The organism is Chryseobacterium indologenes (assembly GCF_002025665.1).
GTDB classification, from domain to species: domain Bacteria; phylum Bacteroidota; class Bacteroidia; order Flavobacteriales; family Weeksellaceae; genus Chryseobacterium; species Chryseobacterium metallicongregator.
In genome coordinates, this window is the sequence record NZ_CP018786.1 from 2364248 (window position 1) to 2421918 (window position 57671).

Below are 57671 nucleotides of genomic sequence, written 5' to 3' on the forward strand. Positions count from 1 at the left end.
TTCTTGGAGATGGTGGGAAAAGTACATTTCCGTTCATTTCCATTTTCCACTCATTAAAATAAGTGTTTTCATCCGAGTTTTCAAGAACTTTCTGTGCGTTGGCAACATTTTCTTCAAATTTTGCGAGGATATTTTCCGCTTTGGAAATATCTCCTTTATCATACTTATACGCTCCCATATCAAAAGTATCCTGATTGAAAGTGGATTCGTACCAATTGTATACTTCAGCAATGTGTGAGGCCAGCTGACCGGTTGTCCAGTTTTTTTCAGAGGGTTTCCAGTCTAATGCGCTGTCAGGGATTGCCTGTAAAATTTTTCTGGTGTTTTCAGCTTCATGCAGAAACTCACCTAAAAGTGCCTGTTTAATCATTTGTATATGTTTTTAAAATTAAGGTTATTTTGTAATATCTCTTCCAATAACCAGTCTCTGGATCTCAGAAGTTCCTTCTCCAATCGTACAAAGCTTAGAGTCTCTATAGAACTTTTCAGCTGGGAAATCTTTTGTATAACCGTATCCTCCGAAGATCTGAACAGCATTGTTCGAGATTCTTACACAAGCCTCAGAAGCATATAGTTTTGCCATAGCTCCTTCTTTTGTCATTTTTTGTTTTGCATTTTTAAGCGTAGATGCTCTTTGGATAAGAAGTTCAGCAGCATCAATTTCTGTAGCCATATCTGCTAACATGAAGTTGATTGCCTGGAAATCTGCAATAGGTTTTCCGAACTGATGTCTTTCTTTTGCATATTTCAAAGCAGCTTTGTAAGCTCCTCTTGCAGTACCTAAACTTAATGCAGCAATAGAGATTCTACCACCATCTAAAACTTTCATAGCCTGTTTGAAACCTTCGCCTACTTCTCCTAAACGGTGAGAATCCGGTACACGTACGTTATCAAAAATTAATTCTGCTGTTTCAGAAGCACGCATTCCTAATTTATTCTCTTTTTTTCCGGAAGTAAATCCAGGCATTCCTTTCTCTAAAACAAAAGCTGTAGAGTTATTTTTAGCACCTATTTCTCCTGTTCTTGTCATTACTACGGCAATATCTCCTGAAATAGCGTGAGTGATAAAGTTTTTAGCTCCGTTGATGATCCATTCATCACCATCTTTTACAGCAGTAGTGGACATGCCTCCTGAATCAGAACCTGTGTTGTGCTCTGTAAGTCCCCAAGCTCCGATTACTTTTCCGGAAGCCAGCTGAGGAAGCCATTTGTGTCTTTGTTCTTCATTTCCAAATTCATAAATATGATTGGTGCAAAGTGAGTTGTGTGCTGCTACAGAAAGACCAATAGATGGGTCAACCTGAGAAATTTCGTCCAGAATAGTAACATACTCATGATAACCTAAGCCGGAACCTCCATATTGTTCAGGAACTACAATTCCCATAAAACCCATCTCACCCAATTGGTGGAATAAGTCTTTTGGAAACGTTTGGCTTTCATCCCATTCCATAATATTCGGTCTGATGTTCTTTTCTGCGAATTCTCTAGCGGTTTCCGCTATCATTTTGATGTTGTCAATAGTCTCTGTATTCATATAATAATAGTTAGTTCCCAAAGATAACCAAATTGATGGAATGCTAAAATAAATTATTTCAATCGTAATATCTAAAGGGCAATCCCTTTAATTTTCAAATTTTTATATTTTGAGAATTAATACTTTCTTAATAAAATATTCAGTCTTTTCCGTTTTTTATTTCACTATTTTAGTTCCCCAATTTTTAAGGCATGAAAAAAATTCTACTTCCTATCATTTTAATTTCCACTTATATTTCTGCGCAAGCTCCTGCCGGATATTACGATGGAACTACCGGATTGACGGGATATGCCCTGAAATCAAAACTCCACGATATTATTTCAGAAAAGATGGTCAACTGGCATTATGACGATCTTAAAATGTTATATGGGCAGACTGATCTTGATAAATATTATGATCACGATGCATCGAATACTCAATATCTGCTGGATATCTATTCTGAAATTCCTTCGGGACCGGATGCTTATGAGTATACAGTGGATCAGATGGTAGCAGGAGTGAGCATGGAAGGTCAGGGATATAACAGGGAGCATATGATGCCGCAAAGTACGTTCAGTACAAGCTCATCCATCAGTGATTATCCTATGTATTCGGATCTGAATTTTATAATTCCTGTTGATGGATGGATCAATCAGCGCAGGAGTAATTATCCTTATGGAATGGGAAATAATACGAATCATTATATCTTTTCCAATACGTCGAGGATCTCGAATGCAGCTATTCCGAATTATCCTTACACCGGAAGGGTATATGAACCTATTAATGAATTCAAAGGGGATATTGCAAGGTCATTGCTGTATTTTGCAGTACGATATGAAGGGAAATTAGGCTCATTCAATACGGCTTATACAACCTCCGCTAATCTTACTCCTGCTACGGATCAATGTCCATTGGATGGAACGGAAGAAAGAGCTGTTGATCTTGCCTATATTGCCATGCTGAAACAATGGAGTGCTGCAGATCCGGTTTCTCAAAGAGAAATTGACAGGAACAACACCATTTATACGATACAAAAAAACAGAAATCCATTTATAGACCACCCTGAATGGATTGATATGATATGGTCTGAAACCCCCGACAATATTGCTCCTGCAGCTCCGGGATCACTGGTTTCAACCCAGCAGAATGCCTATTTTGTGAATTTGAACTGGACGGCGTCTCCCGATACTGATGTTTTAGGATACAGGGTCTATATGAATGGTTCTACGACACCTGTTGCAGTTACCAAAGGGACTTCCATCAGTATAGATCATTTGACCCCGTCAACTACTTATACCTTTACAGTGAAAGCTTTTGATAAAGCATATCTGGAATCTCCGTTCAGCAATACATTGACAGCTTCAACGATTGCTTCGGATTCATATGCTCCGGATCTTATGATTACGAAGTATATCTCGGGAACAAATACGGAATTTATAAAGAATAATGCTCTGGAAATTGTTAATAAAACAGGACATGAAGTTAATTTAAATAATTACAGGATTAATATTCAGTTTAAAAATAATTCTTCGGGAGCTATTTACAGTGGAGATACTTATGAACTGGAAGGTAAAGTAGGGAATAACGAAACTTTTGTTATTCTGAATCCAAAAGGCACTCTGTCATGTTATACCACTGGCCAGGCGAGATTTGTCACGGCTTCTGATCCTATGATGTTTGCAGGTGAGAATTATGTTGAGCTAGCTTATAATAAAACGGTGACAGTAGATGCTATCGGAGTAAAATATACAACCAATAACAACGGAAATGTATCTTTGTATAGAAAGAATATGATCAATCAACCTAACAACACTTTTGCTATCAGTGAATGGGATTCTTATCCGTCCAACTACTGTCAGAACCTGGGTGGTACATTATCTACAGCAGATTTGATTACTGTCAATAATGAGTTTACAATATATCCGAATCCTGTTTACGATAATCTCTATGTGAACGGAGAAGTTACCAATATAAAAACAGCTCAGCTTATAGATCTTTCCGGGAAAGTAATTTATACGGAGAAGGATCCTTTCAGATATAAGAAAAGTATTCCGGTGACGGGAATTCCTGCAGGAATGTATTTCTTAAAGCTTGATGAAAAGGCCCATCAGTTTATTAAAAAGTAAGTAATCTAAGGATTTAAATACTATCAGCCAAACCTAACAGGTTTTAAAAACCTGTTAGGTTTATTTTTATATGGTGTAGAAATAATTCAAGAGATTGCTTCGCTTTGCCCGCAATGACTGTCCTAGCCCTGATAGTAGCGGTTACCCCGCAGTAGAAGTGGGAGAGTTGGAGGGTTAAGGAGCTGGAATTGGCAGGAGCGAGGAGTAATGAGCGGATAGCAGGAACAGCTTCTTACCATCCAAAAAAGTATAAAAAAGTAGAGTTAAAGTAGGTAACATAACAAAAGATCTAATATTTTTTTCATTTCTGTAATTTTTCAGTTTTTTGTTAAAGCCTTAAAAGCCTTATGTTTACTGCATCATTGATATAAGCTGATTCGCTAATAATGAATATCTATAAGTGTTTCTGCTTATATTTTTTATATATAAGTAATTATGCTTATATTTGCAATATGATAGCGGTCATTACCGGTGATATTATAAATTCACAGCATGCGGACACTGAAGTTTGGATTACCAGACTTAAACATCTTCTCGAAAAATGGGGAAGCGCTCCTCACACATGGGAAATCTACAGAGGAGATGAGTTTCAGTTCAAGTGCAAAATTGATGACGTTTTCTGGCGTTTTCTAGCCATAAAATCTCTTATTAAAAGTGTTGAAAATCTCGATGTAAGAATGGCCATAGGTATTGGTGAGGAAAGTTTCTCTTCTGAGAAAATCACTGAATCTAACGGTACTGCTTATGTGAATTCAGGAAGATTGCTTAATGATCTTAAAAGTGACGGTCATACCGTTGCTATCAAAACATCCAGTGATCCGGTGGACAGAGATCTTAATATCCTGTTGAAATGGTCATCCAAGGATTTTGATAACTGGACAATGGCTACGGCAGAGATTATTCATGAAATGATTATGAATCAGGATATCACTCAGGAAGATCTTGCTAAGAGATTTGCTATTTCACAGTCTTCGGTAAGCCAGAGACTGAAACGAGCCAACTATGAGCTCATCGTGGAAACCAATCAGTATTTCAGAAAGAAAATCTCAGAACTATAGGCATGATCTTTATCAAACTCATATTGGCACATCTACTCGGAGATTTTATACTTCAGCCAAATTCATGGGTTGCAGATAAGGAAAACTATAAACTAAAAAGTAAATTTTTATATATTCATGTTCTGATTCACACTATTTTAAGTCTTATTTTTCTATGGGATCTTCAACTTTGGTGGGTAGCTGTTTTGGTGGGAATTACTCACTTTATTATTGATGCAGCCAAGCTTAGTTTCCAGAATGTAAAGACTAAGAAAAGATGGTTTTTCATTGATCAGATGCTGCATGTTCTGGTGATTGGTGGAGTTTCTTTTTATTTCCAGGAATTCAGCTTCGGATTTTTACAGAATCAGGAATTTTTAAAGATAATTATGGCAGGACTTTTCTTAACGACACCAGCTTCTATTTTTATCAAAATCTTATTGTCGTCATGGACACCAGCTCCGGATGGCCCTAACACAATTCAAACCGAATCTTTATCAAGTGCCGGAAAATATATCGGAATTTTAGAACGTCTGCTGGTTTTCACTTTTATTATGGTGAATCACTGGGAAGGCGTAGGTTTCATGGTGGCTGCCAAATCTGTTTTCAGATTCAGCGACCTTGCACAGGCAAAACAGAGAAAGCTTACAGAATATGTATTAATTGGTACACTGCTGAGTTTTGGACTGGCTGTCTTAACAGGAATAATAATAAAATAAATCAATAAATCTAACTACAATTTAGAAAGTAAAATTATGAGTCAAAAGAAAGAAATGTTGTACGAGGGGAAAGCAAAACAAGTATTTGCAACCGATAATCCTGATGAAGTAGTAGTACGTTTCAAAGACGATGCTACAGCATTTAATGCTCAAAAAAGAGGTCAGGTAGACCTTAAAGGAGAAATGAACAACGCAATCACAACTCTTATTTTTGAATATTTAAATGAAAAAGGGATCAAAACTCATTTCATCCAAAAATTAGACGAAAGAGAGCAGCTGGTAAGAAAAGTTTCTATCATTCCTTTGGAAATGGTAGTAAGAAACTACTCTGCAGGAAGTATGGCACAAAGATTAGGAGTGGAAGAAGGAATTAAATCTCCGGTAACGATCTTCGATATCTGCTATAAAAAAGATGAGTTGGGAGATCCGCTTATCAATGATCACCATGCCGTTTTCTTAGGAGCAGCTACTTATGAAGAGCTTGACGAGATGTATGAGTTATCTTCAGATATCAATGATATCCTTATCGACCTGTTTGACAAAATCAATATCATCCTGGTAGATTTTAAAATCGAATTAGGTAAAACTTCAGACGGTGAAATCATCTTAGCAGACGAAATCTCTCCTGATACTTGCAGACTTTGGGATAAAGATACCATGAAGAAATTAGACAAAGACAGATTCAGAAGAGACTTAGGAGAAGTTACTGAGGCTTATGTTGAAATCTACAACCGTCTTAAAAATCTTTTACAGAAATAAGATTTAATTTATTTAAAGATTGAATCATTTAAAAATTAAACTGTCAGTAATCTTTTAATCATTAAATTTTTTAATCTTTTAATTTAGAAAAAATAGAAATGAAAAGTTTAGACATTCATAAAAGTGAATATTTAAAACAGTTTGAAACCCAGACTTACGGAAGGAATCTTTTCAGAACTCAGGAAGAGGAAAGACTGGATGCTCCTAATGAAGAATGTGGGATCTTCGGAATGTATTCGGATAATGATCTGGATACTTTCTCGCTTTCACAGTTTGGTCTTTTTGCATTACAGCACAGAGGTCAGGAAGCTTGTGGTATTTCCGTTTTAAAGGATGGAAGAATCACAAACATGAAAGACGAAGGACTGGTTTTGGATGTTTATAAAGAAATTCAGGAACCTGAAACTTTTATGGGAAATTCTGCAATTGGGCATACCCGTTATACCACTGCAGGAGATAAGAAGAAATATAATTTCCAGCCATTTTTCGCGAAAAACGAATATGACCAGATTATACTTTCTATAGCACATAACGGTAACCTTACCAATGCCAAAGAATTAAAAGCAGAATTAGAGGCTGAAGGCGTTGTTTTCAGAGCGACTTCCGATTCTGAAGTAATCCTGAGACTGATCCAGAAAAACCTTGATTTAGGTCTTCGTGGAGCTATTAAAGCTACAATGGAAAAGATCGAAGGAGCTTATTCTGTAGTAGGGATGACCAGAAACAAATTCTTTGCATTCAGAGACTTCAACGGTATCCGTCCGTTAGTATTGGGAGCTATTGATGAGAAATCTTATGTAGTGGCTTCTGAATCTGTAGCATTGGATGCTGTAGGAGCTCAGTATGTACGTGATATTCTTCCTGGTGAGATCATTTATACCAATGAAAACGAGCCTGGAAAACTTCATTCTTATATGATGGATGAAGCGAAAGGTAAGCAGAGAATCTGTTCTTTCGAATATATTTATTTCGCAAGACCAGACTCTACTTTAGAAAACATCAATGTATACGAGATCAGAGAAAAATCCGGAGAGAAAATCTGGGAACAGGCTCCTGTAGAAGCTGATTTGGTGATTGGAGTTCCGGATTCCGGAGTTCCGGCTGCTATTGGCTTCTCTAAAGCTTCAGGAATACCTTTCCGTCCGGTTTTGATCAAAAACAGATATATCGGAAGAAGTTTCATCGTGCCTACACAGGAAATGAGAGAAAGGGTAGTGAACCTTAAACTGAACCCGATCATCTCTGAGATGAAAGATAAGAGAGTAGTCATTATTGACGATTCTATTGTTCGTGGAACAACCTCTAAAAGATTGGTTAAAATTCTAAAAGATGCAGGCGTAAAAGAGATTCACTTCAGAAGTGTTTCCCCACCCATCATTGCACCATGTTATCTGGGAATTGATACTCCGTCCAAAGATGATCTTATCTCAGCGAATATGACTACGGAAGAACTTAAAAATTATCTGGGTGTAGATTCCTTAGAGTTTTTAAGCATAGATAACCTGAAAGATATTTTAGGATCAGCGAATCACTGTTTCGGATGCTTTACAGAAGAATATCCTGTTGGAAAAGGAGAAGAGGTAGATTTATTTAATTAATCTCTTTATCTGAAAAATATAAAAATAGAAGAGCTGGGTTTTTCAACCTGGCTCTTTTGTTGTTTAAATGTAGCAAAAGCTTAATATTCCTGTATTATACAATATATAAAGGAGTTTTAATTTTGTCAGATTAAAACTTCAGGATATGAAAAACGTACTTTTTACAGGTATTTTTCTGGTATTGGGCCAGCTTTACTCTTCACAGTCTTTTGATAATCAGGCACACCGCGGAGGGAAATCTCTTTACCCTGAAAATACTATTCCGGCAATGAAGAATGCCCTGAAAATGAATGTGACAACTCTGGAAATGGATCTGGCCATCACCAAGGATAAAAAGGTAATTCTTTCCCATGATGCTTTTCTTTCACCGGAACTGGCTACAAAGCCGGATGGAACTTACATTCCCAAAGATTCAGGTTTTTATTACAAAATATATGAAATGCCTTACGCAAAGATCAAAACATTTGACGTAGGATTAAAAAAATTGAATAATTACCCGGATCAAAAGAAAATAAAAGTTCAGAAACCTCTCTTTTCAGACGTCATTGATGCATCTGAAGCTTATGCCCGAGAATTGAAAAGATCGCTGCCTTTTTACAATATAGAAACGAAAACACGCCCTTTTTCTGATAACATTTTTCATCCTGAACCGAAGGAATTTGTAGATCTGATGATGAAGATTATTGTAGAAAAAAAGATTCAGAACAGAGTGATCATTCAGTCTTTTGATCCCAGAACCCTGGAAATCCTTCATAAAGAATATCCTAAAATCATGACTGCTTTACTGGTGGAAAAGGTAGATGATAAAAAGCTGGCTCAGCAGCAGGCTTATTTTAAAAACATCCCTGTAGAAAAGTTCAAAATGTATCCCAATCACCTGAGTGGAGTAGCCGGAGATATGAAGTTCCTGAGTTTTACTCCTACTATCTACAGCCCTGAACATAGTCTTGTGACCCCACAATTAGTACAGGAATGCCACTCATTAGGCATGAAAGTAATCCCATGGACTGTGAATACCAAAGAAAGATTAAAAGAATTAAAAGAAATGGGAATAGACGGTGTCATCAGTGATGATCCGAGAATATTCGAATAAAACTATTACGATTCTACTTCAATATAAATAGCCGGAAGATACACTTCCGGCTATTTTATGCGTACAGATTACTCTGCACTTAGGGTTAAAAAATTGGTTCTTTGATTAGAATTTATAATTCAGACCTAACTGAAATACTCTGTTGTTATTTTCAGCGGCAGACATGCTCTTATCAATCTTTGTTAAGCTGTTTACATATCTTGCATTGATCCCGATATTGGAAGTGATATCATATCCTAAACCAAGACCTAATCCGAAATTGAATCTGTTGATCATGTCTTTGTCAATATCTGTAGAGTGAGAACTTGCAGTAGTGGTTGTAACCCCTCCTGTAGTACTTGCTACAGTAGATTCTCCTTTATTCTTTCCACTGATGAAATAACTGAATTCAGGTCCTGCTTCAATATAAAACTTCTCCATTGGTCTCATCTGAACCATTAAAGGAACAGAAATATAATCCATTTTTACTCTGCTCTGTACCTTGGTTTTTACGTTCGTTACGCCATTGTCTGTTTCTGTAGAATACATTACATCCTTTGCACCCATTTGGTTGTATAATACCTCTGGTTGGAAGCTGAATTGTTTTGAAATTGGAATGTTAACGAATACACCAGCGTGGAAACCTAGTTGTTGGCTGTTGATACCAAACTTCTGCTGACTGAAATAAGCTGAGTTTCCCCCTGCTTTAATCCCGAATCTAATAGGCTGAACATCTTTTTTTAGTGGTGATGCATTTACTGTTTTCGTTTCTGTCTTTGTTTCTGTCTCCTGGGCAAAAGCTAGCGTACCAGCAGTTAATGCTAATCCTAAAAATAACTTCTTCATAATTTTATTTTTTAATTTTACTATTTGTGTGTCGGATGATCTCTCAATCTGACTCGTATTATTTTGCAAATTGCTTGCCAAAATTAAAAAATGCCTGTTTATAGGTGTTTTCAGGCTGTTTTCAGGAAGTTTTTTTTTAATAATTTATCCCTTTTTGATGAATAAATTTGTTGCAAACTGAATGTTTTGTGAAAATACTTGAACGTCTGATGGGCTTTATTGTTGATAATTGAAATGATGAAAAAATTTAAACTGGAATTAGCCTTTTCAAGAATTAACAAAGTATTCTGGGTTATTTTTAAGAATAGAAATAAAAATACCGGACTCTTAAAGCCCGGTATCAGTTTTGAAAATAATAAATATCTCTATTTAAAGCGATAAGCCACTCCAAGCTGAAGCGCATTATTTCTGACTTTACTACCGTAATCATTCTTGAAGATTCCTGTTATACCTGCCGTAAATCTGGCGGTCACTCCAAAATTTTGAGTAAAATAATATCCTGCACCAATTCCAATTCCGAAATTGAACTTATTATATATTTTCATCGGAATTTTATTGGAGAAATTCTCAGTACTAACAACAGTTGTACCATCGTATCTCATTTCGTTTCTTCCGTCTCCTTCTATTTTTCCTCCCAGAAGTAAACCAAATTCAGGTCCTGCCTCCACATACAATTGAGGAAGAATATTGTACTGAACCATAATAGGAAGAGTAAGGTAGTTTAAATTAGTTTTGTAATCATATTCCTGTTTCGTAAAATAATCTCCCGAATCATGAATAAAGAGGTCTTCCGTTTTTGAGCCTAGTTGGCTGAAAAGAAGCTCGGGTTGTATACTGAATTTTTCAGCAAGAGAAATATTGGCAAATATTCCGATATGTGAACCTGCTTTTATTTTTTCGCTATTATCAACTTCATTTCTTTCACCTCTGCTGAAAGCAGAACCATTGAAACCGGCTTTAATCCCGAATTTTACTGAAGATGGTGTGGTGGAAGACTGTTCTTTTTCCTGTGCATTCATTAAAAAAGAGCTGACAAATGTAAGTCCTAGAAAAATTTTTTTCATGATTTAAGTTTTATTTTCTGATTATGGCAAATTATCTGCCATAAAGATAAGAAGTGATAAAAATCATACGGTATGCGAAAAAGTCAGGCTTAAACTAATAAACCTGACTTTTTCTATTGAAATCAAAATGTATTTTAATCATGAAACAAAATATATTCAATATTCTGTTGTGTACTCTAATGTTCAGCCTACCTGATACAGTTCTCGTTAAAAGTTAATGGTAATAGTTAGATTTTAATTTTGATATTCAATTGAATATCAACTGAATCAAAGCATACTCATTGTAAAAAACAAGACCGTAAGTTGGAAATTTCCGGAATAGAGTACAATCAACTATTCAATACGCAAATTTCTTGCCAAAAAATATTCAAACAATAAAAAAGCCGGATTATAGTAAACCCGGCTTTGTATTGAATAGAAAGTTTGTTTTTAGAATTTATAAGCTAAACCAAACTGGAATACTCCATTTTTCGCTTTATCTTCAGATAAATCAGGTCTGTTTTTCGCTACATCTGTTAAACCAGCAACATATCTTGCGGTAACACCGATGTTTTGTGTGAAATAGTATCCTGCTCCAAGACCAATTCCGAAATCAAATGATTTGAAAACGTCTTTGGCATCTGTAGAGTTTGATTTATATTTTAATTTTGAATTCACAAGGAAACTAAACTGTGGACCAGCCTCCAGATATAGATTAGGTAGGGCATTATACTGAAGCATCAATGGGATAGAGATATAATCTAAATTAGCTTTTACATCACTGTCTACTTTAGCTTTTGCACCCATTCCACTATATAATACTTCCGGTTGGAAAGAGAAATCCTGAGCTACAGGAATATTAGCAAATACACCTCCGTAGAATCCAGCTTTAGAGTTGAATTCACTATCAGTAAGAGTGGAAATATTAAGACCTGCTTTTACACCAAATCTAACTGGTGAAGTTGAAGCAGTAGAAGTTGAAGTCTTCTGAGAGAATGCAAAAGTACCTGCTACTAGGGCAAGGCCTAAAAAAATCTTTTTCATAAGTTTTATATTTTAATAGTTATTAAGTTTTATTTAACATTTCATTAAGAAACAAACGGTGTGCCAAAGTTTAAATGTGCTGTAAATCTACTATTTACCATGTTTTTTGAAGAATAATTTTTCTATTGTATTAAAAAAGCCGGATTAAAATTAATCCGGCTCCACTTTAATTATAAAAACTTAATGAAAAAAGCTTAATAAAGCTTTAGAATTTGTAGTTTACTCCTACCTGGAATACCCCATTTCTCACAGAACCTTCTCTGTCGTATCCGTAGTGATATTTTGTTTTTACAATATCAGATAATCCGGCAGTGTATCTTACATTTATCCCAATGTTTTTGGTAATATAGTAGCCTGCTCCCAATCCGATTCCAAAATCGAAAGATTGAGTTCCATTTTTAAGAAGGCTCGTAGATTCACTTTTCTTTAACCTTGCATCAATTAAAAAATTAAATTGAGGCCCTGCTTCTACATAGAAATTTGGAAGTGCCTTATATTGGAACATTACCGGAACAGAAAGATATTCTAAATTAAGTTTTGCATTACTGCCTCCTTTTTCTTTAGCCCCCACAGCACTATATAATACTTCCGGCTGAATAGAGAAATCCTTAGCGACAGGAATATTCACAAAAACACCACCATAGAATCCTGCTTTTGAATTCATATTCATATTAGAAAGATTGGAAACATTAAGTCCCGCTTTCAAACCGAATTTGATTTTAGAAGAAGATGTGGATGGAGTTGTAGCTTCAGTAGAAGTGGAAGTGCTTTGAGCAAAAGCAAAAGTGCCTGCGATAAGTGCCAGGCCTAGAAAAATCTTTTTCATAGATTAGTTTAAATTTTACGTTGTTTAACGTCGGAGAAGCAACAAACAATATGCCGGGAACCCCCTTGTATAAAGACTTTATGGGTTTTTAACAAATTGATAAGTCATCGAATTGGGATGTATTTTTGTTGTTTTATTAACACTTTGTTATTTTAACATAAAAAAAGAACAGATTAAAAAATTAATCTGTTCTTTTCTATTGAATATAAAATTTGTTAGTGAATGTGTAGCTTATTTAAATTTATAAGCTAATCCTACCTGGAATAGGTTGTTTCTTGTAGCATCAGATCCACTAGGTCTGTTTTTCGCTACATCTGTTAAACCTGCAACATATCTTGCGGTAAGTCCTAAGTTCGGAGTGAAATAATATCCAGCTCCAAGACCAATACCAAAGTTAAATGTATTTAGATTGTCTTTGTAGTTATCGGTAGTGTTAGAATCTCCGTTTGATTCATTTTTGAACTTGTTTTTAGCACTTACCATAAAACCAAATTCCGGTCCTGCTTCCACATAAAGATTTGGAATCAGGTTGTACTGGAACATTACCGGTACTGTAATATAATCTAATTTGGTAGAAGCAGAAAACTTAGTGTTTCCTAAAGTATAATTTGATTTATTACCATATTGTGAATACTGAACCTCTGGCTGAACGCTGAATGAAGCTGCTAATGGAATGTTGGCAAATACACCTGCGTTGAATCCTATTTTAGATTTCTGATCATCAAGACCGCTATCTTTTGAAAGTGAAGAAACGTTCATACCTCCTTTTACCCCAAATGTTACCGGATTAGAAGATGTGTTTCCTGTTTGTTGAGCGAATGCGAATGTTCCTGCAGTTAACGCTAATCCTAAAATTAACTTTTTCATAACTTTAATTTTTTTAATTTTACTCTTTCTTAATTTTAAATTTTACTACTTGTTCAGCTTTTCAGTTGAACGCAGAGTATCTTTCAAATTGCTTGCCAAAAATATTTTTTATGAGTAAAATCAATAAAAAAATCACTTAGTGTTTAAGTGATTTTTTAAATATATTATTGATTATTAATGAATTGCAATTTTAAATAAATGTTTGTTTAGACGTGGTCTAAATTGACAATTTTGTCAAAAATAGGTTTTAAAATGAATTTATTTTTCGAAAAAAACGTTAAGCATCGTTCAATTTTCTATAAAAAGATAAAGATTCAAGGATATTTTCCTGGCTACATTGATGATCATAGATGCAAGAACCTATTCCCGAAAGCAGAGAGAAATTGATTTTACTGTCTGTATTCTTTTTATCGTTTAGTAATAATGCAGTAATATCTTCATCTTTAAAATCGCTGATATCAAGGTATGGATAATATCTCTGAATGTTTTCAATGATTATTTTTGAATCTTCTTCAGAAATAAGATTTTCAAGATAAGCAAGATGAGCTTCAGCAATCATTCCCATAGCCACAGCTTCACCGTGAAGGATTGGATTTTCCTGCTGCAGACATAAGCTTTCTACTGCGTGTCCTATTGTATGCCCGAAATTAAGTGTTTTTCTAATGTTCTGCTCATGAAAATCCTGATCTACAACGTTCTGCTTAATATTCATAGACGTTTGAATATGTGGAATTACCGTTTCCACTTCCAGTTTACGGATCTGTGTCAGCTGATCCCAATGATTTTTATCAGCAATTAACCCATGTTTCAGCATTTCAGCAAATCCGCTTCTTAATTCTTTAAAAGGCAATGTTTCTAAGAATTTCGGGAAAATAAAGATTTGCTCAGGGAAAGCAAAAGTTCCCACCATATTTTTATAGTGCATCAAATCTATTCCCGTCTTTCCGCCTATAGAAGCATCACACATTGATAAAAGGGTAGTAGGGATGTTAATAAACTGTATTCCTCTTTTATAAGTAGATGCTACAAATCCGCCCATATCCGTAATTACACCGCCACCAAGGTTGATTACCAGCGCTTTTCTGTCTGCCTTCATTTCTGTAAGAATTTCCCAAAGCTGATTGGCTGTCTGGATATTTTTCATTTCCTCTCCCGCTTCAATCTCTAAAATTTCAAAGCCAAGATCCGTTTCCATATTTCCTAAAAGAACAGGAAGGCAGTATTCATGGGTGTTTTCATCTACAAGAATGAAAATTTTACTGAAAGTTTTTTCGTGAAGAAACTCGTTGAGCTGTGAAAAATTATCGTTTAATATTGTTATCATCTTCTATTTTATGTAAAGTTAAAATGTAAACTATAGTGCAAAGTTATGATTCTTAATTTTTAACTCGTAACTAAATTACTATCTTTGCAGAAATTTTTAGAATGAGCAGAGATAATAATAATTCAGACAGACCAAAGAGACCAAGAATTTCAACCAAGAAAAGTTCTGATGATTCTCGTGCTTCCAGATCTGGAAATTCTTCAAGATCAAAACCTTTTAAAAAGCCTTTCTCTAAAGATGGAGGAAAAAAAGGCCCGGAACATAAAGGATCCAACTCAAGATTTGAAAAGAAACCTTTTAAAAGAAATACCGACAGTTTCGAAAATTCCAACGACGATTCAGGATCAAAATCTGAAAGAAAACCTTATATCACGAACAAAAGTGAGAGCTATGAGAAGAAATCTTTTGGAAAACCGAAGAGAGGAGGAAAGAATTTCGATACAAGAGATAAGTACGAAAGAGGCAGCCTGAAATACGGAAGAAGACCATCTAATGGAGAGGACAGAAATGATGACAAAACAAGATCTTTTGTACAGAAAAGAAGACTGAATAAAATTGAAAAAGATGTTCATAAAGACAGCATCCGTCTTAACAAGTATATCGCTAATTCAGGAATCTGCAGCAGAAGAGAAGCTGATGAACTGATTACTCAGGGGTTGGTAGAAGTCAACGGAAAGGTGGTAACTGAAATGGGATATCAGGTACAAAAAACAGACAGAGTAGTTTTTGATGGACAAAGCATTACCCCTGAAAAACCTGTATATGTACTTTTGAATAAGCCAAAAGGTTATATTTCTACTACAAAGGACGATAAAGCAAGAAAAACTGTAATGGATCTTGTAGCGAATGCTTCTCCTTACAGACTTTTCCCGGTGGGCAGACTGGACCGTTCTACAACAGGAGTTATTTTATTGACCAATGACGGACACATGACTAAGAAATTGACGCATCCATCATTTGATGCTAAGAAGATTTATCATGTAACATTGGATAAGAAGCTTACTGGTGAAGATTTACGTCTTATTGCAGAAGGTATCCGTCTTGATGAAGGAGTAGCTGTTGTTGATCAGATTTCATATATTGAAGGGAAACCTAAGAATGAAATTGGAATTGAGATCCACATCGGATGGAACCGTGTTATCAGAAGAATTTTCCAAAGATTAGGATACGAAGTAGAATCTTTAGACAGAGTAATGTTTGCAGGATTAACGAAGAAGAATATCAAGAGAGGACACTGGAGAATCCTTACAGAACTGGAAGTGAACAACCTTAAAATGCTTTAAAAAAATAATGAATGATAAGTTATAAATGATGAATAACAGATTCAGATTTTTAACTTACTTCACTCTTTCAAAAAGTATCTTTAGGATAAAAAACAAAAAGCGCAGAATTAATTTCTGCGCTTTTTTTATTATATTAGGTCATAAATTTTAAAATTCATAACTCATCATTAAAAAGAATTACCCTAATACAGTTACTCCTTTTTCAATCATTTCATAGATGGCATCTCTACCGTTGTCAGGTTTTACATTGACAGCACGTGTTCCATTGAAATGAAGACAAGTTACATATCCGTTGGCTACTGCATCCTGTGCTGTAAATTTAACACAATAGTCTAATGCCAGGCCTACGATTTCTACCAGCTGTATATCGTGATATTTCAAGAAGTCATCCAAACCGGTTTTCATAAAGTGGTTGTTATCCTGGAAACCGCTGTAGCTGTCAATTTCAATGTTTTTACCTTTCTGTACAATATGGGTTACTTTATCTCTGTTCAGATCTTTATGGAATTCTGCTCCAAAAGTTCCCTGAATACAGTGATCCGGCCACATAAATTGTGGAACTCCATTTAAAATAATACTTTCTCCTACCTTTCTTCCATTGCTGCTTGCAAAACTTTTATGACCTGCAGGATGCCAGTCTTGTGTAAGAACCACCTGATCATATTCATTTTCCTCCATCAGGAGATTGATGTATGGAATAATTTCGCTGGCTCCAGGGACTGCAAGTGCTCCGCCTTCACAAAAATCATTCTGTACATCGACTATTATTAACGCTTTTTTCATATTTTGATTTCTCGAATTTTTGATAAATTTACAAAACTAATCTTCAAAAATTTGTCCAAACCTGAATTATCGGACAAATCGACAACATAAATTTTAAATGCTTATCAATGAAGGGCATGAAAATTAAAATAATTGAAGTTTATCTGCAGCCTATTATATTTTGAGGCTTACACCAAATATCAATAGCGTATCTTTGCAGGAAATAAGTATTTTTTATGTCATTTGAATCGTTAGGATTATCACACAATATTATTCGTTCTGTCAAAAAATTAGGGTATTTAAAACCGTTCCCAATACAGGAGCAGGCTGTTCCTGTCATTTTACAAGGGAAAGATCTTATGGGAATTGCCCAGACAGGTTCCGGTAAAACAGCGTGTTTTGTGATGCCGATTCTGGAAAAATTACAGAATGCGGAAGTTAAAAAGGACCGTAATGTTCAGGTTTTGATATTGGTTCCAACCCGTGAACTGGCTATTCAGATCGATGAAGTTTGCAGAGCATTCACAGAAAATCTAAAGAGGGAAGTGCGTACGATGGCCGTGTATGGAGGTGTTTCTATCAATCCACAGATGAAGGGAATGTTTGGAGTGGAAGTTTTGATTGCAACTCCGGGGCGTTTGCTGGATTTAATTGACCATAATGCATTGAGTATTTCAGGAATTAAACATTTGGTGATTGATGAAGCTGATAAAATGTTTCAGCTAGGATTTGGTGAAGAGATGAATAAACTTTTTGCTATGATGCCTGTAGCGAAACAAACTACTTTATTTTCGGCAACATTAAATGATAAAGTTGCTGAAATGAAAGAACGTCTTTCCATTAATCCTACGATTATTGAGATTAAAAAAGAAGAAGTAGAAATTGATAATATTGAACAATTAGCCTATCATGTTGCTCCGGAAAATAAAGGTCCTTTTTTAAGATATCTGATCAAAGAAAAGAAAGTAGAAAAGGCTTTGATTTTTGTTTCATCTACAAGATCTGCAGATAATCTGGTAGAGAAACTTAAAAAGAATAAAATAAAAGCAGTGGCTATTCACAGCCAGAAATCTCAGGGAGCAAGAAGAAATAATCTGGAAGAATTTAAAGTAAACGGAGCTCAGATTTTGGTGGCTACAGACTTAATTGGGCGAGGAATCCATATTGAATCTCTGCCATGTGTTATCAATTATGAATTGCCGCGTTCGCCGCTGGATTATATTCACCGTATTGGTAGAACAGGACGTGCCAACGAAAAAGGAACTGCAATCAGTATTCTGACGGATGATGAATTACAGCATTTCAGAGTCATTCAAAAGAAAATGGGTAGAAAAGTAACTCTGCAAAGAACAGAAGGTATTGATTTACATGGATATTAATACTTTATTATAATTACGAAAGGCTTCAGTTTATACAATTGAAGCCTTTTTTAATGAAAAATCGATACCACAAAAATCATTATCGGTATAATTAATGCTTTATTCACTTTATATTCTTGAATTTTTGATAAATTCGCGCAAGCTGATATTCGTCAATTATTATAACAAATAAGAATAATACCAATCGGCAATAATTAAAAAATTAAAACCTGAACAATGATTGATTTAGAGAAAAAAAAGTTTCCAATAGGCCCGTTTGAAGTGCCTGAAAACATTTGTGATATCACATTGGATACTTATATCAAAGTAATCAAAGACTTTCCCGGCCGGCTAAAGAATCTCATTGAACACTTCACAGACGATCAATTGGATACCCCTTACAGAGAAGGAGGCTGGACAGTAAGGCAGCTTGTGAATCATCTTTCTGACAGTCATATGAACAGTTTTATCCGTTTTAAACTGGCGCTGACAGAAGAAAACCCTACCATAAAGCCTTATGACGAAGCGAAATGGGCAGAACTTCAGGACAGTTTTCATATGCCTGTAAAACCGGCCATGAGAATGTTGAAGGGAACACACCAAAGATGGGTGACACTTCTTAAAAGCCTTACAAATAAACAGTTTGAAAGAACTTTTCATCATCCTGAGCATCAAAAGAATTATAATTTAAGAGAAAGCCTTGCTTTATACGTGTGGCATTGTAATCATCATTTTGCTCATATTGAAAATCTGAAGATAGAAAAAGGTTGGTAAGGAAGAGTCTCAATAATCCAATATATTATCAGGAAATTAAAGACAGAATTTCCCTGTTATCTGAAAATTCTCATGGAAAATGGGGAAAGATGAATGTATGTCAAATGCTAAAGCATTGTGATTTAGTTCTTCAGGTGGCTTTGGGAAAGCTCGAACTTCCCCGTATTAATGTCATGTTTGAGGTAGTAGGGATTTTTACTAAAATAGAAATGCATATTTTCAATAATGGAATTCCCAGAAACATGCCTACTTTTCAAAAACTAATCGTTAATTTTGAGTGTGATTTTGATGTATCAAAAACCAATCTGCTGAAAACGCTGGAAGAATTCCGAGAAGTTTGTGAAAAAAACAACCTGCCGGACCGCCACAGATTATTCGGTATAATGACTGAAAAAGACTGGACATTTTTAGAGTACAAACATCTTGATCATCATCTAAAACAATTTAATGTATGAGTTTTTTTGATAAAATATTCGGTGGTAAAAACGAAACCCCTGACCAAAAAACATTCTGGAAAAAGATAGAATCTGAAGAAGACCTTGCCAAAGCAATAGAAGACTCTTTTCAGAATAAAATAGCGATATTCAAACATTCTACAAGCTGTTTCATAAGCAGGACAGTTTTGAAAAACTTTGAAAAAGAAATAGAGAATTCAGACCAGCCGGTGAATGTATACTATCTGGATTTATTGGCACACAGACCTGTTTCTAACAAAATAGCAGCAGATTTTGAAATCAGACACGAAAGTCCGCAACTGATTGTCATAGAGAACGGAAAGCCTGTTAACAATGCTTCACACCAGGATATTTCTTTAAGCCAGATTGTATCATGAAGAATATAAATAATTATTTAGCCAAAGTTTTAAATGTTCCGCTTCAGAATGTGAATACGTGTAGCCTGCACTATGAAGTAAAGAAAATTCCTAAAAATCAGTTTCTTCTTCAGTATGGTGAAATCTGCCGTCATATATTCTTTGTAGAAAAAGGATTGATAAAGATGTATTCTATTGATAAAAACGGAAAGGAACATATTATACAGTTTGCTCCGGAAAGTTGGTTGATTTCTGACCGAAGCAGTCTTTATTTCAATGAGAAATCTATTTATTATATAGAAGCAGTGGAAGATTCTGAAGTTTTGTTTCTTCACCCTGATTTCTTCAACAAACTGGTAGAACAATTTCCGAACAGCATCGAAAGAAGTGATTTTCTTCTTCAGAAACATATCAGAAGTCTTCAAAACAGGATCAACTCTTTATTGGGAGAGACTGCAGAAGAAAGGTATATGAAATTCATCAAAATGTATCCGGATTTACTCCTGAGAGTTCCGCAATGGATGATTGCTTCTTACCTTGGAATTACCCCTGAGAGCCTGAGCCGTGTAAGAAAGGAGCTGGCGAGAAAAAATTTCATCCCGGATAACAAATAGGAAAAGCTGGAAGATGGAGGCGGGAAGTTCTGTTGAATATAAAGAACTTTAACAACTATTGTTTAGATTTATCAATAAGAATTGAGATAAGTTATTTTTAAAGCTATGTTAACTTCAATCTTCCAGCCTCCATCTTCCTTACTTTAAATAAATCTTTTTGGCAAGCTGTCCAACCTGTCTGAGTTTTGCCTGTGTATCTTCCGACCATGGAAGCCCGATGCAGAGCCTCATACAGTTTTCAAACTGTTCCTGAAAGGTAAACATTCTTCCGGGAGCGATGCTGATATTCTGTTTGATGGCCAGATCGTATAATTCTGTTGTTCGAACCTTTTGATCAAATTCTACCCATAAAGACAAACCTCCCTGCGGACGGCTGGTTTTTGTACCTTCAGGAAAGAATTCTGCAATGGTCTGTACATAGTTCTGATAATTGAACTGTAATGTTCTGCGAAGCTGCTGAAGATGTTTTTCATATTTTCCGGATTTCAGAAAGTTGGCAACAGCTTCATTTACAATGGAAATAGAAGACGTAGAATGCAGAAGTTTAAGTTTCATGATTTTGTCTTTATATTTCCCCGGAGCAATCCAGCCTACACGATAGCCTGGAGCTAATGTTTTTGAAATAGAGCTGCAATACAGTACATTTCCGTCTTTATCGAAAGATTTACAGCATTTCGGACGACTGGAACCAAAATAAAGGTCTCCATAGACATCATCTTCTATCAACGGAATATTATTTTCAGAAAGTATTTTTACAATTTCTTTTTTGTTTTCATCGGGCATACAGCTTCCCAAAGGTGAATTGAAATTGGGAATCAAAAGGCACAGATCTATTTTAGGAATTAATTTTTTTAAAGCCTCAATTTCTATTCCGGTAGTAGGGTGGGTAGGAAGTTCCAGAACTTTTAATCCTAAACCATTGGCAAGCTGAAGAATTCCTGGGTAACAAGGACTTTCGATAGCAACGGTGTCTCCTGGTTTTCCTAAAGCCATTAAGCAAAAAGAAAGAGCGTTCATTCCACCATTGGTGGTAATCAGGTCATTTTCGCTCAAATTTCCTCCCCATTGTAAGGAACGTACAGCAATCATTCTTCTTAATTTCAGGTTTCCCTGGAGTTCTTCATATTCGGTGCCGCCGTCTTTTAATTCTCTAGTGGCGTTTACAATTTCTTTCTTCAGTTTAGCCTGAGGTAAGAGATCTCCTGATGGGATCCCGATAGAGAAAAAGGTAAGATCTTTTTTACCCATATTTTCATATACCTTACTGATCAGTTCATCCGGTTCATCATTATTGGCGATCAATGATGGGCGGCTTACTTCGGGCAAAGGAAGTTTGGCAGAGAGCAGCTGGCTTACAAAATAACCAGATTGTGGCTTAGATTCTACCAAAGACTGGGATTCCAGTTCCAGAAAAACACGTTTGGCTGTATTCATACTCACCTGATGCTCCTGGCATAGCATTCTCACAGAAGGAAGCTTGTCTCCTGTCTTTAGAATACCACTTCTGATCTGTCCTGCAATGCCGTCTGCAATTTCTGTATATAAAAATTCTTTACTCATAATTTTAAACTGTGCTCATGCAAATATACAAAACTGATACTGTGTTTATCTAATTATCCTTTCTAATTTTGAATATCAATTAAAAGCTTAAATAAAATGATGACAAAACAACTATCAAAAGATGAAAATATAAGTGGTTGGATCAATGGATTTATAGGAGTAGTCTTATTTAGTGGCGGTTTGCCGGCTACTAAATTAGCCGTAATGGAAATGAGTCCTACTTTTGTAACCATAGTTCGTGCAGCGGTTGCAGGCGTTTTGGCGCTTATCGTATTATGGCTGGGGAAAGAAAAACGTCCTGTCAAAAAAGATCTGATTCCATTATTGTTGGTTTCTCTTGGGTGTGTGGTTGGGTTTCCCCTTCTTTCTGCGTTGGCGCTTCAATATCTTACTTCAGCGCATTCTATTGTATTTCTGGGAATGCTCCCTTTGGCAACTGCCGTATTTGGTGTGATGCGTGGCGGAGAAAGACCTCATCCTATATTTTGGTTTTTCTCGATTGTGGGAAGCCTCTTAGTGATTGGCTATGCTGTTTCACAAGGAATATCAGCATCACCTATTGGCGATATTCTGATGCTGCTTGCTGTTATTTTATGTGGGATGGGTTATGCTGAAGGAGCTAAATTATCCAAAACATTAGGAGGATGGCAGGTAATTTCCTGGGCTTTGGTATTGGCACTGCCAGTAATGATTCCTTTATTTTTCATTTATTTTCCGGCTGATATTCAGAATGTCAGCTTTCAGGGATGGTTTGGAATGGCTTATATTTCTCTTTTCAGTATGTTTATTGGTTTTATCTTTTGGTATAAAGGATTGGCACAGGGAGGAATTGCAACTGTTGGCCAGCTGCAGTTACTTCAACCTTTCTTTGGCCTGGCCCTGGCTGCCTGGCTTCTTCATGAACAGGTGAGTATGGGTATGCTTGGCGTAACAGTAGGAGTGATATTATGTGTTGCAGGAACTAAGAAATTTGCAAAATAATCAAATATAAAACATTCCTGACTTCAGTTATAAGAAAAATAGGTTCATCATAAATTTCCTTTTGCCTCATCACTACAAAAATAAGGACGAATTTTATTTCCAAAATAAATCCAATCCCTTCCGGTACAATATAGGGTGTGCGGTTTTTTCAAAAAAACTTGTATATATCACAAAAACCCATAACAATAAAATATCAAAAAAATAACAGATTTTCCTGTTGCTACTTCGAAAATCCCGTTTTAATCAAATAAAGCGGGGTTTATTGTTTGGTGTTTTTACATATTGTTGAAATTAAAATTTTTAAAATAAGATATCAAAAAAGCAATTTAATTGTGTTTTTAGTAATGATATTTAATTAATAAATGCAAAAAGATTTAAAGTTGTTGAAATTTTTAACATTTTTTAACTTTAACAATAATAATTAAGGTGCGGTTTTTGCATGCATCTTAGAATCGATTACCAATTAATATTTTTACTAAGACTAGGGAGATAGGAAGAAGAAAACAATTCCAAAAAAAGCTATTATGGTTATCGACGAAAACATTTTGATTTCAGCGGGAGCAGAAACGAGACATTATACCCCTTCAGAAGTAATATTCTTTGAAGGGGACATTCCTAATTATTATTATCAGATTGTTAAAGGAGAAGTAAAGCTCAACAATTATAATGAAGAAGGCAAAGAGTTTATTCAAAATATTTTATCAGACGGGGAAAGCTGTGGAGAATCTATCCTTTTTATAGAAAAACCTTATCCAGTAAATGCAGAAGCTATTACAGAATGTAGTATTCTGAGACTTCATAAATCTGCTTTTTTCAATCTGCTGAATCAATCTCCGGAATTATATATGGAGGTAAACAGTTTTCTTTCAGAACGTCTTTATTATAAATTCATTATGATGCAGAGCCTTTCATCTCAAAATCCTTCTATACGGCTTAGAGGACTAATGGATTATCTTAAAAGTTCTCAAAAAGATCTGAGCCCTTATTCTTTTTTGGTTCCCTTAACGAGACAGCAAATGGCGAGTCTTACAGGGCTTTGTGTGGAAACCGCGATAAGAACGATTAAACACATGGAAAGAGATAAAATTGTGAGAATTGAAAATCGTAAAATTCTATATTAACCTTATTTCAGGCATATTATTTGTTTTTCATTAAAAAAATCCATTGAAATTATGAAAACAATAAGTTGCATGAATATTGATGAAAATCTTTTGTACTCCTATGGCGCAGAAGACAGGATATATAAAAAAAAGGAAGTTGTTTTTAAAGAAGAAGATCATGCGCTTTATTATTTTCAGATTGGTAGCGGAAAGGTGAAGCTTAATAATTATAGTGAAGAAGGAAAAGAGTTTATTCATAATATTTTAGGTAAAAACCAAAGCTTTGGGGAAGCAATGCTTTTTCTTAGTCAGGATTATCCTGTGAATGCAGTTTGTCTTGAAACATCCAGAATTATAAGACTTCCCAAAAATAATTTTCTGGAAATGATCGATAAACATCCTCATCTTTCTCTTGAAATGAATGCCTGTTTTTCACAGGAAATTTATTATAAATTGAAAATGATGCAGAGTCTTGCTTCACTAAATCCTATGCAGAGACTGAAAGGCTTAATGGATTATCTTAAAAGCTATCATGATGAAGACTGTCATCATTGTTTCCATATTGCATTTACACGTCAACAGATTGCTAATCTTACGGGCTTGCGTGTAGAAACAGTAATCAGAAACTTAAAAAAAATGGAAAAAGATGGCATACTGTCTTTAAAAGATCGTAAAATTTTATATTAAATATGATTTTAATGACTCAGATCATAAAAAAGTGAGTTATTCTTATGTACATTTGATAGAGCAGTTTTCAATACCATTCTTAAGATCTTAGCTAAAATGAATATAAAAGTATTCATTTTTGAAATTGCTGTTTAGTGCCAGTTACGGGCTATAATAACCAAACTATATTCATATTATGGCCAATAAAACTACAGAATCCCACAATACCAACCCCGCTATAAGAAAACCGGATGAGAATGAAGGACTTATATTGGAAAATGACATAGAAAAAGCTCTGCTTCACCCATTTTTTGTAAGTGCAATCAACAATATTTATAGTACTGAAAATGAAGACTGGGAACTCACAGATAATACCGAAACATCTGTTAATTTTAATGAAAAGCAGGGAGATTAAAAGGGTACAGTATACTTTATAGCTTGCTGATAACAGGCTTATTTTAACCATGAAATCAAAATGTATGAACTGTCAGAAAATAATAAATACCCTGAAGCACAAAGAATTTATAAAAGTAATTCATCAAGGAGATTGCTTTGAAGATGGAGCAGCGGTTTATGCTAAAGAAATTAAAGAAAATATCTTTCTTTTGTTTATCATCCTGAAAGATATTGATATTGAAAACATACAGGCGCTCATTGCTCATTTTGACTGCTTCGGCAGCATCGGACTGAAAGAACCGGAACAAATCATGTTTTACTTGTCTATTAAAGATAAAAATGACCTTCATTATTTCGAGCAATATTTAAAAGCTTCCCATAACTAATACCATTTTTTGAATATGATATTTGAGAACGACACCTTACGGCATTCCGGGTTGAATGATAAGAATAATATGATAGAGAATGAGTCTCTGTTTCCGCCTATAATTAATTCATACGGAGTGACGGCTTTTCTGATCAAGTCTTTGGAGAAGATCAAAAAGAATGCAACATGTGATGTCCTTAAAGGAACAATAAATACATGCATCGAAGAGTATATTCTTCATATCCGTGAATTTCATTCCCAAAATACATCTGTTACTGCGGGGAGGGAAACAGAAGTAAGGTTTGAATCACTTTCTTTCAGTTTATATGCAAAGACAGCTTATTATAAGGTTTTGAAAGAAGAAGAATATATCAATAGGTTTCTTGATATTCTTGAGAACAGTAAAACAGATTAGGTTTTAGACAGCCTTGTTGAAAATGTCTTTACATTTTAATAATTTATAAAAACACCTTTCACACCATTTACAATACTTAATCATGAAAGCTGCTGTATTCATTTGTTCAGCAGCTTTTTGGTCTCTTTTATGACCGTTTTAAATGAACCTCACAAAATAAAATATTATGGAATTTCAACAGAATCTTCTCAATTATATAAGTCAGTTTCTTGTAGCTGCTGATGAATCTGTTTCAATCGCTGAAAGTGTTACTTCCGGTTGTCTGCAGCTTGCTTTTTCACAGATGCCGGATGCTCCTTTATTCTACAAAGGCGGTATGACAACTTATACACTGCCGGAAAAAGTAAGACTTCTTAAGGTCAGCAGACCTGGACCTGATGATTATGACGGAGCTGCAGAAGCTATTTCTCAGGCTATGGCTCTCAATGTGGCAAAGCTTTTTGAATCAGACTGGTCCATTTCTACAACCGGTTATTGTACTCCAATTATTAATTCAGGTTACAAGGTTTTCGCTTATTTTTCATTTTCTTATAAAGGAGAAATTATTCTTACAAAGAAGCTGGAACTACATCCTAAAACTCAAGCTTTAAATGCTCAGTTATATTATACAGAATTTATTCTGGGATGTTTTAAAAGTGAACTTAATAGGGTGTTAATTCTAAAATAAGTATTGGAATTAAATGATAAGTTCTATCCAAAAATTTTAATTTTTATTCACCTTTGGCTTGGTCTGCATAATCGCAAAATAAGATGATGTGAATGCTGAAAGACTTTGATATCCTACTTTATAAGCTACTTCACTCAAGGTATATTGTTTGGTATCTATCAATTCGATACTCTTTAAAATCCTGGTCAGCTGCAGGTATTTTTGTAAGGTAATTCCTGTTTCATTTTTGAAAATTCTCTGGAGACTTCTCACAGACATTTGTGCTTTTTCGGCTAAAGAATCAATATCCAGATTATATTTAAAATTAGAGTTGATATCATTGCATACAGGAATCAGCCTGGTATCAGTAGGTACAGGAATTTCCAGGCCGCTACTTTCCCTGCAGAAATTAGGAAGACTCTTTAAAATAGCCTTAAAGAAGATATCCTGTTCTTCATTTTCATCCAGAGATTGGTTCCATTTTGAAGCATACAAAAGCATTTCTTTCAAAACAGGGGGAACGGCAAATACCTGAACATTCTGATAAAATTCATCTTCAAAAACAGATTTGAAAAGAAATACCATCAGATTAACGGTTTGTGCCTCTGAAGTAATTTTGTGTGCTTTTTCTGAGGGAATCCAGATGACATGATGTTGCGGGACAAGATAAATTTTCCTGTCAATATGAAAATACTGATACCCTTCTTCCACAAATGTAAGCTGAGCACGGTTATGCCTGTGTTCATAATCATCATGTTTCCAGTTTTTTTCGCACCATACATAAGCTTCTTTTTCTATAGAATCTACAAACTGGCTTTCTGTTTTTTCAATCAGTCCACATTTCATGTTGTCGTTTTATATGTATATTTTGGCAAATTTAATAAAAACGACAGTAGTAATTTTGTATTATCAATGTAATAACTACATGATTTAATTCAAAATATAATCTATATCTTATTCAGAATGAAAAAACTATGTCTTTTTTTTGTTTTAATTTTATTATCTAATAACACCCAAATCATGGCACAAAATAAAGCTAAAATATTGGTTCTTATCCATTCAGACAATGGGGGAACTTACGAACTGGCTAAAGAAATAGCCAAAGGAGTGGAAAGCGAAAATAATGCAGTCCCTTATATCAAATTAGTTAAAGCTTCACAAAATCCAACTCTGAAAAATCTTCCTGTCGCAACAGTAGATGAACTAACCTCTTATGATGGAATTGCTTTTGGTTCACCGGTTTATTTCGGGAATATCAGTACGGGAATGAGTGAATTTTTATCTAAAACCGTTCAGTTATGGACCAATCATGCTTTGGAAGGCGTTCCTGCCACTGTTTTCATGTCAGCGGGAAGTGGAGCAGGAAAGGAGCTTGCTCTTCAGGCCTTCTGGAACAGCCTTGCTGTGCATGGGATGGTATTGATGTCTAATGGAATTCGTGGGACAGAAGAGCTGAACAAAGCTATTCCACAGGGAAATACTGTTTTAGGAATTACCAGCATGGCTTCTCTGAAAGATGTGGAAAGACCCACCAAAGGAGAACGAAATATTGCTGAACTTCAGGGAAGAAATTTCGCGAAAATAGCATTGGCGTTAAAGAATACTCATCCTAAGAAAACGGTAGTTGCTGCTACAAATCACCTGAATTTCAGTGAAATTCTTAAGCAAAAAAATATTACACTTCCACAGGTTCCAAAACCGGCAGGAAATTATCAGCCGTTTGTCCGTTCGGGAAATCTGGTATTTATCAATCAGGTTGCTTTAAAGGATGGTAAAATTTTCAATCCGGGGAAATTAGGCGTTGAAGTAAATGAGCAACAAGTAAAAGATGCTACAAAAGTAACTATGCTGAACGTTATTTCCGTACTGAATGAAGCGGTGGGAGGAGATTTGAGCAGAGTAAAACAGTGTGTTCAGCTTACAGGAATCTTTAATACCAAAGATGATTATACAAAACATGCAGATCTGATGAACGTTGCTTCTGATCTGGCTGTAGAAGTCTTCGGGGAAAAAGGAAAACATGCCAGAGCTACTTTGGGGGCTTCTTCCATTCCTGTGGGTTCTTCCGTAGAGATTCAGGCTGTCTTTGAAGTAGAGTAGTGTTCCATACTCATTTAATAGTTTCTGCCTTATCCAAATTAATAATTTTTTTTTTTTTTACATAAAAATCTTCCAGATCTGACAGATTACACAAAGCATACAAATCTGTGTAATCTGTAAAATCTGCGAGGGATAAAAACATCCGGTATAATTATTTCCCATTATAATTCAACCTTATCTTTGATCACAAACCTTGAAAAAATCTCAGCAATCAAAGGAATACTTTGTTCCAGCTGTTCTTCGGAAAGTGCTCCATAGCTTAATCTGAATCCATTTACATTATTTTGACTGTATTGCTTAGGATGAATAATCTTAATGTTTTTTTCCAGTAATAAAGTTGTTACCACATTCCAATTCAATTGTACTTTAGGAACAATCCAAAAAGCCAGACCACCTTCGGGTAATGTAAAATCTGCAATATCTTTCATATGTTTCTTTAGCAATTCAAAAACAAAATCTCTTTTGTTCTTATAATGAACGGTTGCTTTTCTGATATGCTTTTTTATGGCACCTTCTTTAATGAGCTGAAGAACTGCCTGTTCCATGATGACATCTCCATGCACATCAATAATCTTTCTCAGATCACCAATTCTTTTCAGCAGTTCCTGATTTTTAGTGGTCAGATACCCAATCCTCAAAGCAGGCGCAACCACCTTACTTAAAGTTCCGATATACACATAATTGTGCAGTTCGGGAAAACTTGAAATCGGGAGAATAGGACGATATCCGAAGTGAAACTCATTATCATAATCATCTTCAATGATGGTCATATTGTACTTATTTGACAACTCAATCAGTTTTAATCTTCTTGAAAGGCTTAGGGTAACTGTTGTAGGATATTGTCTATGAGGAGTACTATATAATGCTTTTATATTCTGATGTTGTTTTAAAAGCTTTTCAACAGCCTCAATATCGATTCCTTCATGATCTACAGGCACGGACAAAAGCTGTGCTCCTGCATATTGAAAGGCTTGCCATGCAGGCTGATAGCCAGGATCTTCTACAATAACAAGATCACCAGCACTTAAAAGACTCTGAGCAGTAAGGAACATGCCCATCTGACTGCCTCGGGTGATAGAAATTTCGTTTTCATGAATATGCATTCCACGCTGATGATTAAGCATCTGAGAGATCATTTTTCTGAATTCCAAATCTCCATGTTCATCTCCATAACCCATCATCTGCCACTTGGCTTTGATGCTGAAAATTTGTCTATAGGCTCTTGCTAGTTCTGTTACAGGTGCAATTTTACTGTCGGGATGGCCATCATCGAAATTAATTAAAATTCCGTTAGGTAGTACCTGCTGATTTTTAGAATCATGTAGCGCATCTGCATTTTTTTCATGCAAGGCAGGGAGCTTTTCTGATACGAAAATGCCTTTTCTTTCTCTGGAAATCACCCATTCTTCATTGATCAGCACCTGATAGGCTTCTACAACGGTATTCCTGTTAATCTTTAAGGATTGTGCAAGATTTCGACTTCCGGGAAGTGCATTACCTGCTTTTAATCTTCCTGTACGAATATCAGCGATAATAGTATCCGCAATCTGTAGATAAACTGCTTTATCAAGCTTTTTATCAATTTCTAATTCCAATTTCCAAGGTCTTAACATCTGGACTATCTATTTATGTAAAAACTGAATCATTTAAACAGTCCAAATATAAAATAATTTTGTCATGCAATAAAGCACAAAACCATAATAATTTTAAAATCATGGACAAGAAACAATTCAGTTCTAAAGATTTCCACGAAACTTTTGCAAGACCAAAGTATGTAAAGCCAAGCCATTTGATCCATAAAAATGTAGAAAATGCAGGAGAACACAATCAGTTTTCAACAGAAAGAAAGCATCCCGTTTTCTTTGTAGATCTTCCGAGTAAGAATGTGAGTATGACGATAGGAGGCTTAACTCCCGGACAGCAAACCAACAGACACCGCCATACTTATGAAACTGTATTATTTGTAATTGAAGGAAAAGGCTGGACAGAAGTAGAAGATGAAAGAGTACATTGGGAAGCTGGTGATGCTGTATATATCCCTTCCTGGGCCTGGCATAAACACCAGAATCTGAGCGATACCGAACCTGCCAAATATATCGCCTGTGAAAATGCCCCTCAGTTGCAGAACTTAGGAGTTGCTTTGAGAGAGGAAGAAGGAAGAGATCTCTAATATGAATATTTTAAACCATTAAGGGAAACCGTTCTTCTGTTGTATTTGATATCGGATATGATTTTTTTAAGCGCGAAGCTAGTCTTACTATTCTTAAAAGCTTATTCTCTCCTAATGGTTTAAAAATAATCTTAAACTTTTAAACAAAAAAACATGAAAAATGTGCCATTCAAAGGAATTATAGCTTATCCCATAACTCCTTTTGATAAAAATGAAAAAGTAGATATTCCGCTTTTCAAACATTTGGTAGAAAGACTGATTACTTCCGGAAGCCATGGTATCGCTCCATTGGGGAGTACAGGAGTAATGCCTTATCTGTCTGACGAAGAAAAAGAAGAAGTTACTGAAGCTACTTTACAGCAGGTAAAAGGCAGAATTCCGACGTTGGTAGGAGTTTCCAACCTTACAACAGAAAAAACAATTCATCATGCTCAGTTCGCAGAAAAAGCCGGGGCAGATGCGGTAATGATTATTCCGATGAGTTACTGGAAGTTGACCGATGATGAAATTGTAGCGCACTATGATGCCGTAGCGCGTAAGATTTCCATTCCGATTATGGCGTACAATAATCCGGCAACAAGTGGAGTAGATATGTCTCCGGCTTTGCTGAAAAGGCTGCTTGAAATTTCCAATGTAACGATGATCAAAGAAAGTACGGGAGACATCCAGAGAATGCATTATCTAAGGAGAGAACTTGGTGAAGAGGTTGCATTCTATAATGGTTCCAATCCTTTGGCTCTGGCTGCATTTTCTGCGGGAGCGAGAGGCTGGTGTACTGCAGCTCCCAATCTCATTCCCGAACTGAATATCGGTCTTTATAATGCAGTGGAGGAAGGAGATCTTGAGAAAGCAAAAACAATTTTCTATCAGCAGTTTGATCTTTTAAAATTTATTGTGAACAAAGGATTACCAAGAGCCGTGAAATCCGGTCTCAATATTCTGGGAGAAGATGGCGGTAATTTACGAAGCCCTTTAAAACCTTTACATGAAAAAGAAACCGAAGAATTAAAAAATATTATTAAAACCCTTATTAATTAGTACAATCATATGAAAAAATCCATTTTTTATCATGCAGGATGCCCTGTATGTATCAGCGCAGAACATGATATCGTCAACCTTATAGGTTTGGAAAATGTTGAGATTATCCATTTAGGTAATGACAAAAACAAAATTGAAGATGCTGAAAAGGCAGGTGTAAAATCTGTACCTGCGTTAGTAACACCCAATGGGAATGTTCTTCATATTAATTTTGGAGCGTCTATGGAAGATGTGAAAAATTAGAGAATCATTAATCTTGTATAAACGGCTCAATTTCTTGAGCCGTTTTTTATCTCTTACAGATCCCACAGATTAAGTGATAATTGGATGCAAATCTGCTTAATTTGCAATATCTGCGAGAGAATTTATTGCTTATTACGAACTTCCTAAATTATTGCATTTCCTTCTACACCATCAGCATTATTAGTTTTATTTCCTGTGATTGCAGAAGCTACAAAACTGAAAAGGCTGACCAGTTTCCCTGCTTTGGTATCCCAATAATAGGTTTCTTTAGGTTCTACACGGATAATGGTAACATTGGGATCATCTTTTCCGTCAAACCAGGCTTTAGCCAGAGGAGACCATTTATCTTCTATCGTCGCTTTATCTTTATAAACAGAAGCTTTTCCGTAAATTGAAAGATATTGGGAATCGCTGTTGTTCATAAAAAACAGTTGTACTCTGCGGTCTTCTTTTATCTCAAAATTTTTGTTGCTGGTACCACTACTGATAAACCATAGATTTCCGCTGTCGTCTGTTTCCTGCAGGGTCATGGGTCTTGAATTGATGGGAGTAGTTTCCAATTCTGTACAAAACATACATATTCTTGCTTTTTCTGACAACTCTTTGATCTTTTTGATCGCTTCGAGGTGGGTAAGATTTTGTGTTGACATACTATACTATTTTAAGTGATTGGTAAGTAGTATAAGATTCAAATACCTGACCAAAAGGGAATAAAGTGTGGTATCTTACATGGATTTCTTTTAGTTTTTTTAGAAATCACGAAGAAGCAGAATAATTTTTAATACTACATAAGGTGCAAGAATTTTATTAATTTTTATCTCTTGCAGATCGCACAGATTTCGCAGATGATTGTGTATATATCGTAATTGGCAAAATCTGCGAGAGAATTAAATAACTGATTTTGCATGTCTTAAATTTAGAGATTGTCTTTTTCTGTCAATAAGTTTTCTGTAAATTTGATGGATGCAGATTTCGCCTCCCAAACATCTGGCTCCTTATATCAGACATTATATCTTTTTGGAAAATTCCCAAGAGGATATAAAAAGTTTAAGGCTCTTTACGGATGGTAGTTCCGGATTGATACTATCCGGAGACATGAATCTGTATTCCTGTATTTCTGAGGACCGGATGCCACTTTCCTTTTTCTACGGTACTTTAAACGGTTACAGGGATTTCTTTTCAAAAGGTAAGTTTTCTCTTATGGCCATCGTATTTCAACCTTATTTTTTGAATATTCTTTTGAAAACTTCAGCCAAAGAAATTCGCAATCAGATTATCTCCGTGGAAGATGTTTTGAAAAATAAGCTGGAAGTGTTTCAGGAAAAATTGTTTAATAAAGAGAATTCTTTAGCCATAATCAATGATCTGAATATCTTTTTCACCCATTTTTTATCCGAAAAAATGAGTACAGATTATCATTTAATAACAACTACACAACAATATCTTCTTCAAAATAAAGGCTCTGTGTCCTCCAAAGATTTGCAGCATTTTACCGGATATTCTGAACGGCATCTGGAAAGGAAGTTTGAATATCATATGGGAATATCTCCCAAAAAATATGGAAATATTATCCGTCTTCATTACTTTTTAAGCCTTATGAATAATGGGATTGATGATAAAAAAATGACCACACTTTCTTACGAAGCGGGATATTCTGATCAGTCTCATCTTATCAGGGAATTTAAAAATAATATTGGGCTTACTCCTAAACAATATTTACATACAGAAAATAAAATGGCGGTTAATTTTATTGAGCTGTAAATTGATATGGCGGTTTTATACAATTTTTAAGAAGCGACACAGCCTAGTTTTGCTTAAAAAAAAGTATGAATATTAAAATTTCGACGGCACAATTTGAAAACAAAAGTGGTGATAAAGTTTATAACCTATCCGTTATAGAAAAATTAGCTGGAGAGGCAGCATCCAAAGGTTCTCATGTAATTGTTTTCCATGAATGTTCCATTACAGGCTATACTTTTGCCCGAAAACTTTCCAGAGAGCAACTTATTGATATTTCAGAACTTATTCCGGATGGTGAGAGTATTAAAAGACTACAAGAGATTTCTACAAAGCATAATATCACCATACTGGCCGGATTGTTTGAGAAAGATGAACATGATAACATCTTCAAGGCTTATGTTTGTGTAGACAAAACTGGATTAAAAGCAAAGTACAGAAAACTGCATCCTTTCATCAATCCGCATCTTACACCAGGCAATGAGTATTGTGTTTTTGATATTATGGGCTGGAAATGTGGAATTCTCATCTGCTATGATAATAATGTTATTGAAAATGTAAGAGCTACAAGACTTTTGGGTGCAGAAATCATTTTCATGCCCCATGTTACGATGTGTACGCCTTCCACAAGGCCGGGAGCTGGGTTTGTTGATTCTCAGCTTTGGGACAAGAGGGTAGCAGATCCTACATCTTTACGTCTTGAATTTAATGGAATGAAAGGGCGGGACTGGCTGATGAAGTGGCTTCCGTCCAGAGCTTATGATAACGGAGCGTATATTGTTTTTTCAAATCCAATTGGTATGGATGATGACCAGCTTAAAAACGGGTGTTCCATGATTATAGATCCCTTTGGAGATGTGATTGCAGAATGCCACTCGTGGGAAGATAGCTTTGAATCGGCTGTCATTACCTCTGAAAAACTAACTCAGGCAGGAGGGTCTCGCTATATTAAAGCCAGAAGACCTGAATTATACAGGAATATCATTGGGCAAGATCATTCATCAGAACAAAAAGTAGTTTGGCTTAACAATAATACTTATTAAAAAATTGAATCTCTTCTGTAATAATAGCAGGAGAGATTCATTGCTTTTATGGATGGATAGTTGCCTCCAGGTCGGTCCAGGCACCTCCGTTATAGATATGTTTAAAGCCTCTTTCTTTCAGGATATTTTCGGCTTTTACGCTTCTGAGTCCGTGAGAACACACTGTGATGTATGTTCTTTTCGGATCTAATTCTACATACCTTTCTCTGATTGTTCCTAAAGAAATATTCACAGAACCTTCTATATGCCCTGTTTTATATTCCTTTTCCGTTCTTACATCCAAAATGACAGCTCCTTTTTTGAGGAGTTCCGGTAAACCGTTATCTAAGGTCTGGAATCGGTAAACCTTGTAGACTACATACAGGATAAGAGCTATTCCACAGAATATAAGAATACTTTTCATAGCTTGCTCAGAATTTTTTTATCAACATAAAAAGTGCCGAACGGAATAAAGCAGGCCAAAATCACTTTCCAGGTTATTTCTTTAAACTTCCATTTCTGTTCTACACCAACGCTCAGTGTGTTGAACAGGAACAAGAGGAATAATGTTCCGTGTACAGGGCCGATGAGTCTTACCAATAAAGGATTTCCCATCCAATACTTCATAGGAACGGCAATGCCTATCAGCGTCAGTAATGAGATCCCTTCTAAAATAGCCAGAATTCTCAGCCGTCCGATTTTTGTTTTAAATAAATCTATCATAATTATCTGAAATAAGGTCTGTTTACAAAAGGAGAAAAAGGCCACGGAATGGCAATGAAAATAATGATCAGTGCTATTGAAAACCAGATCCCCACAGTCTTGAATTTTTCATTATCTGAAGATCTTCTTTTGGCTAAAGCAGAGCCTATTGTAATGAGAATAATGGCTATAATCATCAGTGAAATATGAATCATTCCGAAAAACAGATGTTCAAAAGAGTCTTTAGCTTCCTTAAAATTTTTCCAAAAGTATTTGATTACCGGGCTTTTAATATAAAACACCATTCCAATAACCAGTTGGATGTGGGCTATGGTAGCGGTCCAGTGTCTTACTGCATTATCTCTTCCTGTAAATTCTCTGTCAGAATAATATCCTTTGAAAGAGCGGTATACTGCATAAGTCAGGCTTATTAAGACCAGCCATCTGGTGAGTGAATGTAAAAAAGTAAAGGTTTGGTACATGGGTTATTTTTTTAGAACAGGACAAAGGTATAATAAAAACATACTAATTAGTATGTTTTTGAATAAAAAAATTATTGAAGCGTGTTTAAATAAGACTTAAGTCCCTTTAAATAAACAAGATATACTTCTTTTGAATTTTCAACTTTACCCAAATTTCTTACTCCCCAATACCCGGAAATGACAAAAACACTGACTTCTCTTGCGCTGACTTCCTTTTTAATGATTCCTTCCTTTTTACCTTTTTCAATACTTTTAGTAAAAGCTTCTTCCCACTCTTTCGAAAGCTCATGTAAAGCCTGGGTAAAGGCAGTGTGCCATGGTGCCATTTGCTGCACAAAATTCGAAGTAGGGCAGCCGTACTCAACTTTTAGAAAATCATTTTCCATCAGGAGATTATGGATGATCTCGTAAATATTGTCCAGAGGATTTCTGTTGTTTTGGAGGGATTCAATAAAGTTGCGTCTGAAGTTGGGCTTCATCAGTTCGTTGATAATAGCCAGTCCCATCTCATCTTTAGTTTTAAAATGATAGTAAAAAGCACCTTTCGTCACCTGAGTCGTTGCGATAATTTCATCAATGCTTGTTGTCTGGAAACCTTTTACATAGATTAATTCGAACGCTTTCTGGAGAATAGTAAGTCGGGTTGCTTCTGATTTCTTCATTAAAACTGCTGATTATTGTACAAAGGAACAAATTTTAAACTTAAAATAAAACTATCATTATTCTGATACTTTAATACAATTTAAATAATTTTTATAATATAAATATTCGTCGGAAATTTGCCTTATCAATATCAACAAATTATAAGACAATGAATTTTCAAAAAGAAATAGAAATCAATACTGCAACGCAGACGGTTAAAAAAGGTCTTCCTGCAGCTTTATGGGCATTAACAATAAGTGCCTTCGGAATAGGAACTACTGAATTTGTAATTGTAGGACTGCTGCCCACCGTAGCATCTGATCTCGGGATTACCATTCCGTCAGCGGGATTATTGGTAAGTCTTTATGCGATAGGAGTAGCTATCGGAGCACCGATATTAACGGCATTAACAGGGAAAGTACCACGTAAAATACTTTTGGTTTCCATTATGATGCTATTTGTTATTGGAAACGGACTGGCGTCTATAGCTCCCAGCTTTATAACATTAATTCTGGCAAGAATACTTACGGGATTGGCCCATGGAATTTATTTTTCCATAGGTTCTACCATTGCAGCTTCGCTAGTCCCCGAAGAGAAGAGAGCCACAGCCATTTCTATTATGTTTGCCGGACTTACTCTTGCGATTGTAACAGGAGTTCCTCTGGGAACATTTATAGGACAGCATTTCGGATGGAGAGCAACTTTCATAGGGGTTTCAATCCTTGGAATCATTGGGTTAGTAGCCAGTTTATTATTGGTTCCCAATACGCTAAAAAATGGGAAAACAGCTTCATTAAAAAGCCAGTTTAAGGTATTGGGAAATAAACGTCTGATTTTTGCCTTTTTAATGACTGCAATGGGGTATGGAGGGACGTTTGTCGTGTTTACTTATCTGTCACCTATTTTACAGAAAATTACAGGATTTCAGGAATCTACCGTTACTTTTATCCTTTTGGTTTATGGAATTGCCATTGCTTTAGGAAACCTGATTGGTGGGAAAGTAGCGAATAAAAATCCTCTGAAAGCCCTTCTATGGATGTTTGCCGCACAGGGATTGGTATTGCTAGCGTTTTATTTCACGGTAAGCAGTCCGGTTTTAAGCATCATTACCCTTTTTCTTTTAGGAGCTTTATCATTTGCTTCTGTTCCGGGACTTCAGCTATTGGTGGTACAAATTGCTGAAAAAGAACTTCCGGGAACCGAAGACGTTGCTTCAGGGATCAATATTGCAGCCTTTAATATGGGGATTGCAATCGGATCTTATGCAGGAGGAATGATTGTGACTTCTTCTCTAGGGCTGGAAAGTACACCCTGGATCGGAGCTTTGTTCCTGCTGGTAACAGTTTTGATTACAGCATACAGCATCCGCTTAAGTAAGAAAAATTAAGATTTCACGAATCGTTTTTATGCATAATACAAACCAGGATGCTAGAGGCATGTAAATGAAGAGGGAATCAATACATTGATCATGAAGATGGTGGTTTTATAAAGGCAGGTTTTTATCTGCCTTTATTTTGTATAGCAAGATTGACCGATTGACCTTAGGTTATTAAATCTCATAAATCTCTGCATCTGTAAACACAAAAAATGTGCTTTTCTTAGGTAGATTTTTGGTATCCAATCCTGTGAATTCACTAAAAGCAGGAAGTAACAATTGATTGTTGCTGAGCGCAAAGCAGGGAAGCCTGATATTTTTCACTGCAGAATTCAGCACAATTCCAGGGTGAATATGTCCGGTAATCTGAAACTCGGATCTTGTTGCATCAAAATCGTGAATAAAGGTAATCTCATTTGTTTCAAGAAATTCAGACTTATGGTTAAAGCATAATTTTTCCTCCAGTGCTTTTGAAATCCGGTCATGGTTTCCTTCAATAAGATAAAACTCTAGATCAGGATATTGGCTTTTCCAGGTACAGAATTCATCTACATCAGAATTGTCTCCGGCATGAAGTAAATCTCCAACTACAATAAATTTTTCAGGCTGGAAATATTCAATCAGTGCAGATAATCTTTCCAGATCACTTTTCATAATATGATTGGCCAGTGCAATTCCATTTTTACGAAAATGGGCCGTTTTTCCGATGTGCAGATCAGAAAGAATCAATGCTCTTTCTTTTTGCCAGAATACTGCCCGCTGATTGGTCAGAGTAAAAGTTTCGTTTTGGATGGAAATATTTTTAGTTGCTATAAACACTTGATGGATTGAAAAATGAATGTCTAAAATTAAACTATTTAGCTCATATTTAGCCAACTTTACGGCTTACATGAAATTTTTCATCAAAAACATACGTCAGTGGAAAGCCGGTAGCAATTTCTCTTTCTAAAATTTCTTCAGGAGAAAGATGCTCCAGATCCATAATTAAGGCACGAAGACTATTTCCGTGGGCCACAATTAATACATTTTCGCCCTGTTTTAATAATGGTCTTATCTGGCTTTCAAAATAAGGGATCACTCTGTTGTAAGTATCTTTAAGGCTTTCTCCACCTGGTGGAACTACATCAAATGACCTGCGCCAGGTATGAACCTGTTCGTCACCATATTTCAGAGCGGTTTCTGCTTTGTTTAGCCCTTCCAGATTTCCGTAAGAACGTTCGTTTAATGCTTTGTCTTTGATGACCGGGATGTTGGGATTTCCAATTTCATTCAGGATGATAGACAGGGTATGTTGTGCTCTGATTAATGCAGAAGTGAATGCAATATCTATTCTTTCTCCTTTTAAAGCAAGTCCTGCTTTTTTTGCTTCTTCAATACCGGCTTCAGTTATATCAATATCTTTCCACCCTGTAAATCTGTTTTCCAGATTCCAGAGTGACTGTCCGTGACGGACTAAGAACAATTTTTCCATTTTTAAATTTTATTTAAACTTCTAAGAAGGTATACTCTAAGTTACGATGATTATTTAAACTTATCAAGAAAATTAACGTAGAATATTAGGTAATGAATAAGATTTAAAATAGAGGGGATTTATTGAAAAAAATATTGAATTAATTATCAAAGATCACTTATATCAGACATTTTTAGCATTCTTTTAATTCTCGCATCCAGCCCTTCACTTGAAAGCGTTTGTCGTAAACTGTCCACTTTAATTGGAAAACTCAACGGAGTAAATGATCGGGAATGTTTTAAAATAATTTCAGATTTTTCAATTCTTTTAAAAGCTTCTACAAGACGCTGTTCCTGAAGTTGCATATTAAAAACTTCTGTATACGCTTGTTTTATTAAAAAGTGATTAGGATCATGGTCTTCCAATACTTTAAAAATCAATCCGGCAGAACTTTGTAATGATTTGTTAGAACGTTGTTGCCCTGCATAATTTTGAATCACCATTCCAGAAATCACCGCAATATCACGAAATTTTCTCCTTGCCATTTCCGCAGAATTGATACTTGCGATCACATCATTCATCAGATTCTCTCTGCTTAAAATCTGTTGAAGATTGTCTTCATTTAAAGGAATTTCTTTATCGCTGAAGAGTTCAAATCCATAATCATTCATCGCCATAGAAAAGGAGATTGGGGCAAGTTTTGAGATCCGATAGGCAATCAGAGCAGCCATTACTTCGTGGACGAGACGTCCTTCAAAAGGATACATAAACAAGTGATATCCTTCACGGTTTTTAATCAATTCCACCAAAAATTCATCTTCTTTGGGAATATGGGAGTTTTTTTCCTGATTAATTAAAAGCGGGTGTAAAAATTTAAGCTCTTTTTCCGAAGCTTTCGGATTTAAGGCATGCGAAAGTTTTTCTCTCAGAAAATGTCCCAGATTGGAACTCAAAGGAAGTCTTCCACCAAGATAGCTCGGAACCAGGGCTCTTCCTTTAGCTGCCCTCACATATACCGTCATGTCTTTGATAATCACTACTTCCAGTGTACGTCCGGCCAGAATAAATTTTTCTTCTTTTTTTAATTTTGAAATAAAATATTCTTCAATCATTCCGATATAGCCACCGGAAATAAATTTTACTTTCAGCATGGCATCACTTACAATCACGCCCATATTCATACGATGGAGCATAGCGATTTTTCTTGAAGTTACTTTATAAAGACCGTCTTCCATAATGACGATTTTATGGAACTCTTCATAGCTTTTCAACACACTGCCGCCAATGGTAAGAAATTCCAGAATACTTTTCCATTCTTCTTCAAGCATTTCCTGAAATGCATATACTTTTTTAATTCTCTGATACAACTCATCAGGGTAAAAGCCGTCTCCAACCGCCAATGTCATCATAAACTGAACCAGCACATCAAAACATAAAACCTGTGGCTCTCTGGGCTCAACAACTTTTTGTTTTACGGCTTCTTTTAGAGCTGAAACTTCAATCAGTTCCAAAGAATGGGTGGGAACACAATAGATTTTGGAGGTTTCAAAAGGAGAGTGGCCGCTACGTCCGGCTCTTTGAAGAAAACGTGCAACTCCCTTGGCAGAACCAATTTGAATAACCGTATCTACAGGTTTAAAATCAATTCCAAGATCGAGAGATGATGTAGAAACTACGGCTTTTAATTTTCCGGAACTCAAATTTTCCTCAATCCAGATTCTTAAATGAGCATCAATAGAGCTATGATGGATGGCAATCTGCCCTGCAAAATCAGGACAAGCATCCAATAAAAGCTGATACCACATTTCGCTCTGACTTCTGGTATTCGTAAATACAATGGTGGATTTTGATTCCAGAATAATGGGAACCACTTTATCTGCAAGTTTGTTCCCAAGATGTCCTGCCCAGGGCAATATCTCAATTTCATCCGGAAAAACAGGGAGAATATCTATCTTTTTCTGCTCTTTGGCTGTAATTTTTGTCTTTTTAACATCATACGGAATAAGCACTTCCATGGCTTCATCCAGATTTCCAATGGTTGCGGTGATGCCCCAGATTTTGATCTTCGGAACATATTTTCTAAGCTGCGAAATCCCGAGTTCTACCATAACTCCACGCTTTGAACCTAGTAATTCGTGCCATTCATCCACTGCTACACATTTCATATCCTTGAAAAATGTTTCATTATTTTTCTGTGCAAGAAGCAGGTGAAGGCTTTCAGGAGTTACAACAAGAATTTCAGGCATCTTTTTTACCTGCTGCTGCCTTACTTTCGGATCCGTATCTCCGTTTCTTACGCCTACAGCCCAATCAAGCCCAATTTCATCAATAGCTTCCTGCATCGCTTTTGCAATATCTTTGGATAGAGACCGGAGCGGCGTTATCCAGATCATTTTTAATCCTTTTTTATATTGTTCGGGATGATTCAGGAAATCTGAAATTAAGGCTAAAAAAACAGAAAATGTTTTTCCAAAACCTGTAGGAGCAACGACCATTCCGCTGTATCCGTTTCCAAATTTCTTCCAGGTTTCCAGCTGAAATTTGAAAGGGGAAATACCTTTATCGGTCATCCATTGTTGAATGATCTTTAATCCATTGGTATGTTCGAAAGTTGCCAATTCTATTTTTATTTAATTTTTAACGCTAAGACGCTAAGATTTTATAGGATATTATTTGTTTTTCGTTCGCAAGGGCGTTTCACTCAGCGAAGACAATGTCTTACTATTCATGAACATAGTGCCTTTGCGAACAAAAAATATTACGCTTAAGCAAAAAGTCATTGCGCCATTGCGTTACAATAATTACTGTATTAATTTTTTAATCTCTTCCAAATCATCAATTTCGTCTACAGTTTTATCTTTCCTCCATCTTACAATTCTAGGAAATCGTAGGGCTACACCGCTTTTATGACGGTTGCTGAAACCTATGCCTTCAAAAGCAATTTCGAAAATCAGTTCCGCTTTTACCGTTCTTACAGGACCAAATTTTTCAATGGCATTTTTGGTAACAAACCGGCTCACCTCCATGATTTCTTTATCCGTTAATCCTGAGTAGGCTTTGGCAATGGTCACCAAGCTATCTCCGTTCTTCACTGCAAAACTATAATCTGTGTAATAAGCACTTCGTCTACCGCTGCCTTTTTGGGCGTAGATCAAAACTGCATCAATGGTAAAAGGATTGATTTTCCACTTCCACCAGTCGCCTTTTTTCCTTCCGGAATGATAAGGTGAATTTTTTTGTTTTAACATCAATCCTTCGCTGTTTACTTCTCTTGAATTTTCACGAAGCGAATTCAGCTCTTCCCATTTTTCAAAATGCAGACTTTGGGAAATACTGATGCGTTCGGGATTCTCATTCAATAATAATTCTTCAAGTAAAGCTCTTCTTGCGGAGATTGGTTTTTCTCTCAGGTCGTTGCCTTCCAGTTCCAGCAAGTCGTAGACAAAGACTTCTATGGGGATTTCTGAGAGCATTTTTTTAGTTAAAGTTTTCCTGTTTAATCTCTTTTGTAACTCATTAAAATTTAAAACCTTACTATCGTTTACTGCAAGTATTTCTCCATCCAGTACAAAGTTGCCTTTCATTGCTTTTATGGCATCTGTAATTTCCGGAAATTGTTCTGTAACGAGTTCTTCACCTCTTGACCAGATGAACACTTCATCGTTTCTTCTGATGATCTGCCCACGTATTCCGTCCCATTTGTATTCTACCAGCCATTCATCAGGATTTCCCAGTTCTTCAGTTTCTTTTTCCAAAGGATAGGCAAGGCAGAAAGGATAAGGTTTTGAGTTGTCAGGATTTATATTTTCCGCATCAATAAGCTCTTTGAAAGTGACTTCATCCGGTAACCATTTTCCCATTAAACTGTGCATGAGCGCACTAGATTCCTGCCCGGAAAATTTTGTCAGTGCATTGATTAATGTTTTATCTGATACTCCAATCCGGAAGCTTCCGCCAATTAATTTATTGAAAATCAAACGCTCGGTATAATCCAGACCATTCCATGATTGCAGTACAAATTCTTTCTTTTCTGTATCTGTTTGGCCCTTCAGATTAACAATATCATTCATCCATTCTGATAATGAACGTTCTATTTTTTCCTGTGGAGGCGGGAGAATTAATGATAACGTTTCTCCAAGATCGCCTACTGCAGAATAAGATTCCTGAAACAGCCAATAAGGAAGTTTTGTGATTTCCAGCGCCCATTCTTTCATGTAATTGGTATTGACATTTCTCTTAGGTCTTTTGCCGGTAAATAAAGCGATAAACCATACTTTATCTTCATCAGGAGCGCGCTCGAGATAATCAATGATGGCATCAATTTTAGCATTGGTTTTATTGGTTGTTTCCAATGCGTTGATAAGGTCTGCAAAATGTCTCATGATTCCGGATTTTGTGAGATTTCTTTTTCAGATTCTTCTTCATCCTCACCGTAAAGTGTTTCTACAACATCTGCTTTAATTCCTGTTTCATTCAGATATTTGGAAAAAACTTCCGTCTGTCCGTGAGTAACATGAACCAGCTCTGCTTCAGTTGCTTTTACTGTTTGTAACAATCCTTTCCAGTCTGCATGGTCACTCATCGCAAATCCTGCATCTGCACTTCGCCATCTTCTGGCGCCACGCACCTGCATCCATCCGGAACATATCGCTGTAGCCGGATCTGGAATTTTCTTAATGATATTACTGTCGAGCAAAGCAGGTGGTACAATCACAATTTCGTGTTCCATCTCTTTTGGGCGTTCTCTGAAATCTGCAATGGTATATTCTGGAAGTTCAATTCCTACTGTTTCAAAGGCTTCATTAAGCTTTCCGATGGAATAATGAACGTATATTTTCCCTAATTCTTTCACTGCTTTCATAATGCGTTGGGCTTTCCCTAAAGAATACCCGATGAATACAGAAGTTTTATTATTTTCTTTATTTTTCAGCACCCAGTTCTGGAGTTTTTTATTTAAATCCGGAACTTCCAGCCAGTTGTAAATAGGCAGTCCAAAGGTACTTTCTGTGACAAATTCATTACATCTTACCAGCTCAAAAGGTGTGCTCAATCCGTCATCCTGAACTTTATAATCTCCTGAGATTACTGTCACATATCCTTTATATTCAAGCTTTATCTGAGCAGAACCAATGATATGTCCGGCAGGGTGAAGTGAAAGTTTTACTCCATTGATGGTAATCACTTCTCCATATTCTACGCTCTGGCATTCGATATCGGTTCCGATTCTCTGATGCAGAATAGGTTTGGTAAAATGGTGACAAAGGTATTTTTTCATTCCCCAGCGGGCATGATCGGCGTGGCCATGGGTAATAACTGCCATGTCTACAGGTCTCCAGGGATCTATATAAAATTTTCCCTGTGGACAGTAAATGCCTTTTTTGGTAAATGTGATTAATTTCAATGGTGTGACTGGTTTAGAAAATAAGCTTCAAAAAGTTAACCAATTTACAATAAAGTGTTTATTTTTTTATTATTGTGGTATGAGATCTTATGAATCATTCCATATTGTAGGAATGATTATTCATAATAGGTTTTGGCTCCAATGGAATGTGTTAAAGAATAAATGGGCTGAAGCCCGTTTCTATTCATATCTTTAGTGTTAAATAATGAAAGGAAGGATTATAATAGGATTTTAAAGCATAAAAAAGCTGTTTCTATTTGAAACAGCTTGGATAGTTTATTTTTCATTCAACATATCGCTTACAAAGTCAATCCATTGATAATCGGGGATAGTTTTATCAATGAAATAGTCTGGCTGAATACCTTTTTCATCAATAGCCATATCAGGTATACGGAAGCTTTTGGAGAGTGCATATCCGAATTTAAATTCATTACATGGAGAATTTACAAAATACATATTGGAAATATCCAAAACACCTGCTGTAGTGGTTCCAAAAAGCTTTACTTTTTTGCTTTGTTTAGCGGCCAGTAAAAACTCTTCTGCTGTACTTCCGTTTCCTTTATTGATGATGATCCCTACATTTTTTGGGTAAGGTGAAATTTTATCCATTTTATTAATTCCTACCAAATTCCCATCGTCCTGCAGGCTTACAAACCTGCCCGGGTTTTGGCTGAGCTTATCATAAGCTTTCTTTAGATATTCTCTTTCCTCTGCAGGTATTCCATATTTCTGATAATTCTCATAAAGATCCAGCATCCTTTGATTATTCAGTTTTGTAGAATAAAATTGTGTTCTGACACTTCTGATAGGGTTTGTATAGAGATAAGGAATAATTTTGGCAAAGCTGTTATCGCTGCCACCGCCATTATTTCTGATATCAATAATAAGATTTTCTGTGCTTTCAATTTTAGATTGATTGGCTGTAATGACGCTATCTATATCTTTTCTCAAAGCACCGTTGAATGAAGGAATTCTCAAAAGTAGAGTCGTTTTGTTGAGTTCCTTCAGAAAAGGTTTTTGGGCTGTGATCGCTTGATAATATGTTTCAATACCTTCTTCTTTTTCAAATTTTGGAGAAACTCTTTTCAGGGTAAAGTCATTGATTTCAAGATAATTTTTTCCTACTAACCGTATGTTATTTATTTCCTGACTCGATTTGTTTCTTAAATAGTAAGTTCCTTTGGTTTTGTCAACATTGAAAATTAGTTTTAACTCGTTTGGTTTCCAGTTTTCAGCTCCGGATATGATGATAAAGCCTTTGTAGACTTCTCCCAACTTTTTAATTCCTATAGTGTAAGGCTCAGTTTCCCAAATTCCTTCAATGTCTGATTCTTTTTTATTTAACACTTCTTTTTTGAACTTTTCTATATCTACTTTTATCAGTTCTGTTTTGGTATTTTCATTCACAACCACTGGCTGAGTTTCCTGGATTTTATTTCCAATTTTTGAAATTGAAAAATGCCCGGATCTGAAGAACTTAAGCCATTCATAGATCGTCTGGGTACATTCCGTATCTGATTTTATATTTTTGATTCTGTGCAGAAAGTCATTGTTATGAGCCTGATAAGCTAAAACGCCCTTTTTATCAATAATATACTGATATCCGGCATCATTTTCCTCGAAGGTCTTTTTCACCCACAGATAATTACTTTCACAAGTGCAGTTTTGAGCTAAGCTAAAAGAAGAGGAGGTGAGAAGAATTAAAAAGAGTGTTTTAATTTTAAGCATATGTTCGTTATTAGTTATATTGTACAGGTTACCAATCTAACGATAATTCTATTTTTTTATGATGTAAAAAGGAGAGTTATTTGAAAAAACATTCTTTTCTGATACACTTTCTGAACTTTTCAGCAATATAAAAATGAACTTCCAGGCAATATTGACCTTTTTAAAATCTTTGAAATTTGTACCATCATTAAAAAAGAATACAATGAATAAAACAATTTTAATTACAGGTGCAGCAAGCGGATTTGGAAAGATAGCGGCTTTTGATCTTGCTAAAAAAGGACACAAAGTAATCGCCACTACACAGGTCTATCCTCAGATGAGTGATTTAATCCGTGAAGCCAAAGAACAGGATGTGAATCTTACAGTGGACAAATTGGATGTAACGAGCCAGAGAGATGTAGATTATATTTTAAAGAAATATAATGATATTGATGTTCTCATCAGCAATGCCGGAATTATGGAAGGTGGTCCGATTGCAGAGCAGCCCGTAGATATTATCCGCTCTATGTTTGAAGTAAATGTATTTGGTGCTTTAAATCTTGCACAGGGCTATATCAAAAAGTTTGTTGAAAAGAAGAATGGTAAGATTGTTTTCACATCTTCAATGGGAGGTTTATGGACCGTTCCTTATGTAGCTGCTTACTGTGCTTCCAAACATGCGTTGGAATCTATTGCAGAAGGACTGAGAACTGAATTAGCTCCATTCAATATCAAAATTGCAACGTGTAATCCCGGCGTATTTGGAACAGGTTTCAATGATAGAGGAGTAGATTCTATTTTCCATTGGTATGATCCGAAAATCAACTTTACTCCGGAATCAGCGTTTGATGGAGCAGCAGAATCTTTAGCACACCAGCTTGATCCTAAGTCTATGGCGGATGTTATTGTAAATGTTGCTTTAGATGACAACAGTAATTTTAGAAATGTACATCCAAAGGAAACTGAAGAGTTTGTAAAACAGCTTCAGGCAGATGCATGGACCACAAAAAGCTAATATTATGGAGTTGAATTATAAAACGGCAGAGAAAGCTTTACATGCAGCCAAAGAAAAAGCCTTATCAATGAATATTCCTGTGACTATTGCTGTGGTAGATATGGGCGGACACATTATTGCATTGGCCAGACTAGATAGCGTTTATGGAGTAATTGATTTTGCTGTTAAAAAGGCAAAAACAGCAGTGATGTTTGGAGTAAACAGTGAGGTGATGGGAAGCATTATTTCTGAAACCGGTTTTCATGGGTATGGAATGCTGAATTCAAATGAAGGGCTTCTGACTATTCCTGGTGGTGTTGTCATAAAAGATACAGCAGGAAATATTATGGGCGCCATCGGATCTTCAGGGGGGAGTCCTGAACAGGATAAAGAAATTGCGGAGGCAGGAGCTTATGCTATTGCTTAAATTTCAGATATTTGTATAATGGAAAATACTTCTGAAATCATATTTGATCAACTTGTTTATTCGTGTGCCTTTGAATCTTACAGAGGCCATGAGGAATTTATTCCGGATCATTTTCTTGGATTTCAGATCTCAGGAGAAACTCATGCTTTTCATGAACATGGTAAAACAGTAATCAAAGAGAATACAGTGGTTCTGGTGAGAAAAAATCAACTGATCAGAACGATAAAATATCCTTCGGCTCATGAAAAGTATCAGTTTGTTTCTATGACATTGGATGATGAAACGCTGAGACAGTATGCTACTGAAAACAAAATCAATGTAAGTGCCAAATTTCTTAGTAATGAACGGTTATTTTTTGAGCCTGATGATTTTTTTAAAAGCTATTTCGCTTCTCTTATTCCTTACATTAATAAAACAAAGGAAATTCCTCCAAAGTTAGCCGCATTAAAGGTGAAGGAAGCCTTAGAATTACTTTTGCTGAGCAATCCGGATTTTAAAAATCTTCTTTTTGATTTTTCTGAACCTCATAAAATTGATCTTAAGGATTTTATGAATAAAAACTTTATGTTCAATGTTTCTGTAGATGCTTTTGCAAGGCTCACAGGGCGTAGTCTTTCGGGGTTTAAAAGAGATTTCAACAAGACCTTTGAAATGACACCGAAACAGTGGCTGAAAGAAAAAAGATTAAAGGAAGCCTATTATTTGATTAAAAACAGAGATAAGAAACCTGCAGATATTTATCTTGATCTGGGTTTTGAGAATTTATCTCACTTTTATTCTTCTTTCAAAAAGAAATTCGGGGTGACAACTACTGAGATCTAACTTTTAACCATTAAAAAAAACACAATTATACTATAATTTAACTGTTGGAAAAGCGCAAAGACGCAAGAAAGGTTTTACAATGTGACAGTTCTAAAGCGCAAAGATTTTAGCTCCGATAAAATTTAATTCTGAATATTTCAAAATATTATTTTATTGTCTGTTGATTAATCATAAAATCTGCGAGAATCTGTCAATCATTTATGATTTTCCTATGTCTTTGCGTTTTCCTACATATTATTAAGGGATCATATTTTCTGATCTCAATCTTTCAAATACTTCTGTAAAAGAATCTACTGTACTTATATAAGTTGTAAAGCCCAATTTTCTGCTTTTAGACATATCACACATCACTTCCAGTGGTCTTCCCAGATCAAGATCAGTGTGCCACGCAGATGACAGATGGTTAAGGTTACTTTCTTTGAGATTATATTTCTCTGCAATGGTTTTCCATATTTCGTGATCATTTTCAACTTCTTTTTCAAGAGGTCTTATGGTACCATCGAAACCTTCAGCTTCTACACCGAACCAGTCTGCTAGTCTTTTCCAAAGCCATTTCCATCGGAAAACATCTCCGTTAGCAATATTAAAAGCCTGGTTTTTTGCAGATTCTGTAGATGAAGCCCACACCAATTGTTTGGCTAGTATTCTTGCATCAGTTACATCTGAAACACCATTCCACTGTGCCTCTGAACCCGGCCAGATGAATTTTCTTCCGGTTTCTTTACAGATGCTGGCATATGCAGCCAATGTAGTTCCGATATTCATAAGATTTCCTACGGCATATCCAACTACGGTGTGAGGCCTGTGAATACTCCATGTAAAACCATCTCTTTCAGAAGCTTTATAAACTTCGTCTTCCTGTGCATAATAAAAGTTGGGAAGTGGAAGTCTTGGATGTTCTTCTCTGACGGGTGTTTCCGGTAAAACTCCTTCTTTAGCATAAGCTTCAAATGGACCTAAATAGTGTTTAAGCCCTGTAACCAATGCCACATGCTGAACCGATTTTTTAAGAGATAAAATGTTTAGCAGATTTCTCACCAATAGGCTGTTGACACGGATGTTTTCTTCTTCAGTGTCGTTGCGCATCCATGTGGTAAAGTAAATATGAGTGGGAGAGATTCCTTCCAGTGCTTCTGCAAGGTTCTGCTCATTCAGAAGGTCTGCTTTAATGGGACGAAGCCCATCCATATTGGTGTTCGGGTTTCTGGATAATCCGTATGTTGTCCAGCCTTGTGCAATTAATTCTTCTGCAAGATTACTTCCTGTAATTCCGGTAGCACCTACTACCAATGCAATATTTTCCATAAGTATTGTAAAATTTCTTGTACAAAATTATGGTTGACAGCAGGCTCTTACGCTTGATGTGGATCATGCATTTGGATTGATTTGGATCAAGTATTATTTAAAGAATTCTTTTTACGGATTCTGCTTACGGTTTCCGGTGCAAGACCAAGGTAAGAGGCAATAAGGTTGTGTGGCACTCTTTTGATCATTTCCGGATTCTTTTGTGCCAGTTGAAGATATTTTTCTTCAGCAGTGTAGCTATTGGACACAATGAGTCTGTAATCTTTCGTTACGAGGCTGTTTTGGTATAAAATTCTGAAATAGCGATCCATTACAGGAATTTCCAGCATCATTTTTTCATAGTCTTCCAAGGTGATCATCAGTACTTCAGTTTCTTCAATCGCATCAATATTGAGTACCGATTTTTCCTGATTGATAAAGCTGTTGAAATCTGAAATCCACCAGCCTTCAAAGGCGAACATATTGATGTGCTCATTTCCTTTTTCATCCAGAAAATAAGACTTTAGCAGCCCTTTGCTTACAAAAGACAACGATTTGCAGATATCTCCTTCCTGAAGAAGATATTGTTTTCTGCGAAGTTTTTTAAGGGTAAAAAAAGACTGAACCTGATTCTTTTGTTCTTCCGTGATATCAACCTTATTTTCGATATGGGAAAGCAGAACTTCAAACATCAAATAAATATTTCATCAAAATTACTATTTTCAAACGCATCAAAACATTATTTTTCAAAATCATAGAGATTGATTCCTATTTCCTCATTTTTAATTTTTACAGTTCTTGTATTCAATGGATAGAAAATAAATTCCGCAGCTCCCTGAATTTTTGCTTCCAGAAGATGTCCTGCCAAAGCGGTGTAATCTTCTCTTCCGAGTGTAATATGAAGATGAAGAGTCAGTTTTCCTTCTATTTCAGAAACATTTCCGGAAATATTAGTGACTTCCATCTGTTCTTTGAAAGTCTTATCTACATATTTTTTGGTGGTTGGATTAAAGAATCGGAGAGTAGCTTCACTCACAGCTCCTATACCGGTTACTTCTCCTGCCTGGATGTTTTGGTTTTGAATAAAGTCCGTTAAACCTTCTACAATATTGGAATGATTATCAAGACTAACGATGTAAATCTGATTTACTTTTCTGGCAGACCAACGGTTTCCTTTGTAATTCATAATCTCTGTATTTATCCTATTGTTTTCAAATAATTGATGATTCCAATCACATCATCTTCACCAAAACCTTTGTTGTGTGCATTTTGATACGTTTGAATCAAAGCTTCGGACAGAGGATAATCTGCTCCTGCATCTTTTGCAAGAAGAATGTCTTTCAGCATCAGATCAAGGGCAAATGCCGGAGCGTACTGGTCAGTAATTAGCATCGGTGTTTTTACTTTGGTAGCACCGCTTCCACTGGCACTTTCGTTGATGATTTCCAGCATGTCTGATCGTTCAATTCCTAATTTTCCGGCTAATAAAACAGTTTCCGCCAGTCCCTGATAAATAGTGGACAGAAAATAATTGATAGAAAGTTTTCCTGCGATTCCTTTTCCGTTTTCACCCAAATGTTTTACAGATTTTCCCATTTTCAAAAGATAAGGCATGGCGCGCTGAATGTCTTTTTCTTCGCCTCCTGCCATAATGATCAGTGTTCCTTCTTTTGCCGGTAAAGTACTTCCTGCTACGGGAGCATCAATAAACGAAGCTTCTTTTATTTTGAGAGTGGCAGCGGTTTCTGTGGACGTTTCCGGAGAAATAGTACTCATATCCACAAAGAGTTTTCCCTGAATGTTTAAAGGAAGAATTTCTTTATATACTGCTTTTACAGCATGGTCATTGGTTAACATTGTGAAAATAATATCACTATTTTGTACAAGGTCTTTAATTTGGGTGTAGACTGTAGATTTTTCTTCAAAATCTTTGGCTTTTTCTGATGATCTGTTATAAACTGAAAGTGGAAATTCCGCTTTTTCAATATTTTTTGCCATAGGGTGGCCCATATTTCCTAATCCGATAAATCCTACTTTTTCCATTATCCTATCTTTTATTTTGTTATTAATTAAGTTTGTATATTTTCAATCTCCTGGATGAAAAGGAGTTAGTTGAAAAAGTAAATCAATGAAAGTATAAAATACCATTGTTTTGCAGCAAAATATCGACCAAATAGGTATTTTACAAAATTAAGTTTTAATTATATTTTTAAGCATAAACTTTTAAAACCGGATAAACTTTCAGAAATTTGCAACAAATAAGAATCAATGAGGATCGTAGATATAGAGAACTGGAACAGAAAAGAACATTTTGAATTTTTTTCTAACATGGCAAGCCCTTATTTTGGATTTACAACAGAGGTAGACTGTACACACGCCTACAGTACAGCAAGAGAAAAAGGGTATTCATTTTTTGCCTATTATTTTCACAAATCTATGGTGGCGATCAATAGAGTAGATGAGCTAAAGCTGAGAATTATTGATGGGCAGGTGATACAGTTTGATACCGTTCATGCTGGTAGTACGATTGGAAGACCGGATGGTACTTTCGGTTTTTCATTCACTCCTTTCTCAGAAGATTTCGAAACATTCAATGCAGCTCTGCAGGAGGAGATAAAAGGAGTACATGAAAGTACAGGGTTGAGACTTAGCAATGAAAGGTTGGGGAAAGACCACATCAGGCACACCACCATTCCATGGAACTCGTTCAGTGCGATATTGCATCCTACTGATTTTAACACAACAGAATCGATTCCTAAAATTGCTTTTGGAAGATTCAACATTCGAGAAGGAAGAAAATATCTTCCGGTGTCAATTGAAGCACATCACGGATTGGCAGATGGAATTCACCTTTCCCGATATCTGGAAGAGTTTCAGAAAGAGTTGGATCAATAACTGCAGCCTATAACATTTTAAGATTGATGAAATAAAGATAGTTGCAGTTCTATTTTCACCATTTCTCTTATTTCATTGTGGAAAACCGTAAAAAATATTTCCAGATCTTCAATACATTTGAGTCATTATATTACTTATATTAGAAAATTGATTGATAATCAAAAAACTAATTAACTAATAAACACAATTGTATTAAGATGAGCGATTTTGAAAACCTTGATTTACAGGTTCTTACTTCCAAAGCAAGAGCAGACAAAGCCATTAATTCTTTAAAAGGACTTTTATTAGGCATTCTTTCCGATAATATTATTGATGGCAAAGAAATGGATGAACTCAGATTATGGGCCAAAGAGCATTATGATCTGATTAACAGAAATCCATTCCGCGAATTTATGCTGTTAATTGAAAATACTGTATCCAACGAAATTCCTGCTAAGGAAGCTGTTGAAGATCTCTACTGGCTTTGTCAGAAATATGAACATGACAGTATATACTATAATGGAATTACATCAGATTTACAGCTTTTGCAGGGGATCTTTCATGGCATACTGGCTGATGGTATCCTCAATGATGAGGAAATTTTTAAGCTCCACGAATGGTTGTCTGAAAATGAACATTTGAATTCATATTACCCTTATGATGAAATCAGGAGCCTTGTTTTATCCATCGTTGCAGACAAGAAAATAGAAGAAGAAGAAAGAGCTGTTCTTACAGCTTTTATTAAACAGTTTGTTGAGTTGAAAAATACAGACATTGCTGAAAAAGTAGAAAAAGATACCGAAGGTGTTTCTATTTCTGGAATTTGTGCTGTAGATCCTGAAATTATTTTTGAAAATAAAACCTTCTGTATTACCGGAATTCTAAGCAGAGGCAACAGAAGTGAGCTGCAGAAGGCTATTACCAATAAAGGTGGGATTTCTGTGAATAGCATCTCCAAAAAGACAGATTATCTGATTATCGGGGATACGAACAATGCCTGCTGGAGTTATTCGTGCTATGGAAGAAAAGTGGAAAAAGCTTTAGATCTCAGAAAATCTGGGCACACCATTATTTTAGTTCATGAGTTTGATATTTTTGATTCTATTTGAAAAAGCTCTTCAGAATAGTTTATAATGATAACCCCACAAATACACTATGTCGAACGATAAAGTTTCATCACCTACAGATCCTTTTATTATCGATGTTTCCGGAAATTCTGAAATTCCCATTGATTTTGGAAATGAAAATTTTATTGCTGTGAATCCTGAGGATCAACATCGGTCTTATGATCCAGACTTATGGAAAATTGGTAAGAAATACAGCCGAAAACTTAATCTTAATGAGAATCAGACTGCCATACTCGATCCTTTGTCTTTTTCTAATAATGTGTTCAACGAGATTGAATTTTGCAGAATACAAATTATAAAGCAGTTCTTAAGATCAATAGACTACCTTTATGCCAACTGTATTCCGGTCAATAAATCATATGCAACTGTCATTGATGAATTGTCGGAAATCATCGTCTGTCTGCGTTATAACTATAAAAAAGACAGCCTGAACTACAGTTATATTTACAGTTCTGTACAGACAGAAATTTTCAATCATATTTTAAAACTATGTGAAAATAATGTCCGTGAAGTGTATGGTATCAAAAGGAAAATAAATACTGATTTCAATTATACTGATCAGGATATTCTTTATCAGTACAATAAAAAAATCGTTTTAAAGCTTGAAAATTTCCTGATCGAAAATCAATTTCAGATTCTTGATGCGGATTACAAAACCAATATTATTCTTAATGAAAATAATACCAACCGCTGGAAGTCAAAATTTGAACTGATTCGGGATGATTATTCTAATCCATTAGCCTTTGAGAGAGAAATTTTCAGACTGACAGATGTTAATATCAAAAATCCATCTGTAGATGCAATCTTTTTTGAATCTTCAAAATTTGTGGCAGAGCATGACAAAAATTGTGCATTGAGACTTTATATTCATTATTTAGAAAAGGATCTGAATTCTCCTAAATTTGATAAAAGGGAATTTCCGAAAAACATTCAGAAAAACCTGTTTTTTACTAAAGAATTACTTTCTGACTTTGAAAAGATCCTGAATGATTTTATAGCTGACAGAAATATGAATGCAGCCCTTGAGAAAATCAGTCAGTTCTATCTTCCTAAAAGAAAGAGAATTAAGATTGATCATGATGCAATTAAAAATATTCAGGCACAACATTCTGAAACAGCGGATATATTAGGCCAGATTCTCAATGATGACAGCGAAGAAGAAATACTTTTCGTACAGCAAACAGAATCTGTTGATGAAGAAGAATTAATAATAACCATTACTCCACAGATATCAGAAATTGAGGTTTGCAAATACAGGAATGATCTTCATTTAACCGATTTACAAAAAGATCTTCTTGACTTATTTGAAAAGCATAGTTTCAATATCCCACAGGAAGAACTTCAGGATTTTATTAAAATAAAAGGCCTCTTTATGGGTTCTACCATAGATTCCGTTAATGAATGCTGCTTTGAACTTCTTGATGATATTCTGATTGAAGAAGAAGACGGATACTTTATTATAAACACAAATTATTATAAAAAACTTTTAAACAATGATTGACAATATTAAACCAAAAGAAGCTACTTCTATTATCAACTCTCTGGTAAGCGGTGTAGTACCTAAAATAGGAGTACAACATATTACCGTTGGGAGATCTGAAGAAATTAATGCTTTTATAAGTTCTCTGGATGATGTTAAAAACGGTCTCAGTCTGGTAAAATTCTGGATCGGAGATTTCGGAAGTGGAAAATCTTTTATGCTTCATCTTCTAAATACAGTGGCTTTAAAACAAAAATTTGTGGTAGCCAATGCTGATTTCACACCGGATAACAGACTTTACTCTAATGATGGGAAAAGTGTAATCCTATATTCTGCGATTATGGACAATATTGCCATCCAAACGAAACCAGAAGGCGGTGCTTTGCAGACTTTACTTGAAAAGTGGATTGAGCAGGTGATTGCAAAAACAGCAGAAGAAAACCATTTATCCTTGTTAGAGATCCGAAATGATCAGTACCTGGAGCTAATTCAGAATTCTATTATGAAAACAGTCAACGAAATTACAGAAGTGGGCGGTTTTGACTTTGGTTCTGCTATTGTTAAATACTATGAAGGTTATATCAAAGGAGATGAATTATTGCGCAGAAATGCCCTGAAATGGTTGAAAGGAGAGTATAGCACTAAGACAGAAGCAAGACAGGATTTAGGAATCAGAGAAATCATCAATGATTCCAATTATTATGACATGCTTAAAAACTTTTGTAAACTTTTTGTAAGCATGGGTTACAGTGGTTTTATGATCAATTTGGACGAAGCCATCAACCTCTATAAAATTTCTACTATGGCTTCGCGTGAGAAAAACTATGAGAAAATTTTATCTATATATAATGATTGCTTTCAAGGGAAAGTAGCTAATCTTTTCATCAATTTTGCCGGAACAAAAGAATTTCTGGAAAACGAAAGAAGAGGTTTGTTTAGTTATAAGGCTCTGAAATCAAGACTGGAAGCCAATAAATTTGAAACTTCTGAATTCCGTGATTTTGCACAGCCTGTGATTAAGCTGATGCCTTTGAACCATAATGAAATATTTGTTCTGTTAAAAAAACTGAAACTTATTTTTGATTTTAACTATAAAATAGAACTGAATATTACAGATGAGGAGATTTCCACTTTTATGGAAGAAATTTTCAACAAACCAGGGGCCGCAGAATTCCTTACACCAAGAGAGGTGATCAGGGACTTTTTGAATATCCTTAATATTATCAGACAAAACCCGGAAGTTGATAAAAAAAGACTTTTTGGAGAAATTGAAATCACAGATGAAAGACCAAGTGATCTTATTCTGTTAGACAGTATTGAAGAATTATGACGGCTTTCAATTTACTTTCAGAACCAATCAGGAAATATATCCGGGATAAAAAATGGGAAAGTCTTAGACCTATTCAGGAGGCATCCATTCAAAAAATCATTTCTACGGACAATAATTATATTTTAATATCAAGAACAGCTTCAGGGAAAACTGAGGCTGCTTTTCTACCTATTCTTTCTAAGGTGAATTTTAAAGAACAAGGTGTAAAAGTACTTTATATTTCACCACTTATTGCCTTGATTAACGATCAGTTTCTCAGGGTAGAAAGTCTCTGCGAATATCTGGATGTTCCTGTCACAAAATGGCATGGTGAAGCTTCTAAAGGAGCTAAAGACAGACTTTTGAAGAATCCGGAGGGCATTGTTCTTATCACTCCGGAATCTCTGGAAGCAATGTTTGTCAATAAACCTTATAATATACGCCATCTGTTCTCTGCCCTGAATTATGTGGTTATTGACGAAATTCATTCTTTTCTAGGTTCAGACAGAGGAACTCATTTACAATCTTTATTGAATCGACTTCAAAAAGTAAATGGTAAAAAGTTCAGTGTTGTCGGGCTTTCTGCAACGGTAAGTGATACAAATCAGTATATTGAGCTGAAAGAATTTTTTGGGGATAGTGAGCATACAAAAGTTATTAGAGATACTACTCCAAAACCAATTAATGTGGTATTTAAATATTTCCCAGGCTCTGTTGAGGAACTGCCTTTGCCATTATTAAAAGACCTTTACATCCGAACCAGAGAAAGTAAAGTTTT

Annotated in this window: 61 protein-coding genes (2 of these 61 running past the window's edge); 34 read left to right on the plus strand and 27 right to left on the minus strand. The window is 35.6% G+C overall.

All coding sequences use genetic code 11. From position 1 onward, the window contains the following. Together BUE84_RS10690 and BUE84_RS10695 are read right to left on the minus strand one after the other, a co-directional pair. A protein-coding gene (locus tag BUE84_RS10690) for a DinB family protein (RefSeq protein ID WP_079241617.1) crosses the window boundary here: on the minus strand, positions 1-370 show its 5' portion. 128 nt of this gene lie to the left of the window's left edge; only the first 370 of its 498 coding nucleotides appear in the window; it begins with the start codon at positions 368-370; the stop codon falls past the left edge of the window. Between the two features lie 24 nt (positions 371-394). Next, positions 395-1534 carry an acyl-CoA dehydrogenase family protein gene (locus BUE84_RS10695; protein ID WP_034698301.1) on the minus strand — a complete coding sequence of 380 codons (1140 nt, stop codon included), beginning with the start codon at positions 1532-1534 and terminating at the stop codon, positions 395-397. Positions 1535-1725: 191 nt separating this feature from the next. Between BUE84_RS10695 and BUE84_RS10700 the strand changes: the two genes are divergently transcribed. The 6 genes from BUE84_RS10700 (at position 1726) to BUE84_RS10725 (ending at position 8845) form a co-directional block, all read left to right on the plus strand. Next, positions 1726-3639 carry an endonuclease gene (locus tag BUE84_RS10700; protein WP_079241618.1) on the plus strand — a complete coding sequence of 638 codons (1914 nt, stop codon included), beginning with the start codon at positions 1726-1728 and terminating at the stop codon, positions 3637-3639. Between the two features lie 452 nt (positions 3640-4091). Continuing rightward, a complete protein-coding gene (locus BUE84_RS10705) occupies positions 4092-4697 on the plus strand; it encodes a SatD family protein (protein ID WP_034698295.1) in 606 nt (201 codons plus the stop codon). Between the two features lie 2 nt (positions 4698-4699). After that, positions 4700-5395: a DUF3307 domain-containing protein gene (locus tag BUE84_RS10710; protein ID WP_079241619.1), complete on the plus strand. Its 696-nt coding sequence runs from the start codon at positions 4700-4702 to the stop codon at positions 5393-5395. A 36-nt stretch (positions 5396-5431) separates the two neighbouring features. Continuing rightward, entirely contained in the window at positions 5432-6154 is a 723-nt protein-coding gene (purC, locus tag BUE84_RS10715) for a phosphoribosylaminoimidazolesuccinocarboxamide synthase (RefSeq protein ID WP_047430685.1), read from the plus strand. 98 nt (positions 6155-6252) lie between these two features. Next, entirely contained in the window at positions 6253-7752 is a 1500-nt protein-coding gene (purF, locus tag BUE84_RS10720) for an amidophosphoribosyltransferase (RefSeq protein WP_034698287.1), read from the plus strand. Positions 7753-7897: 145 nt separating this feature from the next. Further along, on the plus strand, positions 7898-8845 hold the full coding sequence (locus tag BUE84_RS10725; protein WP_079241620.1) for a glycerophosphodiester phosphodiesterase family protein: 948 nt from the start codon (positions 7898-7900) through the stop codon (positions 8843-8845). Between the two features lie 105 nt (positions 8846-8950). Here BUE84_RS10725 and BUE84_RS10730 read toward each other — a convergent pair whose 3' ends face one another. From BUE84_RS10730 to aroB, 6 genes are all read right to left on the minus strand, one after another. Next, the gene (locus BUE84_RS10730; protein WP_167595388.1) at positions 8951-9670 is read right to left on the minus strand and encodes a porin family protein; all 720 of its coding nucleotides are present in this window, start codon (positions 9668-9670) and stop codon (positions 8951-8953) included. A 365-nt stretch (positions 9671-10035) separates the two neighbouring features. Then, positions 10036-10734 (minus strand): porin family protein, encoded by a 699-nt coding sequence (locus BUE84_RS10735; RefSeq protein WP_079241622.1) that lies wholly within the window; start codon positions 10732-10734, stop codon positions 10036-10038. A gap of 429 nt (positions 10735-11163) precedes the next feature. Beyond that, positions 11164-11757: a porin family protein gene (locus tag BUE84_RS10740; protein WP_079241623.1), complete on the minus strand. Its 594-nt coding sequence runs from the start codon at positions 11755-11757 to the stop codon at positions 11164-11166. Positions 11758-11962: 205 nt separating this feature from the next. Then, positions 11963-12583, minus strand: a complete 621-nt coding sequence (locus BUE84_RS10745) for a porin family protein (protein WP_079241624.1) — start codon at positions 12581-12583, stop codon at positions 11963-11965. A 231-nt stretch (positions 12584-12814) separates the two neighbouring features. Continuing rightward, positions 12815-13450, minus strand: coding sequence for a porin family protein (locus tag BUE84_RS10750; RefSeq protein WP_034698274.1), 636 nt, complete (start codon positions 13448-13450; stop codon positions 12815-12817). A gap of 277 nt (positions 13451-13727) precedes the next feature. Further along, on the minus strand, positions 13728-14774 hold the full coding sequence (gene aroB, locus BUE84_RS10755) for a 3-dehydroquinate synthase (protein ID WP_079241625.1): 1047 nt from the start codon (positions 14772-14774) through the stop codon (positions 13728-13730). Positions 14775-14875: 101 nt separating this feature from the next. On the opposite strand from aroB, the gene BUE84_RS10760 reads away from it, so the two are divergent. Then, the gene (locus BUE84_RS10760; RefSeq protein WP_238594401.1) at positions 14876-16057 is read left to right on the plus strand and encodes a pseudouridine synthase; all 1182 of its coding nucleotides are present in this window, start codon (positions 14876-14878) and stop codon (positions 16055-16057) included. Positions 16058-16234: 177 nt separating this feature from the next. Here the strand turns inward: BUE84_RS10760 and pncA are convergent, their stop codons facing one another. Further along, complete coding sequence (pncA, locus tag BUE84_RS10765) at positions 16235-16840, minus strand: bifunctional nicotinamidase/pyrazinamidase (RefSeq protein WP_034698270.1); 606 nt, start codon at positions 16838-16840, stop codon at positions 16235-16237. Between the two features lie 215 nt (positions 16841-17055). Here pncA and BUE84_RS10770 point away from each other — a divergent pair, with 215 nt between their 5' ends. The 5 genes from BUE84_RS10770 (at position 17056) to BUE84_RS10790 (ending at position 20376) form a co-directional block, all read left to right on the plus strand. After that, positions 17056-18198, plus strand: a complete 1143-nt coding sequence (locus BUE84_RS10770; RefSeq protein ID WP_034698269.1) for a DEAD/DEAH box helicase — start codon at positions 17056-17058, stop codon at positions 18196-18198. 216 nt (positions 18199-18414) lie between these two features. After that, positions 18415-18951 (plus strand): YfiT family bacillithiol transferase, encoded by a 537-nt coding sequence (locus BUE84_RS10775; RefSeq protein ID WP_079241626.1) that lies wholly within the window; start codon positions 18415-18417, stop codon positions 18949-18951. Positions 18952-19040: 89 nt separating this feature from the next. Then, complete coding sequence (locus BUE84_RS10780) at positions 19041-19406, plus strand: DUF1569 domain-containing protein (RefSeq protein WP_238594402.1); 366 nt, start codon at positions 19041-19043, stop codon at positions 19404-19406. Beyond that, positions 19403-19783: a bacillithiol system redox-active protein YtxJ gene (ytxJ, locus tag BUE84_RS10785; protein WP_079241627.1), complete on the plus strand. Its 381-nt coding sequence runs from the start codon at positions 19403-19405 to the stop codon at positions 19781-19783. The genes BUE84_RS10780 and ytxJ overlap by 4 nt, the downstream gene beginning before the upstream one ends. Then, positions 19780-20376, plus strand: a complete 597-nt coding sequence (locus BUE84_RS10790) for a Crp/Fnr family transcriptional regulator (protein ID WP_034698263.1) — start codon at positions 19780-19782, stop codon at positions 20374-20376. Before ytxJ ends, BUE84_RS10790 begins: the two co-directional genes overlap by 4 nt. A 138-nt stretch (positions 20377-20514) precedes the next feature. On the opposite strand, the gene BUE84_RS10795 is transcribed toward BUE84_RS10790, so the two are convergent. Further along, positions 20515-21936: a PLP-dependent aminotransferase family protein gene (locus BUE84_RS10795; protein WP_079241628.1), complete on the minus strand. Its 1422-nt coding sequence runs from the start codon at positions 21934-21936 to the stop codon at positions 20515-20517. 96 nt (positions 21937-22032) lie between these two features. Between BUE84_RS10795 and BUE84_RS10800 the strand changes: the two genes are divergently transcribed. From BUE84_RS10800 to BUE84_RS10830, 7 genes are all read left to right on the plus strand, one after another. Next, positions 22033-22917 carry a DMT family transporter gene (locus BUE84_RS10800; RefSeq protein ID WP_079241629.1) on the plus strand — a complete coding sequence of 295 codons (885 nt, stop codon included), beginning with the start codon at positions 22033-22035 and terminating at the stop codon, positions 22915-22917. Positions 22918-23441: 524 nt separating this feature from the next. Beyond that, entirely contained in the window at positions 23442-24038 is a 597-nt protein-coding gene (locus BUE84_RS10805) for a Crp/Fnr family transcriptional regulator (protein ID WP_079241630.1), read from the plus strand. Between the two features lie 51 nt (positions 24039-24089). Then, positions 24090-24704, plus strand: a complete 615-nt coding sequence (locus tag BUE84_RS10810; RefSeq protein ID WP_238594403.1) for a Crp/Fnr family transcriptional regulator — start codon at positions 24090-24092, stop codon at positions 24702-24704. 175 nt (positions 24705-24879) lie between these two features. Further along, on the plus strand, positions 24880-25098 hold the full coding sequence (locus tag BUE84_RS10815; RefSeq protein ID WP_079241631.1) for a hypothetical protein: 219 nt from the start codon (positions 24880-24882) through the stop codon (positions 25096-25098). Between the two features lie 64 nt (positions 25099-25162). Beyond that, positions 25163-25465, plus strand: coding sequence for a hypothetical protein (locus BUE84_RS10820; protein ID WP_145953233.1), 303 nt, complete (start codon positions 25163-25165; stop codon positions 25463-25465). 69 nt (positions 25466-25534) lie between these two features. Continuing rightward, entirely contained in the window at positions 25535-25861 is a 327-nt protein-coding gene (locus BUE84_RS10825) for a hypothetical protein (RefSeq protein ID WP_158521354.1), read from the plus strand. Between the two features lie 166 nt (positions 25862-26027). Continuing rightward, the gene (locus BUE84_RS10830) at positions 26028-26528 is read left to right on the plus strand and encodes a CinA family protein (RefSeq protein WP_079241634.1); all 501 of its coding nucleotides are present in this window, start codon (positions 26028-26030) and stop codon (positions 26526-26528) included. A gap of 36 nt (positions 26529-26564) precedes the next feature. On the opposite strand, the gene BUE84_RS10835 is transcribed toward BUE84_RS10830, so the two are convergent. Next, a complete protein-coding gene (locus tag BUE84_RS10835; RefSeq protein ID WP_079241635.1) occupies positions 26565-27353 on the minus strand; it encodes an AraC family transcriptional regulator in 789 nt (262 codons plus the stop codon). A 117-nt stretch (positions 27354-27470) separates the two neighbouring features. On the opposite strand from BUE84_RS10835, the gene BUE84_RS10840 reads away from it, so the two are divergent. Then, positions 27471-28607, plus strand: coding sequence for an Atu1372/SO_1960 family protein (locus tag BUE84_RS10840; RefSeq protein WP_079241636.1), 1137 nt, complete (start codon positions 27471-27473; stop codon positions 28605-28607). A gap of 161 nt (positions 28608-28768) precedes the next feature. On the opposite strand, the gene BUE84_RS10845 is transcribed toward BUE84_RS10840, so the two are convergent. Further along, entirely contained in the window at positions 28769-30220 is a 1452-nt protein-coding gene (locus BUE84_RS10845) for a PLP-dependent aminotransferase family protein (protein ID WP_079241637.1), read from the minus strand. 101 nt (positions 30221-30321) lie between these two features. Here BUE84_RS10845 and BUE84_RS10850 point away from each other — a divergent pair, with 101 nt between their 5' ends. From BUE84_RS10850 to BUE84_RS10860, 3 genes are all read left to right on the plus strand, one after another. Further along, positions 30322-30777: a cupin domain-containing protein gene (locus tag BUE84_RS10850; protein ID WP_034698222.1), complete on the plus strand. Its 456-nt coding sequence runs from the start codon at positions 30322-30324 to the stop codon at positions 30775-30777. A gap of 153 nt (positions 30778-30930) precedes the next feature. Beyond that, positions 30931-31815 (plus strand): dihydrodipicolinate synthase family protein, encoded by an 885-nt coding sequence (locus BUE84_RS10855; protein ID WP_079241638.1) that lies wholly within the window; start codon positions 30931-30933, stop codon positions 31813-31815. 9 nt (positions 31816-31824) lie between these two features. Then, complete coding sequence (locus tag BUE84_RS10860) at positions 31825-32058, plus strand: thioredoxin family protein (RefSeq protein WP_079241639.1); 234 nt, start codon at positions 31825-31827, stop codon at positions 32056-32058. Between the two features lie 143 nt (positions 32059-32201). On the opposite strand, the gene BUE84_RS10865 is transcribed toward BUE84_RS10860, so the two are convergent. Continuing rightward, complete coding sequence (locus BUE84_RS10865; protein WP_079241640.1) at positions 32202-32708, minus strand: pyridoxamine 5'-phosphate oxidase family protein; 507 nt, start codon at positions 32706-32708, stop codon at positions 32202-32204. Positions 32709-33021: 313 nt separating this feature from the next. Here BUE84_RS10865 and BUE84_RS10870 point away from each other — a divergent pair, with 313 nt between their 5' ends. After that, entirely contained in the window at positions 33022-33819 is a 798-nt protein-coding gene (locus BUE84_RS10870) for a helix-turn-helix domain-containing protein (protein ID WP_079241641.1), read from the plus strand. A gap of 65 nt (positions 33820-33884) precedes the next feature. Further along, on the plus strand, positions 33885-34838 hold the full coding sequence (locus BUE84_RS10875) for a nitrilase family protein (protein ID WP_079241642.1): 954 nt from the start codon (positions 33885-33887) through the stop codon (positions 34836-34838). Between the two features lie 46 nt (positions 34839-34884). Here BUE84_RS10875 and BUE84_RS10880 read toward each other — a convergent pair whose 3' ends face one another. From BUE84_RS10880 to BUE84_RS10895, 4 genes are all read right to left on the minus strand, one after another. After that, on the minus strand, positions 34885-35241 hold the full coding sequence (locus BUE84_RS10880) for a rhodanese-like domain-containing protein (RefSeq protein ID WP_079241643.1): 357 nt from the start codon (positions 35239-35241) through the stop codon (positions 34885-34887). Further along, complete coding sequence (locus tag BUE84_RS10885) at positions 35238-35540, minus strand: DUF3817 domain-containing protein (RefSeq protein WP_079241644.1); 303 nt, start codon at positions 35538-35540, stop codon at positions 35238-35240. Before BUE84_RS10885 ends, BUE84_RS10880 begins: the two co-directional genes overlap by 4 nt. 2 nt (positions 35541-35542) lie before the next feature. Continuing rightward, on the minus strand, positions 35543-36001 hold the full coding sequence (locus BUE84_RS10890) for a hypothetical protein (RefSeq protein ID WP_079241645.1): 459 nt from the start codon (positions 35999-36001) through the stop codon (positions 35543-35545). A gap of 71 nt (positions 36002-36072) precedes the next feature. Further along, positions 36073-36663 carry a TetR/AcrR family transcriptional regulator gene (locus BUE84_RS10895; RefSeq protein WP_079241646.1) on the minus strand — a complete coding sequence of 197 codons (591 nt, stop codon included), beginning with the start codon at positions 36661-36663 and terminating at the stop codon, positions 36073-36075. Between the two features lie 149 nt (positions 36664-36812). Between BUE84_RS10895 and BUE84_RS10900 the strand changes: the two genes are divergently transcribed. Continuing rightward, complete coding sequence (locus BUE84_RS10900) at positions 36813-38030, plus strand: MFS transporter (RefSeq protein ID WP_079241647.1); 1218 nt, start codon at positions 36813-36815, stop codon at positions 38028-38030. 162 nt (positions 38031-38192) lie between these two features. Here BUE84_RS10900 and pdeM read toward each other — a convergent pair whose 3' ends face one another. The 6 genes from pdeM to BUE84_RS10930 form a co-directional block, all read right to left on the minus strand. Then, positions 38193-38837 (minus strand): ligase-associated DNA damage response endonuclease PdeM, encoded by a 645-nt coding sequence (gene pdeM / locus BUE84_RS10905; protein WP_158521355.1) that lies wholly within the window; start codon positions 38835-38837, stop codon positions 38193-38195. A 49-nt stretch (positions 38838-38886) separates the two neighbouring features. After that, complete coding sequence (locus BUE84_RS10910) at positions 38887-39489, minus strand: 2,3-bisphosphoglycerate-dependent phosphoglycerate mutase (RefSeq protein ID WP_079241649.1); 603 nt, start codon at positions 39487-39489, stop codon at positions 38887-38889. A gap of 146 nt (positions 39490-39635) precedes the next feature. Then, complete coding sequence (locus BUE84_RS10915; protein WP_167595418.1) at positions 39636-42038, minus strand: ligase-associated DNA damage response DEXH box helicase; 2403 nt, start codon at positions 42036-42038, stop codon at positions 39636-39638. Between the two features lie 231 nt (positions 42039-42269). Continuing rightward, positions 42270-43850, minus strand: a complete 1581-nt coding sequence (locus BUE84_RS10920) for an ATP-dependent DNA ligase (protein WP_079241651.1) — start codon at positions 43848-43850, stop codon at positions 42270-42272. Next, positions 43847-44869, minus strand: a complete 1023-nt coding sequence (locus BUE84_RS10925; protein ID WP_079241652.1) for a ligase-associated DNA damage response exonuclease — start codon at positions 44867-44869, stop codon at positions 43847-43849. Before BUE84_RS10925 ends, BUE84_RS10920 begins: the two co-directional genes overlap by 4 nt. A 276-nt stretch (positions 44870-45145) precedes the next feature. Beyond that, positions 45146-46504, minus strand: coding sequence for a S41 family peptidase (locus BUE84_RS10930; protein ID WP_238594405.1), 1359 nt, complete (start codon positions 46502-46504; stop codon positions 45146-45148). Between the two features lie 295 nt (positions 46505-46799). On the opposite strand from BUE84_RS10930, the gene BUE84_RS10935 reads away from it, so the two are divergent. Genes BUE84_RS10935 through BUE84_RS10945 form a run of 3 tightly spaced genes read left to right on the plus strand, consistent with a single transcriptional unit; the run spans position 46800 to position 48819 of the window. Beyond that, on the plus strand, positions 46800-47591 hold the full coding sequence (locus tag BUE84_RS10935) for an SDR family oxidoreductase (protein ID WP_079243916.1): 792 nt from the start codon (positions 46800-46802) through the stop codon (positions 47589-47591). Positions 47592-47595: 4 nt separating this feature from the next. Beyond that, a complete protein-coding gene (locus BUE84_RS10940) occupies positions 47596-47997 on the plus strand; it encodes a GlcG/HbpS family heme-binding protein (protein WP_079243917.1) in 402 nt (133 codons plus the stop codon). Between the two features lie 18 nt (positions 47998-48015). Beyond that, complete coding sequence (locus tag BUE84_RS10945) at positions 48016-48819, plus strand: helix-turn-helix domain-containing protein (RefSeq protein WP_079241654.1); 804 nt, start codon at positions 48016-48018, stop codon at positions 48817-48819. A gap of 237 nt (positions 48820-49056) precedes the next feature. Here BUE84_RS10945 and BUE84_RS10950 read toward each other — a convergent pair whose 3' ends face one another. The 4 genes from BUE84_RS10950 to BUE84_RS10965 all read right to left on the minus strand — a co-directional run bounded on the left by BUE84_RS10950 (position 49057) and on the right by BUE84_RS10965 (position 52146). After that, positions 49057-50124 (minus strand): SDR family oxidoreductase, encoded by a 1068-nt coding sequence (locus BUE84_RS10950; protein ID WP_079241655.1) that lies wholly within the window; start codon positions 50122-50124, stop codon positions 49057-49059. 86 nt (positions 50125-50210) lie between these two features. Further along, the gene (locus tag BUE84_RS10955) at positions 50211-50795 is read right to left on the minus strand and encodes a Crp/Fnr family transcriptional regulator (RefSeq protein ID WP_079241656.1); all 585 of its coding nucleotides are present in this window, start codon (positions 50793-50795) and stop codon (positions 50211-50213) included. Positions 50796-50842: 47 nt separating this feature from the next. Further along, the gene (locus BUE84_RS10960; RefSeq protein ID WP_079241657.1) at positions 50843-51289 is read right to left on the minus strand and encodes a PPC domain-containing DNA-binding protein; all 447 of its coding nucleotides are present in this window, start codon (positions 51287-51289) and stop codon (positions 50843-50845) included. An 11-nt stretch (positions 51290-51300) separates the two neighbouring features. Next, positions 51301-52146: an NAD(P)-dependent oxidoreductase gene (locus tag BUE84_RS10965; RefSeq protein WP_079241658.1), complete on the minus strand. Its 846-nt coding sequence runs from the start codon at positions 52144-52146 to the stop codon at positions 51301-51303. 225 nt (positions 52147-52371) lie between these two features. Here BUE84_RS10965 and BUE84_RS10970 point away from each other — a divergent pair, with 225 nt between their 5' ends. The 5 genes from BUE84_RS10970 to BUE84_RS10990 all read left to right on the plus strand — a co-directional run. Further along, positions 52372-52998: a chloramphenicol acetyltransferase gene (locus tag BUE84_RS10970; protein ID WP_079241659.1), complete on the plus strand. Its 627-nt coding sequence runs from the start codon at positions 52372-52374 to the stop codon at positions 52996-52998. Between the two features lie 197 nt (positions 52999-53195). Next, complete coding sequence (locus BUE84_RS10975; protein WP_079241660.1) at positions 53196-54086, plus strand: BRCT domain-containing protein; 891 nt, start codon at positions 53196-53198, stop codon at positions 54084-54086. A gap of 46 nt (positions 54087-54132) precedes the next feature. Then, on the plus strand, positions 54133-55605 hold the full coding sequence (locus BUE84_RS10980) for a tellurite resistance TerB C-terminal domain-containing protein (protein WP_079241661.1): 1473 nt from the start codon (positions 54133-54135) through the stop codon (positions 55603-55605). Further along, positions 55598-56914: an ATP-binding protein gene (locus BUE84_RS10985; RefSeq protein ID WP_079241662.1), complete on the plus strand. Its 1317-nt coding sequence runs from the start codon at positions 55598-55600 to the stop codon at positions 56912-56914. The genes BUE84_RS10980 and BUE84_RS10985 overlap by 8 nt, the downstream gene beginning before the upstream one ends. Next, positions 56911-57671 carry the beginning of a DEAD/DEAH box helicase gene (locus BUE84_RS10990; RefSeq protein ID WP_079241663.1) on the plus strand. The gene runs 1384 nt beyond the window's last position, so 761 of the gene's 2145 nt are visible here — the first part of the coding sequence; it begins with the start codon at positions 56911-56913; the stop codon falls past the right edge of the window. Before BUE84_RS10985 ends, BUE84_RS10990 begins: the two co-directional genes overlap by 4 nt.

Excerpts from the sequence above, each read along its gene's own strand:
- BUE84_RS10695 (WP_034698301.1), bottom strand. The coding sequence starts at position 1,534 with ATGAATACAGAGACTATTGACAACATCAAAATGATAGCGGAAACCGCT.
- BUE84_RS10700 (WP_079241618.1), top strand. The coding sequence starts at position 1,726 with ATGAAAAAAATTCTACTTCCTATCATTTTAATTTCCACTTATATTTCT.
- BUE84_RS10705 (WP_034698295.1), top strand. The coding sequence starts at position 4,092 with ATGATAGCGGTCATTACCGGTGATATTATAAATTCACAGCATGCGGAC.
- BUE84_RS10710 (WP_079241619.1), top strand. The coding sequence starts at position 4,700 with ATGATCTTTATCAAACTCATATTGGCACATCTACTCGGAGATTTTATA.
- purC (WP_047430685.1), top strand. The coding sequence starts at position 5,432 with ATGAGTCAAAAGAAAGAAATGTTGTACGAGGGGAAAGCAAAACAAGTA.
- purF (WP_034698287.1), top strand. The coding sequence starts at position 6,253 with ATGAAAAGTTTAGACATTCATAAAAGTGAATATTTAAAACAGTTTGAA.
- BUE84_RS10725 (WP_079241620.1), top strand. The coding sequence starts at position 7,898 with ATGAAAAACGTACTTTTTACAGGTATTTTTCTGGTATTGGGCCAGCTT.
- BUE84_RS10730 (WP_167595388.1), bottom strand. The coding sequence starts at position 9,670 with ATGAAGAAGTTATTTTTAGGATTAGCATTAACTGCTGGTACGCTAGCT.
- BUE84_RS10735 (WP_079241622.1), bottom strand. The coding sequence starts at position 10,734 with ATGAAAAAAATTTTTCTAGGACTTACATTTGTCAGCTCTTTTTTAATG.
- BUE84_RS10740 (WP_079241623.1), bottom strand. The coding sequence starts at position 11,757 with ATGAAAAAGATTTTTTTAGGCCTTGCCCTAGTAGCAGGTACTTTTGCA.
- BUE84_RS10745 (WP_079241624.1), bottom strand. The coding sequence starts at position 12,583 with ATGAAAAAGATTTTTCTAGGCCTGGCACTTATCGCAGGCACTTTTGCT.
- BUE84_RS10750 (WP_034698274.1), bottom strand. The coding sequence starts at position 13,450 with ATGAAAAAGTTAATTTTAGGATTAGCGTTAACTGCAGGAACATTCGCA.
- aroB (WP_079241625.1), bottom strand. The coding sequence starts at position 14,774 with ATGATAACAATATTAAACGATAATTTTTCACAGCTCAACGAGTTTCTT.
- BUE84_RS10760 (WP_238594401.1), top strand. The coding sequence starts at position 14,876 with ATGAGCAGAGATAATAATAATTCAGACAGACCAAAGAGACCAAGAATT.
- pncA (WP_034698270.1), bottom strand. The coding sequence starts at position 16,840 with ATGAAAAAAGCGTTAATAATAGTCGATGTACAGAATGATTTTTGTGAA.
- BUE84_RS10770 (WP_034698269.1), top strand. The coding sequence starts at position 17,056 with ATGTCATTTGAATCGTTAGGATTATCACACAATATTATTCGTTCTGTC.
- BUE84_RS10775 (WP_079241626.1), top strand. The coding sequence starts at position 18,415 with ATGATTGATTTAGAGAAAAAAAAGTTTCCAATAGGCCCGTTTGAAGTG.
- BUE84_RS10780 (WP_238594402.1), top strand. The coding sequence starts at position 19,041 with ATGAATGTATGTCAAATGCTAAAGCATTGTGATTTAGTTCTTCAGGTG.
- ytxJ (WP_079241627.1), top strand. The coding sequence starts at position 19,403 with ATGAGTTTTTTTGATAAAATATTCGGTGGTAAAAACGAAACCCCTGAC.
- BUE84_RS10790 (WP_034698263.1), top strand. The coding sequence starts at position 19,780 with ATGAAGAATATAAATAATTATTTAGCCAAAGTTTTAAATGTTCCGCTT.
- BUE84_RS10795 (WP_079241628.1), bottom strand. The coding sequence starts at position 21,936 with ATGAGTAAAGAATTTTTATATACAGAAATTGCAGACGGCATTGCAGGA.
- BUE84_RS10800 (WP_079241629.1), top strand. The coding sequence starts at position 22,033 with ATGATGACAAAACAACTATCAAAAGATGAAAATATAAGTGGTTGGATC.
- BUE84_RS10805 (WP_079241630.1), top strand. The coding sequence starts at position 23,442 with ATGGTTATCGACGAAAACATTTTGATTTCAGCGGGAGCAGAAACGAGA.
- BUE84_RS10810 (WP_238594403.1), top strand. The coding sequence starts at position 24,090 with ATGAAAACAATAAGTTGCATGAATATTGATGAAAATCTTTTGTACTCC.
- BUE84_RS10815 (WP_079241631.1), top strand. The coding sequence starts at position 24,880 with ATGGCCAATAAAACTACAGAATCCCACAATACCAACCCCGCTATAAGA.
- BUE84_RS10820 (WP_145953233.1), top strand. The coding sequence starts at position 25,163 with ATGAACTGTCAGAAAATAATAAATACCCTGAAGCACAAAGAATTTATA.
- BUE84_RS10825 (WP_158521354.1), top strand. The coding sequence starts at position 25,535 with ATGATAGAGAATGAGTCTCTGTTTCCGCCTATAATTAATTCATACGGA.
- BUE84_RS10830 (WP_079241634.1), top strand. The coding sequence starts at position 26,028 with ATGGAATTTCAACAGAATCTTCTCAATTATATAAGTCAGTTTCTTGTA.
- BUE84_RS10835 (WP_079241635.1), bottom strand. The coding sequence starts at position 27,353 with ATGAAATGTGGACTGATTGAAAAAACAGAAAGCCAGTTTGTAGATTCT.
- BUE84_RS10840 (WP_079241636.1), top strand. The coding sequence starts at position 27,471 with ATGAAAAAACTATGTCTTTTTTTTGTTTTAATTTTATTATCTAATAAC.
- BUE84_RS10845 (WP_079241637.1), bottom strand. The coding sequence starts at position 30,220 with ATGTTAAGACCTTGGAAATTGGAATTAGAAATTGATAAAAAGCTTGAT.
- BUE84_RS10850 (WP_034698222.1), top strand. The coding sequence starts at position 30,322 with ATGGACAAGAAACAATTCAGTTCTAAAGATTTCCACGAAACTTTTGCA.
- BUE84_RS10855 (WP_079241638.1), top strand. The coding sequence starts at position 30,931 with ATGAAAAATGTGCCATTCAAAGGAATTATAGCTTATCCCATAACTCCT.
- BUE84_RS10860 (WP_079241639.1), top strand. The coding sequence starts at position 31,825 with ATGAAAAAATCCATTTTTTATCATGCAGGATGCCCTGTATGTATCAGC.
- BUE84_RS10865 (WP_079241640.1), bottom strand. The coding sequence starts at position 32,708 with ATGTCAACACAAAATCTTACCCACCTCGAAGCGATCAAAAAGATCAAA.
- BUE84_RS10870 (WP_079241641.1), top strand. The coding sequence starts at position 33,022 with ATGCAGATTTCGCCTCCCAAACATCTGGCTCCTTATATCAGACATTAT.
- BUE84_RS10875 (WP_079241642.1), top strand. The coding sequence starts at position 33,885 with ATGAATATTAAAATTTCGACGGCACAATTTGAAAACAAAAGTGGTGAT.
- BUE84_RS10880 (WP_079241643.1), bottom strand. The coding sequence starts at position 35,241 with ATGAAAAGTATTCTTATATTCTGTGGAATAGCTCTTATCCTGTATGTA.
- BUE84_RS10885 (WP_079241644.1), bottom strand. The coding sequence starts at position 35,540 with ATGATAGATTTATTTAAAACAAAAATCGGACGGCTGAGAATTCTGGCT.
- BUE84_RS10890 (WP_079241645.1), bottom strand. The coding sequence starts at position 36,001 with ATGTACCAAACCTTTACTTTTTTACATTCACTCACCAGATGGCTGGTC.
- BUE84_RS10895 (WP_079241646.1), bottom strand. The coding sequence starts at position 36,663 with ATGAAGAAATCAGAAGCAACCCGACTTACTATTCTCCAGAAAGCGTTC.
- BUE84_RS10900 (WP_079241647.1), top strand. The coding sequence starts at position 36,813 with ATGAATTTTCAAAAAGAAATAGAAATCAATACTGCAACGCAGACGGTT.
- BUE84_RS10910 (WP_079241649.1), bottom strand. The coding sequence starts at position 39,489 with ATGGAAAAATTGTTCTTAGTCCGTCACGGACAGTCACTCTGGAATCTG.
- BUE84_RS10915 (WP_167595418.1), bottom strand. The coding sequence starts at position 42,038 with ATGACCGATAAAGGTATTTCCCCTTTCAAATTTCAGCTGGAAACCTGG.
- BUE84_RS10920 (WP_079241651.1), bottom strand. The coding sequence starts at position 43,850 with ATGAGACATTTTGCAGACCTTATCAACGCATTGGAAACAACCAATAAA.
- BUE84_RS10935 (WP_079243916.1), top strand. The coding sequence starts at position 46,800 with ATGAATAAAACAATTTTAATTACAGGTGCAGCAAGCGGATTTGGAAAG.
- BUE84_RS10940 (WP_079243917.1), top strand. The coding sequence starts at position 47,596 with ATGGAGTTGAATTATAAAACGGCAGAGAAAGCTTTACATGCAGCCAAA.
- BUE84_RS10945 (WP_079241654.1), top strand. The coding sequence starts at position 48,016 with ATGGAAAATACTTCTGAAATCATATTTGATCAACTTGTTTATTCGTGT.
- BUE84_RS10950 (WP_079241655.1), bottom strand. The coding sequence starts at position 50,124 with ATGGAAAATATTGCATTGGTAGTAGGTGCTACCGGAATTACAGGAAGT.
- BUE84_RS10955 (WP_079241656.1), bottom strand. The coding sequence starts at position 50,795 with ATGTTTGAAGTTCTGCTTTCCCATATCGAAAATAAGGTTGATATCACG.
- BUE84_RS10960 (WP_079241657.1), bottom strand. The coding sequence starts at position 51,289 with ATGAATTACAAAGGAAACCGTTGGTCTGCCAGAAAAGTAAATCAGATT.
- BUE84_RS10965 (WP_079241658.1), bottom strand. The coding sequence starts at position 52,146 with ATGGAAAAAGTAGGATTTATCGGATTAGGAAATATGGGCCACCCTATG.
- BUE84_RS10970 (WP_079241659.1), top strand. The coding sequence starts at position 52,372 with ATGAGGATCGTAGATATAGAGAACTGGAACAGAAAAGAACATTTTGAA.
- BUE84_RS10975 (WP_079241660.1), top strand. The coding sequence starts at position 53,196 with ATGAGCGATTTTGAAAACCTTGATTTACAGGTTCTTACTTCCAAAGCA.
- BUE84_RS10980 (WP_079241661.1), top strand. The coding sequence starts at position 54,133 with ATGTCGAACGATAAAGTTTCATCACCTACAGATCCTTTTATTATCGAT.
- BUE84_RS10985 (WP_079241662.1), top strand. The coding sequence starts at position 55,598 with ATGATTGACAATATTAAACCAAAAGAAGCTACTTCTATTATCAACTCT.